The 57,671-nt window shown below is 73.8% G+C and carries 40 protein-coding genes and 2 pseudogenes (1 of these 42 only partly in view); 27 read left to right on the top strand and 15 right to left on the bottom strand.

Annotated features, from left to right (window positions below; genetic code table 11):
- Window positions 1-206: 206 nt before the first annotated feature.
- Together ACFVVX_RS24100 and ACFVVX_RS24095 are read right to left on the bottom strand one after the other, a co-directional pair.
- Complete coding sequence (locus ACFVVX_RS24100; protein WP_387948662.1) at window positions 207-1,859, bottom strand: FAD-binding oxidoreductase; 1,653 nt, start codon at window positions 1,857-1,859, stop codon at window positions 207-209.
- A 146-nt stretch (window positions 1,860-2,005) separates the two neighbouring features.
- Window positions 2,006-2,249, bottom strand: a pseudogene (locus ACFVVX_RS24095) (TetR family transcriptional regulator C-terminal domain-containing protein); the annotation flags it as partial.
- 57 nt (window positions 2,250-2,306) lie between these two features.
- Between ACFVVX_RS24095 and ACFVVX_RS24090 the strand changes: the two are divergent.
- From ACFVVX_RS24090 to ACFVVX_RS24070, 5 genes are all read left to right on the top strand, one after another.
- On the top strand, window positions 2,307-2,834 hold the full coding sequence (locus tag ACFVVX_RS24090) for a MarR family winged helix-turn-helix transcriptional regulator (RefSeq protein WP_387948661.1): 528 nt from the start codon (window positions 2,307-2,309) through the stop codon (window positions 2,832-2,834).
- Between the two features lie 146 nt (window positions 2,835-2,980).
- Complete coding sequence (locus ACFVVX_RS24085) at window positions 2,981-3,460, top strand: hypothetical protein (protein ID WP_387948660.1); 480 nt, start codon at window positions 2,981-2,983, stop codon at window positions 3,458-3,460.
- A 62-nt stretch (window positions 3,461-3,522) separates the two neighbouring features.
- Window positions 3,523-4,389: an SDR family oxidoreductase gene (locus ACFVVX_RS24080; protein ID WP_387948659.1), complete on the top strand. Its 867-nt coding sequence runs from the start codon at window positions 3,523-3,525 to the stop codon at window positions 4,387-4,389.
- A 359-nt stretch (window positions 4,390-4,748) separates the two neighbouring features.
- The gene (locus ACFVVX_RS24075) at window positions 4,749-8,804 is read left to right on the top strand and encodes a Pls/PosA family non-ribosomal peptide synthetase (protein WP_387948658.1); all 4,056 of its coding nucleotides are present in this window, start codon (window positions 4,749-4,751) and stop codon (window positions 8,802-8,804) included.
- A gap of 74 nt (window positions 8,805-8,878) precedes the next feature.
- The gene (locus ACFVVX_RS24070) at window positions 8,879-10,213 is read left to right on the top strand and encodes a M1 family metallopeptidase (protein ID WP_387948681.1); all 1,335 of its coding nucleotides are present in this window, start codon (window positions 8,879-8,881) and stop codon (window positions 10,211-10,213) included.
- Window positions 10,214-10,448: 235 nt separating this feature from the next.
- Here ACFVVX_RS24070 and ACFVVX_RS24065 read toward each other — a convergent pair whose 3' ends face one another.
- The gene (locus ACFVVX_RS24065) at window positions 10,449-12,122 is read right to left on the bottom strand and encodes a carbohydrate binding domain-containing protein (RefSeq protein ID WP_387948657.1); all 1,674 of its coding nucleotides are present in this window, start codon (window positions 12,120-12,122) and stop codon (window positions 10,449-10,451) included.
- Between the two features lie 290 nt (window positions 12,123-12,412).
- Window positions 12,413-13,687, bottom strand: a complete 1,275-nt coding sequence (locus ACFVVX_RS24060; RefSeq protein ID WP_387948656.1) for a lipase family protein — start codon at window positions 13,685-13,687, stop codon at window positions 12,413-12,415.
- A gap of 440 nt (window positions 13,688-14,127) precedes the next feature.
- On the opposite strand from ACFVVX_RS24060, the gene ACFVVX_RS24055 reads away from it, so the two are divergent.
- The 3 genes from ACFVVX_RS24055 (at window position 14,128) to ACFVVX_RS24045 (ending at window position 17,605) form a co-directional block, all read left to right on the top strand.
- Window positions 14,128-15,507 (top strand): serine hydrolase domain-containing protein, encoded by a 1,380-nt coding sequence (locus tag ACFVVX_RS24055; RefSeq protein WP_387948655.1) that lies wholly within the window; start codon window positions 14,128-14,130, stop codon window positions 15,505-15,507.
- Between the two features lie 290 nt (window positions 15,508-15,797).
- Window positions 15,798-16,763, top strand: coding sequence for a GNAT family N-acyltransferase (locus ACFVVX_RS24050; RefSeq protein WP_387948654.1), 966 nt, complete (start codon window positions 15,798-15,800; stop codon window positions 16,761-16,763).
- Window positions 16,760-17,605 (top strand): lysophospholipid acyltransferase family protein, encoded by an 846-nt coding sequence (locus ACFVVX_RS24045; protein ID WP_387948653.1) that lies wholly within the window; start codon window positions 16,760-16,762, stop codon window positions 17,603-17,605. Before ACFVVX_RS24050 ends, ACFVVX_RS24045 begins: the two co-directional genes overlap by 4 nt.
- 102 nt (window positions 17,606-17,707) lie before the next feature.
- Here the strand turns inward: ACFVVX_RS24045 and ACFVVX_RS24040 are convergent, their stop codons facing one another.
- Complete coding sequence (locus ACFVVX_RS24040; protein WP_387948652.1) at window positions 17,708-19,303, bottom strand: MFS transporter; 1,596 nt, start codon at window positions 19,301-19,303, stop codon at window positions 17,708-17,710.
- A 217-nt stretch (window positions 19,304-19,520) separates the two neighbouring features.
- On the opposite strand from ACFVVX_RS24040, the gene ACFVVX_RS24035 reads away from it, so the two are divergent.
- From ACFVVX_RS24035 to ACFVVX_RS24025, 3 genes are all read left to right on the top strand, one after another.
- On the top strand, window positions 19,521-20,249 hold the full coding sequence (locus ACFVVX_RS24035) for a TetR/AcrR family transcriptional regulator C-terminal domain-containing protein (RefSeq protein WP_387948651.1): 729 nt from the start codon (window positions 19,521-19,523) through the stop codon (window positions 20,247-20,249).
- Window positions 20,250-20,337: 88 nt separating this feature from the next.
- Window positions 20,338-21,312 carry a prolyl aminopeptidase gene (gene pip / locus ACFVVX_RS24030; RefSeq protein ID WP_387948650.1) on the top strand — a complete coding sequence of 325 codons (975 nt, stop codon included), beginning with the start codon at window positions 20,338-20,340 and terminating at the stop codon, window positions 21,310-21,312.
- Between the two features lie 129 nt (window positions 21,313-21,441).
- Window positions 21,442-23,112, top strand: a complete 1,671-nt coding sequence (locus tag ACFVVX_RS24025) for a lipase family alpha/beta hydrolase (RefSeq protein ID WP_387948649.1) — start codon at window positions 21,442-21,444, stop codon at window positions 23,110-23,112.
- 255 nt (window positions 23,113-23,367) lie between these two features.
- Here ACFVVX_RS24025 and ACFVVX_RS24020 read toward each other — a convergent pair whose 3' ends face one another.
- The gene (locus tag ACFVVX_RS24020; protein WP_387948648.1) at window positions 23,368-23,943 is read right to left on the bottom strand and encodes a MarR family winged helix-turn-helix transcriptional regulator; all 576 of its coding nucleotides are present in this window, start codon (window positions 23,941-23,943) and stop codon (window positions 23,368-23,370) included.
- Window positions 23,944-24,019: 76 nt separating this feature from the next.
- Here ACFVVX_RS24020 and ACFVVX_RS24015 point away from each other — a divergent pair, with 76 nt between their 5' ends.
- The 3 genes from ACFVVX_RS24015 to ACFVVX_RS24005 all read left to right on the top strand — a co-directional run bounded on the left by ACFVVX_RS24015 (window position 24,020) and on the right by ACFVVX_RS24005 (window position 28,354).
- Entirely contained in the window at window positions 24,020-25,354 is a 1,335-nt protein-coding gene (locus tag ACFVVX_RS24015; RefSeq protein WP_387948647.1) for an MFS transporter, read from the top strand.
- 119 nt (window positions 25,355-25,473) lie between these two features.
- Window positions 25,474-26,478, top strand: coding sequence for a YdcF family protein (locus ACFVVX_RS24010; protein WP_387948646.1), 1,005 nt, complete (start codon window positions 25,474-25,476; stop codon window positions 26,476-26,478).
- Window positions 26,479-26,980: 502 nt separating this feature from the next.
- A complete protein-coding gene (locus tag ACFVVX_RS24005) occupies window positions 26,981-28,354 on the top strand; it encodes a PHB depolymerase family esterase (RefSeq protein WP_387948645.1) in 1,374 nt (457 codons plus the stop codon).
- Between the two features lie 113 nt (window positions 28,355-28,467).
- Here ACFVVX_RS24005 and ACFVVX_RS24000 read toward each other — a convergent pair.
- A pseudogene (locus ACFVVX_RS24000) lies at window positions 28,468-28,608 on the bottom strand (mycothiol conjugate amidase Mca); the annotation flags it as partial.
- Between the two features lie 125 nt (window positions 28,609-28,733).
- Between ACFVVX_RS24000 and ACFVVX_RS23995 the strand changes: the two are divergent.
- Both ACFVVX_RS23995 and ACFVVX_RS23990 read left to right on the top strand, forming a co-directional pair.
- Window positions 28,734-29,378 (top strand): TetR/AcrR family transcriptional regulator, encoded by a 645-nt coding sequence (locus ACFVVX_RS23995; RefSeq protein ID WP_387948644.1) that lies wholly within the window; start codon window positions 28,734-28,736, stop codon window positions 29,376-29,378.
- Between the two features lie 133 nt (window positions 29,379-29,511).
- A complete protein-coding gene (locus ACFVVX_RS23990; RefSeq protein WP_387948643.1) occupies window positions 29,512-30,192 on the top strand; it encodes a DUF6445 family protein in 681 nt (226 codons plus the stop codon).
- A gap of 206 nt (window positions 30,193-30,398) precedes the next feature.
- Here the strand turns inward: ACFVVX_RS23990 and ACFVVX_RS23985 are convergent, their stop codons facing one another.
- Entirely contained in the window at window positions 30,399-30,911 is a 513-nt protein-coding gene (locus tag ACFVVX_RS23985; RefSeq protein WP_387948642.1) for an isochorismatase family protein, read from the bottom strand.
- Window positions 30,912-31,173: 262 nt separating this feature from the next.
- Window positions 31,174-31,539: an STAS domain-containing protein gene (locus ACFVVX_RS23980; RefSeq protein WP_387948641.1), complete on the bottom strand. Its 366-nt coding sequence runs from the start codon at window positions 31,537-31,539 to the stop codon at window positions 31,174-31,176.
- 650 nt (window positions 31,540-32,189) lie between these two features.
- Here ACFVVX_RS23980 and ACFVVX_RS23975 point away from each other — a divergent pair.
- Window positions 32,190-33,845 carry a cytochrome bc complex cytochrome b subunit gene (locus ACFVVX_RS23975; protein WP_387948640.1) on the top strand — a complete coding sequence of 552 codons (1,656 nt, stop codon included), beginning with the start codon at window positions 32,190-32,192 and terminating at the stop codon, window positions 33,843-33,845.
- A 140-nt stretch (window positions 33,846-33,985) separates the two neighbouring features.
- Here the strand turns inward: ACFVVX_RS23975 and ACFVVX_RS23970 are convergent, their stop codons facing one another.
- Window positions 33,986-34,303 (bottom strand): cytochrome C oxidase subunit I, encoded by a 318-nt coding sequence (locus ACFVVX_RS23970; RefSeq protein ID WP_387948639.1) that lies wholly within the window; start codon window positions 34,301-34,303, stop codon window positions 33,986-33,988.
- 518 nt (window positions 34,304-34,821) lie between these two features.
- Here ACFVVX_RS23970 and ACFVVX_RS23965 point away from each other — a divergent pair.
- From ACFVVX_RS23965 to ACFVVX_RS23930, 8 genes are all read left to right on the top strand, one after another.
- On the top strand, window positions 34,822-35,205 hold the full coding sequence (locus ACFVVX_RS23965; protein ID WP_387948638.1) for a hypothetical protein: 384 nt from the start codon (window positions 34,822-34,824) through the stop codon (window positions 35,203-35,205).
- On the top strand, window positions 35,202-36,341 hold the full coding sequence (locus ACFVVX_RS23960) for a polyprenyl synthetase family protein (RefSeq protein WP_387948637.1): 1,140 nt from the start codon (window positions 35,202-35,204) through the stop codon (window positions 36,339-36,341). Before ACFVVX_RS23965 ends, ACFVVX_RS23960 begins: the two co-directional genes overlap by 4 nt.
- A gap of 226 nt (window positions 36,342-36,567) precedes the next feature.
- Complete coding sequence (locus ACFVVX_RS23955) at window positions 36,568-37,236, top strand: cupin domain-containing protein (RefSeq protein ID WP_387948636.1); 669 nt, start codon at window positions 36,568-36,570, stop codon at window positions 37,234-37,236.
- Entirely contained in the window at window positions 37,233-38,315 is a 1,083-nt protein-coding gene (locus tag ACFVVX_RS23950) for a hypothetical protein (protein WP_387948635.1), read from the top strand. The genes ACFVVX_RS23955 and ACFVVX_RS23950 overlap by 4 nt, the downstream gene beginning before the upstream one ends.
- Window positions 38,312-39,214, top strand: coding sequence for a hypothetical protein (locus ACFVVX_RS23945; protein WP_387948634.1), 903 nt, complete (start codon window positions 38,312-38,314; stop codon window positions 39,212-39,214). Before ACFVVX_RS23950 ends, ACFVVX_RS23945 begins: the two co-directional genes overlap by 4 nt.
- Window positions 39,215-39,246: 32 nt before the next feature.
- On the top strand, window positions 39,247-39,810 hold the full coding sequence (locus tag ACFVVX_RS23940; RefSeq protein ID WP_387948633.1) for a hypothetical protein: 564 nt from the start codon (window positions 39,247-39,249) through the stop codon (window positions 39,808-39,810).
- 119 nt (window positions 39,811-39,929) lie between these two features.
- Complete coding sequence (locus ACFVVX_RS23935) at window positions 39,930-41,696, top strand: asparagine synthetase B family protein (protein ID WP_387948632.1); 1,767 nt, start codon at window positions 39,930-39,932, stop codon at window positions 41,694-41,696.
- A 22-nt stretch (window positions 41,697-41,718) separates the two neighbouring features.
- On the top strand, window positions 41,719-43,128 hold the full coding sequence (locus ACFVVX_RS23930; RefSeq protein WP_387948631.1) for an aldehyde dehydrogenase family protein: 1,410 nt from the start codon (window positions 41,719-41,721) through the stop codon (window positions 43,126-43,128).
- 50 nt (window positions 43,129-43,178) lie between these two features.
- On the opposite strand, the gene ACFVVX_RS23925 is transcribed toward ACFVVX_RS23930, so the two are convergent.
- Window positions 43,179-44,777 carry a PQQ-binding-like beta-propeller repeat protein gene (locus ACFVVX_RS23925; protein ID WP_387948630.1) on the bottom strand — a complete coding sequence of 533 codons (1,599 nt, stop codon included), beginning with the start codon at window positions 44,775-44,777 and terminating at the stop codon, window positions 43,179-43,181.
- 143 nt (window positions 44,778-44,920) lie between these two features.
- Between ACFVVX_RS23925 and ACFVVX_RS23920 the strand changes: the two genes are divergently transcribed.
- Window positions 44,921-45,580: an NADPH-dependent F420 reductase gene (locus tag ACFVVX_RS23920; RefSeq protein WP_387948629.1), complete on the top strand. Its 660-nt coding sequence runs from the start codon at window positions 44,921-44,923 to the stop codon at window positions 45,578-45,580.
- Window positions 45,581-45,638: 58 nt separating this feature from the next.
- Here ACFVVX_RS23920 and ACFVVX_RS23915 read toward each other — a convergent pair whose 3' ends face one another.
- From ACFVVX_RS23915 to ACFVVX_RS23905, 3 genes are all read right to left on the bottom strand, one after another.
- Window positions 45,639-51,122, bottom strand: a complete 5,484-nt coding sequence (locus tag ACFVVX_RS23915) for an amino acid adenylation domain-containing protein (RefSeq protein WP_387948628.1) — start codon at window positions 51,120-51,122, stop codon at window positions 45,639-45,641.
- A complete protein-coding gene (locus ACFVVX_RS23910) occupies window positions 51,119-56,197 on the bottom strand; it encodes an amino acid adenylation domain-containing protein (protein ID WP_387948627.1) in 5,079 nt (1,692 codons plus the stop codon). The genes ACFVVX_RS23915 and ACFVVX_RS23910 overlap by 4 nt, the downstream gene beginning before the upstream one ends.
- 340 nt (window positions 56,198-56,537) lie before the next feature.
- Entirely contained in the window at window positions 56,538-56,846 is a 309-nt protein-coding gene (locus tag ACFVVX_RS23905) for a GntR family transcriptional regulator (RefSeq protein ID WP_387948626.1), read from the bottom strand.
- Window positions 56,847-57,031: 185 nt separating this feature from the next.
- On the opposite strand from ACFVVX_RS23905, the gene ACFVVX_RS23900 reads away from it, so the two are divergent.
- On the top strand, window positions 57,032-57,469 hold the full coding sequence (locus ACFVVX_RS23900) for a YchJ family protein (protein WP_387948625.1): 438 nt from the start codon (window positions 57,032-57,034) through the stop codon (window positions 57,467-57,469).
- A gap of 55 nt (window positions 57,470-57,524) precedes the next feature.
- Here ACFVVX_RS23900 and ACFVVX_RS23895 read toward each other — a convergent pair whose 3' ends face one another.
- Window positions 57,525-57,671 carry the end of a polysaccharide deacetylase family protein gene (locus ACFVVX_RS23895; protein WP_387948624.1) on the bottom strand. The gene runs 837 nt beyond the window's last position, so 147 of the gene's 984 nt are visible here — the last part of the coding sequence; its start codon lies off the right edge, out of view; its stop codon occupies window positions 57,525-57,527.

Below are 57,671 nucleotides of genomic sequence, written 5' to 3'. Positions count from 1 at the left end.
TCCGATACCCCACGAGACCGTTACCGAGCGGCCCAGCCCGCCCCGGGTGGGCCGCCGAGAAGACTGCCGTCCGTCAATGACCACGCCGAAGCAACCGGCGCCGGCCAGCTGCGATCAGGCAAGTCTTCACTTTAAGGTCTTTACTCATACCTTTCATCCCGATATCGCCTGCTCACCGGATGGTCGACATCGCTCTGCTTGTGCGGTCAGGACGGCAAGGTGACCGACTGGGCGTGGTGGAAGACGTTCTTGTCGTCCCAGGTCTTCTTGGTCCTCTGCAGCCGGGCGTAGTTCTCCTTGTAGTACAGGCGCTGGTACGCGGGCTTGGTCTGGCCGGCCTGGCCGAGGTCGATGTCGGGGTAGTTGACGTAGGCACCGTCGGTGGTGCTGGTCGGTCCGATCTCCGGGATGCCGCCGGTGGACTTGTAGACGGCCTGGTAGATGCCGCGCAGGTAGGCGAGGTGGGCGTCGTCACCGGCGGGGTCGGTCCAGTAGGTCTGGTACTGGAGCTTCATGATCGAGTCGCGCTGGGGAACGGCCGTCTCGGTGGAGCCGCGGGCATTGATCCGACAGCCGTAGGAGTCGATCTGGACCAACGTCTGCTTGAGGTCGATCCCGCCCGCGTCCCTGGTCAGCCAGGCCCAGAAGGCATCGGTCTGGGCGGAGGTGAAGGGCTCGCGGTGGTACGCCGACTTGTACTTGCCGCGCTGGTTGTCGCCGGAGGGGTTGAGCGTCATGGTGGCCTGGAACCACGGCATCTGGCGGCGCTTGTCCGGGTAGGGCAGGAACAGGCCTCCGGCGGTGTGCGTCTGGACGGTCGCCTTGGTCGTCATGCCGGACTCGACGAAGGACACGAACGCGTCCAGCGGGGCGGGGTCGTCCTCGTCCCACTGGCTCAGCAGGACGACGTTCCCGTTCGACTTGTGGGTGAGTTTGAGGATGCTGAACAGGCCCCGGTAGACGGTCTCGTCCTTGCCGCTGTGCTTGGCGAAGAAGGCGCCGAAGTTCTTCAGCAGCGTCCGGAAGTCCTCGGGGTTCTGCAGCAGGCCCTCCCACGGCCAGGCGACGCTGCTCAGCCAGACCCGCGGCGGCGGCTTGGGGATGTCGTGCGCGAAGTGGTAGCGCAGCACCACTCCGAAGTTCCCGCCGCCGCCCCCGGTGTGCGCCCAGAAGAGGTCCTCCTCCGGTGAGCCCTTGGTGTCGAGGCGGTTCGCCCTGGTGAGCTCGACCTTGCCGTCCCGGACGGTGACCACGTCGACCTGGACCAGGTGGTCGACGGTCAGCCCGTGCCGCCGCGACAGCAGGCCGTACCCGCCGCCGCAGATGTGCCCGCCCGCCCCGACCGAGTAGCAGGAGCCGGCGGGCAGCGTGACGTCGTATTTCCGGAACAGCGTGGTGTAGATGTCCCAGTTGGTGGCACCGCCCTCGACGCAGTACGTCGGCTTTCCGAACTTGTCCGTCGCCGCGTAGACGCCCCGCAGGGTGCTGAGGTCGAGAATGACGCCGCCGTTGTTGTCGACGAACCCCTCGTAGCAGTGCCCGCCGGCCCGGACCGTCGGCCTCAGGCGCCTTGCGAGGGCTGTCTTCAGCTCCGCCACGGCGTCCGCCTCGTTGCCGACCAGGCGGATGTACTCCGGTTTGCTGCTCCAGCGCTGGTTGAAGCCCTGACCGAGCGTCTGGTACCGCGGGTCGGTCGGCAGCACGGACTGGCCCTCGGCCACCGCCGCCGCGTCGGCATCGGAACCGGCAGCAGCGGCCGCGGCCGGAACGGCGGCCGCGCCCAGCGAACCGACCGAAACCCCGGCGGCGGCCATTCCGGCACTGCCCAGGAATCCACGGCGGGAGAATTCTCGACGCATGTCAGGACCCACTTTCTCGACTCTGAGAAGCTGGCAGCCGCACGCTAGCACGAGAAACGAGAAAAGGAATCCCTATACGAATTAATGTGAAAGTACGTCCTTTTTGAAAGCCCGTCCGGAATCGCCCGCACGACGTGACGGACGGCTCAGGAGGCCGACCCGTCCGGCGCACGCAGCGCCGCCGCGATCAGACCCCGACCTCCTCCGGCCGCACGCTGCCACCGCTCACCAGCCGGTCGAAGACCAGCCCGTCGACACAGGCCAGCAGGGTCGTGGTGCGCCCCTCCACATCGGCCGCCCCCTGTCCGACTGTCCGGCGAGGAACACCCGGACGGCGTGGCGCGCCGCATTCTCACGCGGGACGAGGATCTCGCGCAGCTCGGGGTCGCGCGCGCCCCCGGGGCGGCCGCCTTGACGACGGATGTAATTAGGGGCCATACTACCTTCATGGTTCACGACAGGCCCCAGCCCGACACGGGCGGCGCACCCACGCTCGACCAGGCACAGCGCCAGATCACCCGCTACGGCCTCACGGCCGACCCGCAGGCGATCCTGGTCGCGGCCCGCCTGATGACGGCGGGGGCCCGGCTCGGTCAGGCCGGCGAGGCGCACTTCTCCCGGTTCGGCCTGTCGACCGGACGCTACCGGCTGCTCGCCGACCTGGAGGACCACGGCGGCGAGAAGTCGCCCTCCCAACTGGCGGTCAGCCTCGGAGTGTCGCGGGCGACCGTGACCGGCCTGGTCGACGGGCTCGAGCGCGACGGCCTGGTGGCCCGCCGACCGTCCGCCGAGGACGGCCGGGCCAGTGTGGTCATCCTGACCGCACGCGGCGCCCAGCGCCTGCGGGACATGGCACCCGAGCACTACGCACGCATGCAGGCCATGGTCGGCGGCCTCTCGGTGGAGGAACGCACCGTGTTCCTCGACCTGCTGGCCAGGCTGGTCGAGGGCATGGACGCCCTGACCGCCGACTAGCCCCCAGGCCCCGCAGCACCCAGACCCCACCCGGCTCCACCACGGCGGGCCGCCCGGAGACGACCGGCGGCCCGCCCCCTCACAGACTAATAATTAGGCAACTAAGCACTAATAATTAGCCACCTAATCACCTACAGAGGAAGCCCATGACCGGAACGCACACCATCGCCACCGGCCCGCCCGACGAGCCCCCGCCGTTCGTTCTCCACCGCGAGGTCCTGGTCTCCTACGCCATGCCCGCCGTGATGGCGGGTATCGGCGGCCTGGCGACCCAGCAGTCCGAGCTGGTGATCGCGGCCGGAACCACCATCGCCGGCACCTCCGCCGTGGTCGCCGCGCTGATCGGCTCCCGGCTGCGCCGCCGCCCGGACCACTCGTGGATGCTGCGGGTGCCGCGCCTCCTGCTGGCGGTCGGGCTCGGCGTCCTGGCCGCCGCCGTCGCCCTGGGACTGGGCTGGTCCGGCGCGCACTGGCTGCCGCGCATCCCCGCGCTCGCCGACAGCCCGTGGCCCGCCCGGCTCCGCATCGACCTGCCGGTCTCCGCCGCGATCGCCGCGACCGCGATCGGCTGGCGCTGGCGCGGCACCCGCCCGCGCCGTCCGCGCCGCCGGCACCAGTCCCGCTGACGACACAAGCCCCGCTGACACCACCACCAGCCGACACCACCACCAACCGAAAGGACCACACGATGATCGCCATCATGGGCGCCTCCGGCGCCACCGGCGGCGCACTGCTCCAGAGCCTCGCCGCCCTCGAGGTGCCGAGCCGCGCACTCAGCCGCGACCCGCACCGCCTCGCGGCCGGTCTCACCGTCCGCACCCGCTCGCTGGTCGACCCGGTGGCCGCCGACGCGAATGACCCGGACTCGCTGCGCACCGCCTTCAAGGGGGTCCAGCAGCTGTTCCTCGTCATGACCAACGGGCCGCAGCAGGTCGAGCACGAGCTGCGCGCCATCGACGTGGCCGTCCACAGCGGCGTGGAGCACATCGTCAAGATCTCGGCGCCCGCCGCCGAGCCGGACTCCCCCGTCGCCTTCTCCCGAGGCCACCACCGCATCGAGCAGCACCTGCGGGCCTCGGGGGTCACGGCTACCATCCTGCGGCCGTACGCGTTCATGCAGCGACTGCTGCTGCTGGCGCCCGGCATAGCGGGTGCGGGGTTCGTACACGGTACGCTGGGGGAAACCCGGTGCAACTACGTCGACTGCCGGGACATCGGCGAGGTCGCCGCCGCAGCGCTCACCCGGCCCGGGATCGCCGGGGGGACGTACCACCTGACCGGCGACCGGGCCTACAGCCACCCCGAGCTCGTCGAGCTGATGGGCACGGTGCTCGGCCGGCCCGTCCGCTACGTCGACCTGGAGCCGGCGGAGCTGCACGCACACCTGGTGCGGTTCGCCGGGATGCCCGACTGGCTGGCGAACCACGTCCTGGAGATCCAGCGGCTGGCGACCGACCGGCCGGAGACCCCGGACGACACCGTCGTCCGGCTGCTCGGACGGCCTCCGCGCACTCTGGAGGCCTTCCTCCGCGAGCACCGGGAGCAGTTCAACTGATCCATCCGGCGCCGTGGCGGGCCCGGAAACCGGGCCCGCCACCCGAAGGGAGCACAATTCGGTGTGGCGTGGCTCACGTCGGCGAAATCGACCTGACGGTCCGTCAAAATGACTGACATTCCGTCACTTACGGCCGACCACTGCTCAGTTATTCACTGACGAATCGTCAGATTCGGCCATTCCAGCCAGAGTTGACTGGAGTGTCGGGTAGTTCGCCGTTCATCACCCAGGGCTACCATCGGTCGGGTTGTCCGCTCCGGCCCCGGAGTGGGGTCACCCGATCAGGCGTGTGCTCCCACCGCCCCCAGGGACCGGGCATTGGTCGGAACGGGGCGAGGACGAGGAGCGCACGGTCTGCCATGACAGCTGAACCGATCCACACCGAGACAGCGCAGGACGCGACAGCACAGGACGCGACCGCGGCGGAGTACAGCGCTCCCGCGGAGCTCAGCGCCCTGGCGGACCCCAGCGCGCCCGCGGACCCCAGCGCGCCGGCGGGGCACAGCGCCCTGACAGGGCAGCAGCACCGCCCGGAGCTGCAGGCCCCCACGGCGCAGGCCCTCTTCCCCGGTCGCCCGGCCCCCGCCCCGCGGACCCTGGTCGACATCCTGGACGCCACCGTCCGCGCCCACCCGAACGAGCCGGCCCTCGACGACGGGCGCACCGTCCTCAGCTACCGGGCGCTCGCCGCCGAGGTCGAGCAGCTGCGCGGCCGTCTGGCCGCCGCCGGCATCGGCGCGGGCGACCGGGTCGGCATCCGCGTCCCGTCCGGCACCAACGACCTCTACATCGCCATCCTCGCCGTGCTGGCCGCAGGCGCCGCCTACGTGCCCGTCGACGCCGAGGACCCGGACGAGCGCGCCCAGCTGGTCTTCGAGGAGGCCGCCGTCGCCGCCGTGCTCGGGGCGGACCGCGCGCTCACCACCACCACCGGCACCAGCACCACCACCACCGGCGCGGAACGGACCGCGGCGCCCGCCGGCTACCGGCCGACCCCCGCCGACGACGCCTGGATCATCTTCACCTCCGGCTCCACCGGCAAGCCCAAGGGCGTCGCCGTCACCCACCGCAACGCCGCCGCCTTCGTGGACGCCGAGGCCGCGCTCTTCCTCCAGGAGGAGCCGATCGCCCCCGGCGACCGGGTGATGGCCGGGCTCTCCGTCGCCTTCGACGCCTCCTGCGAGGAGATGTGGCTGGCCTGGCGCTACGGCGCCTGCCTGGTGCCCGTCCCCCGCTCCCAGGTGCGCAGCGGCGCCGACCTCGGCCCGTGGCTCGCCGAGCAGGAGATCACCGTGGTCTCCACCGTCCCGACGCTGGCCGCGCTCTGGCCCGCCGAGGCGCTGAACGAGGTCCGGCTGCTGATCTTCGGCGGTGAGGCCTGCCCGCCCGAGCTGGTGCAGCGCCTGGTCACCGAGGGCCGCGAGGTCTGGAACACCTACGGGCCCACCGAGGCGACCGTGGTGGCCTGCGCGGCCCTGCTGACCGGCGACGGCCCGGTACGGATCGGTCTGCCGCTGGACGGCTGGGACCTCGCCGTGGTCGACGAGCAGGGGCGGCCCGTCCCGGTCGGCGACACCGGCCAGCTGGTGATCGGCGGCGTCGGCCTGGCCCGCTACCTGGACCCGGTGAAGGACGCCGAGAAGTACGCACCGCTCGAATCCCTCGGCTGGGAGCGCGCCTACCGCAGCGGCGACCTCGTCCAGGCCGACCCGGCGGGCCTGCTGTTCCTCGGCCGCACCGACGAGCAGATCAAGCTCGGCGGCCGCCGGATCGAGCTCGGCGAGGTCGACGCGGCGCTCCAGGCCCTGCCGGGCGTGGCCGGCGCGGCCGCCGCCGTCCGCACCGCCCGGGGCGGCAACCAGCTGCTCGTCGGCTACCTGGTGACCAAGGACGGCTGGGACCGCGAGCAGTCCGTCGAGCGGCTGCGCGCCGAGCTGCCCGCCGCCCTGGTGCCGCTGCTCGCCCCCGTCGACTCGCTGCCCACCCGCACCTCCGGCAAGGTCGACCGGGCCGCCCTGCCCTGGCCGCTGCCCGAGCTGGAGACGGCCGGCCCGACCGAGCAGCTGTACGGCACCGAGGCCTGGCTCGCCGAGCAGTGGGCGGAGATTTTGGGCGTGCCGGTGACCGGCGCGCGCGACGACTTCTTCGCGGTCGGTGGCGGCAGCCTCGCCGCCGCCCGGCTCACCACCCTGCTGCGCACCCGCTACCCGAACGCCGCCGTGCTGGACATCTACCAGCAGCCGACGCTGCGCAAGCTGGCCCGCCACCTGGAGCGTTCCGCCGCCGACGGCGGCGAGGCCCGGACGATCGCCCTGGTGCCGACCAGGGCCAAGCTGCTCCAGCTGCTCCTGCTGATCCCGCTGTTCACCGTGGTCGGGCTGCGCTGGACGGTCGCCCTGCTGGCGCTCGGCAACGTGCTCACCTGGTTCGGCGACTACCCGTGGGCGCCCACCGCCTCCTGGTGGGCGGTCGGCGCGGGCGCGCTGGCGCTGTTCACCCCGCCCGGCCGACTGGCGATCGCGGCCGGCGGCGCCCGGCTGCTGCTGCGCGGGCTGCAAACCGGCAGCCACCCGCGCGGCGGCTCCATGCACCTGCGGCTCTGGGCCGCCGAGCGGCTCGCCGAGGTCAGCGGCGCCACCTCGCTCTCCGGGGCCTGGCTGGTGCGCTACGCGCGGGCGCTGGGCGCCAAGGTCGGCGAGGAGGTGGACCTGCACTCGCTGCCGCCCGTCACCGGCATGCTGAAGCTGGGCCGGGGCTGCGCGGTGGAGGCCGAGGTCGACCTGTGCGGGTACTGGCTGGACGGCGACCGGCTGGAGGTCGGCCAGGTCAAGGTCGGCTCGGGGGCCGTGGTCGGGACGCGCTCGACGCTGCTGCCCGGCGCCCGGGTGGGCAAGCGGGCACAGGTGGTGCCCGGCTCCAGCGTCACCGGGCAGGTCCCGACCGGTCAGCGCTGGGGCGGCGCTCCCGCCGTCAAGCTGGGCCGGGCCGAGCGGACCTGGCCCAAGGAGCGCCCGCCGCGCCGGGCCCGCTTCGCCGCGCTGTACGGCGCCAGCGGTACCGCCATCGGCCTGCTGCCGGTGCTGCCCGCGCTCGCGGCGCTCGCCGTCGTCTCCCGGTTCGTCCGGCCCGGTGACGACCTCGCCGCCGCGCTCGGCGGCGCCCTGCTCGCGCTGCTGCCCGCCACCCTCGTCTACGGCGCGCTGTACGCGGCGCAGCTGGTGGCGGCGGTGCGGCTGCTCAGCCTCGGTCTGACGACCGGGCTGCACCCGCTGCACGGCCGGGTCGGCTGGCAGGCCTGGACGGTCACCCAGCTGATGGACCAGGCCCGGGAGATCCTCTTCCCGCTGTACGCGGGGCTGGTCACGCCGCTGTGGCTGCGGGCGCTGGGCATGAAGGTCGGCCGCGGCGCCGAGGTGTCCACGGTGCTGGCGCTGCCCAGCCTGACCACGGTCGGCGACGGCGCGTTCCTGGCCGACGACACCCTGATCGCCCCGTACGAGCTGGGCGGCGGCTGGGTGCGCCTCGGCGAGTCGAAGGTCGGTGACCGGGCGTTCCTCGGGAACTCGGGGATGACCGCGCTGGGGCGCGCGGTACCGGCCCGGGGTCTGGTCGGCGTGCTGTCGGCGACGCCGAAGAAGGCCAAGAAGGGCAGCTCGTACCTGGGCATGCCGCCGATGCGGCTGCCGCGCTCGGCCGACCAGGCCGACCAGAGCCTGACCTACGAGCCGCCGACCCGGCTGTTCTGGGCGCGCGGGCTGGTCGAGGTGGCCCGGCTGCTGCCGGTGCTGGCCTCGGGCGCGCTGGGCGCGCTGACCCTGGCGGCGCTGTCCTGGCTGGCCGCGGGCTGGTCGCCGCTGGCGGCCGCGCTGCTCTCGGGTCTGGTGATGCTGACGGCCGGCGGCCTGGCCTGCGCGGTCGCGGTGGCGGCGAAGTGGCTGCTGGTCGGGCGGTTCCGGGCGGTGGAGCACCCGCTGTGGAGCGGCTTCGTGTGGCGCAACGAGCTCGCGGACACCTTCGTCGAGGTGCTGGCGGTGCCGTGGCTGGTGGGTTCCGTGCCCGGCACCCCGGTGCTGAACCTCTGGCTGCGGGCGCTCGGCGCGGGCGTCGGGCGGGGTGTCTGGTGCGAGAGCTACTGGCTGCCGGAGGCGGACCTGGTCACCCTCGGGGACGGGGTCACCATCAACCGGGGCTGTGTGGTGCAGACCCACCTCTTCCACGACCGGATCATGCGGATGGATACTGTCATCCTCCGCGAGGGCGCCACCCTGGGCCCGGGCGGCATCGTGCTGCCCGGCAGCACGGTGGGCGCGCGCAGCACGCTGGGCCCGGCCTCGCTGGTGATGCGCGCCGAGTCCGTCCCCGCCGACACGCGGTGGTTGGGCAACCCGATCGAGGCGTGGCAGACCACGTCGTGACCGTCCCCACCGCCCCCGCCGCGCCCGTCGCCCCGACCGCCCAGGAAGAGTACGACCCGGTGAAATCCCGTCCGGTGAACCCCGACCATGCCGCGCCGCACCGCACCGCCGCGCCGGACCCGTACTTCCCGAACAGCGGGGACCAGCGCTACCGGGTCCACCGCTACGAGCTCGCGCTGGACTACCGCCCCGGCCCCAACCGGCTCGGCGGCACGGCCCGGCTCAGCGCCGTGGCCCGTGTGGCCCTGCCCGAGTTCGCGCTGGACCTCGCGGACTTCCGGATCGGCCGGGTGCTGGTGGACGGCAAGGCCGCCCGCTACACCCACCGGGCCGGCAAGCTGCGGATCCGTCCGGCCAAGGCGCTCACCGCGGGCGCCGCGTTCACCGTCGAGGTGCACTACACCGGCAACCCGCGCCCGGTCCGCAGCCCCTGGGGCGGCCTGGGGTGGGAGGAGCTGACCGACGGGGCGCTGGTCGCCAGCCAGCCGGTCGGAGCGCCCTCCTGGTTCCCGTGCAACGACCGGCCCGCGGACAAGGCCACCTACCAGATAGCCGTCACCACGCCGTCGCCGTACACCGTGGTGGTCGGCGGCCGGCTGCTGGCCCGCACCACCCGGGCGTCCAGCACCACCTGGGTGTACGAGCAGTCCGCGCCGACCTCGCCCTACCTGGTCACCGTCTCGATCGGCCCGTACCAGGCCGTCCCGCTCGCCGAGCGCCCGGCCGTCCCGCAGACCGGTTACGTCCCGGAGCGGCTGGCCGGCGAGTTCACGGCCGGTTTCGGCCGGCAGGCGCGGATGATGGCGTACTTCGAGGAGGCCTTCGGCCCGTACCCGTTCGGCGAGTACGCGGTGGTCGTCGCCGACGAGGAGCTGGACGTACCCGTGGAGGCGCAGGGCGTCGCCACCTTCGGCACCAACCACCTCGGCGGCGGCTGGGGTCGTGAGCGGCTGATCGCCCACGAGCTGGCCCACCAGTGGTTCGGCAACAGCGTGTCGATCGCCGACTGGAGCCACATCTGGCTCAACGAAGGGCTCGCCAAGTACGCGGAGTGGCTCTGGTCCGAGCACGCCGGCGGCCCGTCCGCCGCCACCCACGCCGCCGCCGCGCACTCCCTGCTGGCCGGTCTCCCCCAGGACCTCCGCCTCGGCGACCCGGGCCGCAAGCTGATGTTCGACGACCGGCTCTACCAGCGCGGCGGCCTCACCGTCCACGCGCTGCGGACCGTGCTCGGCGACGCCTCCTTCCTCCCGATGCTCAGGGACTGGGCCACCATCCACCGGCACGGCGTGGTCAACACCGCGGACTTCCGAACCCACGCCGCCCGCTACTCGGACGGCCCGCTGGACGCGCTGTTCGACGCCTGGCTCAGGGAGCCCGCGCTGCCGCCGCTGCGGCCCGCTGTCTGACCCCGCGTGCAGAACGGCCCCGCCGGGACGACCCCCGTCCCGGCGGGGCCGATCCGGTGAAGGCGGTATGGATTCCTTCGACGTGGGACGCCTGACCGACCACGACTTCGAGATGGTCTGTCGCGCGACCTGAGCCCGGGGCGGGGCGGGTTCCGCGCGGCACGGGGTGCCGTGTGGAACCCGCCCGTGGCCCGTGTCCGGCGAGCGGAGCGGCGGGCCTGCCCGGGGTGCGGGGTCAGCCGGTGAAGCCGGCCGTGATGGAGGTGAACTGCCAGTCGTTCTGGGCGATGCCGGAGCAGGTCTCCTGGAGGCCGCCGCCCGCGCAGCCGCGGTCGCGGTTGACGGACCAGAAGGCGAGGCGGGCGATGTGGTGGCTGTTGGCCCAGTCGCGGATCCCGGTCCAGTTCTGGACGGTGGTGACCTCGTTGGTGTCGCTGAGGCCGTTCATCCCGGAGATGCCGACGTGCGCGTAGGCGGTGGCGTCGTCCCACCCGAAGGTGGACTTGAGCTTGGCCTTCAGGCCTTCGGCGGCGCTGACGGTGGAGGCGTACATGTCGGTGGAGGCGTTGCCGAAGTCGAACGGCATGATGGTGAAGACGTCGATGTCCGCGCCGAGCGCCTTGGACTGCTCGATCAGCCGGTTGCCGTAGTAGGTCGGGCCGGTGGTGTCCGTGCCGAAGGTGAGGATGGTGCGCAGGCCCGGGTTGTTCTGCTTGACGATCTTGAGGGCGCCGAGGATGCGGTCCTGGACGGCGGTGTTCTCGAACTCGTCGGTGTTCTCGATGTCGACGTCGATCGCCTTGAGGCCGTACGCGTCGATCACCTTCTGGTAGGCGCCGGCGAGGTCGGCGGTGGTCGCGCAGTTGGGGCCGAGCTTGTTGCCGCTCCAGCCGCCGATGGACGGGACGATGTCGCCGCCGGCCGCGCGGACGGCGTTGACGGTGGCCTGGTCGACGCCGTTCAGCAGCGGGCGCTGGCTGTCCCAGGTGGGGTTGCAGCCGTTCTGGGCGAGGATGAACGCCAGGGTGAACCACTTGATGCCGGTGGCGTTCATGACGGTGGTCGCCGCGGGCGGGTTGCCCCAGCCGTTGTAGAGGTAGGGCGCGGCCTGCTTGAAGCCGGTCGGGGTGCCGCCACCGCCGGTGTCGGTGGTGACGGAGAGGGCCGTGGAGGAGCCGGAGGTGTTGCCGGCCGCGTCCCTGGCCCTGACGGTGAAGCTGTACGCGGTCGCGGCGGTCAGGCCGTTGACGGTGGCCGCGGTGCCGGTGGCGGTGGCCACCTTGGTGCCGCCCTGGTACACGTCGTAGCCGGTCACCCCGACGTTGTCGGTGGCGGCGTCCCAGGAGAGGGTGACGCTGCTGGCGGACTTGCCGGTGCTGCGCAGGTTGCCGGGGGTGGTGGGTGCCTGGGTGTCGGTGGGGGTGCCGCCGCCGGGGCCGTCCAGGCTCAGGTCGTCGGCGTAGTAGGTGCCCTGGCCGTACCAGCCGTTGAGGTAGACCTCGGCGCTGGTCTGGGTGGCGCCGGTGGTGAAGGAGACGGACAGCTTGGTGTAGTCGGCCGCGGAGGTCCAGGCCGAGCCGCCGCCGGTGACGCCGAGGTAGACGTAGCTGCCGCGGACCCAACCGGACAGCGAGTAGGTGGTGTTGGGCTGGACGGCGACCGTCTGCGTGCACTTGGCGTTGTCGCTCGCGCTCGCAGCTCCGGCCAGGGCCTTGGAGCCGCCGTGGACGGGCGTGGAGACGACCGAGCCGAGTCCGCCGGAGCAGGACCAGCCCGTCAGGGAGCCGCTCTCGAAGCCGGGGTTGGTGAGCTGGTTCGCCGCGTGGGCGACGGTCGGTGCGGTGAACGCGGCGGCGGCCGCGAGCAGGGCGGCCGCGCCGGCGGCGGGCAGTCGGGTGCGCTTGTGCACCGGTGACCTCCAGTGGGGGTGTGGGGGTGGAGGTGCGGGGAGGAGCCTAAAATGGACTGGACCAATTCATGCTGTCAAGTACCGTCCGGCGAGCGGACGGTGGGCACGGCCGTGAGCGGAGCGGTGAGCGGGGCGGCGGCCGGCTCGGCGGGCGGGGCCGGGAGGGGACGGGAAGCGCGGAGAGCCGCCCAGGTCCACGGGTCTCTGGGACCGTGGGCCTGGGCGGCTCCGGTGGGGTGTCACGCTCCGGCCTGCAGCGCCCGGGAGTTGGGCGTCGCCGTGCAGACCCGTCAGCAGTTCGAGGGGGCCGTCCCGCCGGCGAACCGGTCCGCGATCCAGGCCAGGTACTCCTGCTGCGCCTCGAAGGGGATCGAGTTGTGGGTCGCTCCCTGGTAGGTCGAGTACTCGACCGGCTGGCTGAACCCGCAGGCCCGCTTGATGTACTGCTCGGTGGAGTGCGGGTTGATGACGGTGTCCGCCGTCCCCTGCATGACCAGCACCGGTGCCACCGTGGTGGCGTAGCCCGGGGTGTTCTCGTAGAAACGCCGGCTCCAGACCTCCGGCACGTCGCGCAGCGGCTTGAACAGCGTGTCCAGCTGGTGGTTGTCGGCGACGTTGTTCTGGATCACGTCGGCGAAGTGCTCGATGCACGCCACCCCGTCACCCTCCAGCGCCTGCAGGCCCGCCGGCTGCAGCACGTCCGTCGCCCGGAGTTCGGGGTAGGCCGCCAGGAAGCCCCGGTAGACGTTGACGCGCAGCGCCGCGTTGTGGGCCTCCGAGGACTCGTTGCGCGGGCCGGGCAGAACGAGGCCGGCGAACTGGGGGCCGAGGTCCGCCGCCGGGGCCAGGGCCGCCACGCCGACCAGGTCGAGGTCCGGGCTGTAGGCGGGGGCGCCCTGACCGACGAACAGCCCCGCGCCGCCGCCCTGCGACCAGCCCAGGACCGCCGTCCGCCTGCCCGCGTGGGCGGACCGGATCTGCTGCGCCGCGGTGACGGAGTCCAGGACGTTGCGCGTCTCGGTCTCCCCGACCACGTACTGGTGGACCCCCGGCGTGCCCAGGCCCTGGTAGTCGGTGGCCACCACGACGTCGCCGGCCTCCAGGAACTGGGTCAGGGCGGGCACCCCGACGTCGATCGAGAAGGGGCTCTCGTAGCTGAAGTAGTCGACGAGGTCCCGGGCCGGGTTCGGCGCGGCGGACGGCGCGCACTGGCGCGGTCCGCCGACGGTCCCGTGCGCCCACGCCACCACGTTCCGCCCACCGCGCGGCGCCCCGTCGGTCGGCCAGGCGACCAGGCCGGAGACGGCGACCGGGGTGCCGTCGTGCAGGGTCGAGCGGTAGAGGATCCGGCAGGCCCGGGCATGGCCCGGCGCCTCGATGCGCTGAGCCCAGATCAGGTCTCCGTGCCGGCCCTTGGGCAGCGGCGACGGAGGCTCGTAGAACGCCTCCCCGCCCGGGCCGACGGGAACGCCGGGGGCGCAGCGGGCGGAGTGGTCCTTCCCGCGCCCGTCCTCGGCCGCGGCGGCCGTCTCGGCGCCCAGCCCCGGCAGTGCAAGGTAGGTCACGAGGGCAGCCGCAGTGGCCGCCCGTAGCCAGGCTCTCATCAGGATTCCCGTCGTTGGAGGCCGACGGTCTCCGGCCGGCCTCGGAGGGCGGCCGCGCGCCGGCTTGTCATGGTCGAGCCGAGGCTACTATCAGGTGACCGTTGAACCACTCACCGTAATATCTGCCCGCGTGTTGCCAGGCCGGAGGGCGGCAACGGGCGCCGCGGCAACGGTGGCTGGCGCCGCGTCAACGGCGGCGGGCACCCGGTCGAGGGGCGACGGGTACCCCGTCGAGGGCGGCGAGCCCGGTCGGGGCCGGCCCCGGGGAAAGGGGTGGAGCCTCCCGGAGCGCGGACGTAGGTTGGGAGCGCCGGGTGTCGACCGCCACCAGGTGTCGGCGACAGGCCCCGACGGCCCCGCCCGGCCGTTCCGCCGCTCCACCGAATGATTCAGAGGATCAGATGACCGACCAGTACGACGATCTCCTCCCCACCACCCGCCGCGCCCTGCTGCACCGGATCGCGGTGGCACAGGCCGAGGGCCGCACACCCTCCATGGTGGCCGCGGTGGTGCGGGACGGCCGGCTGGTCTGGAGCGGGGCCCGCAGCATGATCGACGGTCATGCGCCGACCACCGACGTGCAGTACCGGATCGGCTCGATCACCAAGACCTTCGTCGCCGTCCTCGTGCTGCGGCTGCGCGACGAGGGCCTGCTCAACCTCGCCGACCCGTTGGAGCGCCACCTGCCCGGCACCCCGGTCGGCACGGTCACCGTCGCCCAGCTGCTCGCACACTCCGGCGGCCTCGCCGCCGAGAGCCCCGGCCCTTGGTGGGAGCGGACCGACGGCACGCTGCGCCCGGACCTCGGCGCCGTCCTGGAGCCGGGGCAGGAGTCCAAGCACCCGGCCGGGCGGCGCTACCACTACTCCAACCCGGGCTACGCCCTGCTCGGCGCCCTGATCGAGCGGCTGCGCGGCGAGCCGTGGGGCGAGGCGCTGCGCCGGGAGGTGCTGGCGCCGCTCGGGATGGACCGCACCACCCTGCTGCCCGAGCACCCGCACGCCGGCGGCTTCGCCGTCCACCCCTGGGCCGACGTCATGCTGCCCGAGCCGCTCACCGACACCGGTCTGATGGGCCCGGCCGGGCAGCTCTGGTCCACCACCGCCGACCTGGCCCGGTGGGCCGCCTTCCTGGCCGGCGGCGACGGGAAGGTCCTCGCCGCCGACACGCTCGCCGAGATGCGCCGGCCCGCGGTCGGCACGGAGACCACCGACTGGTCCAGCAGCTACGGTCTCGGCCTGCAGCTGGCGAACCGGGGCGGCCGCCTGCTGTACGGCCACACCGGTTCGATGCCGGGCTTCACCGCCGGGCTCTGGGTCAGCGAGGCGGACGGCCTGGCGGCCGTCGCGGTCAGCAATGCGACCTCCGGCGCCAGCGCCCAGGAGCTCGCGGCGGAGCTGATCCGGCTCACCGCCGAGCACGAGCCCCGGCTTCCCGAGCCGTGGCGGCCGCTGCCCGCCGTGGACGAGGAACTGCTCGCGCTCACCGGTCCCTGGTACTGGGGCGCCGCCCCGCACACGCTGCGACTGAGGGCCGACCGCGGCCTGGACCTCGCCCCGTCGAAGCCCGGCGCCCGCGGCTCGCGGTTCCGCGCCGAGCCGGACGGCACCTGGACCGGCCTGGACAACTACTACGCGGGCGAGACGCTGCGCGTGGTGCGGGCGGCCGACGGGTCGGTCAGCCACCTGGACCTCGGCACCTTCGTGTTCACCCGCGAGCCGTACGGCCCGGCCGACGCGGTGCCGGGCGGCGTCGACCCGCAGGGGTGGCGCGGCTACTGAGCCCCGCCCTCCACCCGGGTCCCGGCCGCGCCGGGGCCCGGTTCCCGTTCCTTTCCACCCCGTGGAGCGGAGCATAGGGCGGCGCCCTGACACCCGGCAGGTGGCCGGAAAGTGCCGGGTGGCCCCATTCAGCAGTTGCACATCTTCCCTCCGCCGAGCCGCAACGTGAATGCCAGCCGGCTCGGAAAAACATACGGATACCGGTTCGCGTGCCCGTCCACCGCGCGAACCGGGCCGATGCCACGACGGATCCGTGGCACCGCCGTCCGTGCTGCCCTGGAGGGTCCGCCATGACCACCGTCCCCACGTACGCTCCGCCCGCAGTCGCCCCCGGCCACCTCGCGGGGGTACCCGCCCCGCGCCCGGCCCGGTCGCCGCTCACCCAGTCCCCGACGCTCCAGCCGCCCGCGCTGCAGGCCTCCCCGGTCCAGGCGCCCGCGCTCCAGCCCCCGGCGCTCCAGGCCCCGGCGTTCCAGACTCCCGCGTTCCAGGCCCCGGCGGTCCAGGCCCCCGCCGCGTACACGGTCTCGCTGGCCCGTGACGAGGACGACGTGCGCGCCGCCCAGCGACTGCGCCACCAGGTCTTCGCGGCCGAGCTGGGCGCCGTACTGCACAGCCCGCTGCCCGGCCTGGACGTCGACCCGTTCGACGCGTACTGCGATCACCTGCTGGTTCGCCAGGGCGAGGACGGCCCGGTGGTCGGCACCTACCGCCTGCTCCGCCCGGAGGCCGCTCGACGGGCCGGGCGGCTCTACTCCGACAGCGAGTTCGACCTGGCCGGCCTGGCCCCGATCCGCGACGACCTGGTGGAGCTCGGCCGGTCCTGCATCCACCCCGACCACCGGGGCAACGGCGCCGTCATCAACCTGATGTGGGGCGGCATCGCCCGCTACCTCGCCGACACCGGCCACACCTGGGTCGGGGGCTGCTGCTCGATCCCGCTGGAGGACGGCGGCGCCACCGCCGCACGGGTCTGGGACACCGTCAGCGCCAAGCACCTCGCTCCTGAGGGCTACCGGGTGACACCGCACCGGCCGTGGGACCCGACCGGCGTGCCGCGGGCCGAGCGGGCCGCCCTGCCCGCGCTGCTGCGCGGCTACCTCCGTCTGGGGGCCTGGGTCTGCGGCGCGCCCGCGCACGACCCGGACTTCGCCACTGCGGACCTGTACGTGCTGCTCTCGATGGAGCGCACCGACCCCCGCTACCTGCGGCACTTCCTGTCCGGGGCCGCCGCGCAGCCCGGAACGGGCTCGTGAGCGTCTGGCTGCCGACGGCGACCTGCACGCCCCGGACCTGTCTCACCGAGCCGGGCCCGGTGGTGGCCCGGTCCCGGCGGGTGCTGCGGCTGGCGGTGTTCCTGGTCGTCCTGCTGACCGGTCTGGCGCTGGTCCCGCCGGTCCGTGCCCTTCCCCGCGGGCCGCGCCACCGGCTGGTCCGGGCCTGGGCCCGGGCCCTGCTCGGCGCGCTCGGGGTCACCGTCCGGTTCGGGCCGGACCCGGGCGCGGGCGAGGGGGCCGGCGGGGCGGCGACCGGGGTGCTGGTGGTGGCCAACCACGTCTCCTGGCTGGACATCCCGCTGATCGCGGCACGCCAGCCCGGCCGCTCGATCGCCAAGACCGAGGTCCGGCGCTGGCCGGTGCTCGGACCGCTGGTGGCCTGGGGCGGCACGGTCTTCCTCGACCGGGACCGGCTGCGCGCCCTCCCGGCCGCCGTGGACACCGTCGCCGCCGCTCTGCGCGCCGGCCACCCGGTGGTGGTCTTCCCCGAGGGCTCCACCTGGTGCGGCAAGGAGAGCGGGCGCTTCCGCCCCGCACTGTTCCAGGCCGCGGTCCAGGCCGGCGCCCCCGTCCAGCCGGTCACGATCCGCTACCGGCTGGCCGACGGGACGCCGACCAGCGCGGCCGCCTTCGTCGGGGAGGACGGACTGCTCAGCTCGCTGGCCCGGGTGCTCGCCGTCCGCGGCCTGGTGGCGGAGGTGACGTTCCTGCCGCCGATACCGGCCCCCGCGGCCCGGACCGGGCGGGGCGAGCCCGGCTGCCGGGCCCGTCGCGACCTGGCCCGCACCGCCCAGGCCGCCGTGGAGGCGGTCGGGCGGTGATCGCCGCTCAGCCCGCGCTGGTGACCCCCGGTCAGGCCCGCGTAGTGACCCCGGTCAGGCCCGCGTAGTGACCCCGGTCAGGCCCGCGTGGCGACCCCCCGGTCAGGCCGACCGGGTCCCCGCCAGGGGCGCCGGCAGCGGCCGCCCGCCGTCCGGTGCGGCCGCCGCGGGCCGGCCGGCCCGGCGCAGCAGGACGGCGACCAGGACGGCGGTGGCCGCCAGCCCGGCCGAGCCGCAGCGCAGCGCGAGGTGCACGCCGTCGACGAACGCCCCGTCCACGGCGGCCTGCACCGGACCGGGCAGCGCTGCGCCACCGCCGTGCCCTGCGCCCGCTTCCGCTCCGGCTCCCGCTCCCGCTCCCGCTCCGGCCAAGGCGTCGGTGGCCCGCCCGACCGTACCGGGCGGGACGCCCAGCCGCTCCAGCGAGTCGGCGAGGGTGCCGGTCAGGCGGTGGGTCAGGATCGCGCCGAGGGCGGCGACACCGATCACGCCGCCGAGCTCACGCAGCGTGTTTATGGTCGCGGAGGCCATCCCGGTCTGCGCGGGTGCGACCCGCTGGAGTACGGCGATGGAGACGGGGGTGAACGTCATCCCCATGCCGAGGCCCATCGTGAACAGCGTCCACAGGTACTCCGGGTAACGGGCCTGGTCACCGTAGAGGGAGAGGCCGCCGAGTCCGGCCGCACAGAGCAGCAGTCCGATCACCAGCGGCAGCCGGGGGCCGTGACGGCTGGTCAGCCGTCCCGCGATCGGGGCGGCGGCCACGATCATCGCCGCCATCGGCAGTCCCGCGTACCCCGCGTCGGTCGGTGACCACCTCAGGACTCCCTGCATCAGCAGCGGGAGGAAGAACATCGTGCCGAACATCCCGAAGCTGACCATGAAACCGCTGAGCAAAGCCCCGCCGAGGACACCGTCGCGGAACATCCGCAGCTCCAGCATCGGTTCGGGCAGGCGCAGTTCGAGCAGGATGAAGGCCGCCAGCAGCAGGGCCGCCGCCAGCGCGCAGGCGAGCACGCGGGCATCGGTCCAGCCCCGGGACGGCCCCTCGATCAGGACGTAGACCAGCGCACCGAGGCCCGCGGCGGACGTTGCCAGGCCCGCCAGGTCGATCCGCCGCTCCCGCGGGGCGATGACCGGCAGCGACCGGCCCGCCAGGACCAGCCCCGCCAACCCGATCGGCACGTTGATCCAGAACACGCCGGCCCAGCCCAGGTGTTCCACCACCGGTCCGCCGATCACCGGTCCGACCGAGAGACCGAGCGCGGAGACGGCCGACCAGAGGCCGATCGCCCGGGCGCGCTCGCGCTCGTCGGTGAACACGTGTCGCAGGATCGCCAGGCTCCCCGGGGTGAGCAGGGCGGCGCCGACACCCTGGAGCATCCGGGCCGCGATCAGCATCCCGATCGTCCCGGCGAGTGCGGCGGCCGCCGACCCGGCCGTGAACAGCGCGAGCCCGAGGCGGAACACGCTGGTCCGGCCGTACCGGTCGCCGAGCGCGCCACCGGTGAGCACCAGGGCGGCATAGACGAGGCTGTAGCCCTCGACCACCCACTGCAGGCCGTTGATCCCGGCGTCCAGGTCCTGCCCGATGCTCGGCAGGGCCATGTTGACGATGACGTTGTCCAGCATGGACATGAACATGGTGACGCACAGCGTCCCCAGCGCGAGTCGCTTGCGCAGGGCACTCGACCCCATCGACACTCCTCCATTCTTCAGATCCCTAACACCGTTAGGGATGAACCGGCACCGACAGAGTGTCCCTAACGGTGTTAGATTGCAAATGGAATTTCCGCGGCCCCGGGAGTCGGTGAGGCACGGGGCCCGGAGACGCAGGCCCCGCGGAGGCGCGGAACCCCGGGGCACGAGGTGTGGGAGGCGGCTCCACGGAGCCGCGGGAAGCGAGCGGAAACCCATGGCAGCAGACGACCGGGGCCAGGCCCAGCCGCCCCTGACCAGGGAGGCACTCGCCACGGCCGCCCTGCGCGTGCTCGAACGGGACGGGCTGGCGGGCCTGTCCATGCGCAAGGTCGCCGCGGAGGTGGGCGTGAAGGCGGCCTCGCTCTACTGGCACGTGCGCAACAAGGAGGAGCTGCTCGACCTGCTCAACGACGAGATCATGGCCCACGCCGTCGAACCGCCGCGCGAGGGCGACTGGCGCAGCCAGTTCCGCGAGTACAGCCGCCGCTACCGCCGCCTGCTGCTGGACAGGCGCGACGCCGCCAAGGTGGTCGCCGGCCGCCTCGCCCCGGGCCCCCACCTGCTGCGCCTGATGGAGGAGCAGCTGGACCGGCTGCGCGAGGCAGGCTTCTCCGACGCCGACGCGGCCATGACGACCTATCTGCTGGGCGCCTACGTCCAGGGCTTCGTGCTCCAGGAGCAGTCCCCCATCTCCGCCGAGGAGACCACCGGCACCAGCCGCGGCGAGATCGCCGCGGCCGCCGGCGAGCGGTTCCGCGCGCTGCCGCCCGAGACCTTCCCCAACCTGGTGGCACTGGCCGGCGACCTCACCGAGCCGGCGATGGACGCCCGGTTCGACTTCGGCCTCGAACGCATCCTCGACGGGCTCGCGGGCCTGCTGCCGCCCGAGCGCCGCCACGCGGCCCGCCCGAATGACGACGCGCCCGCCCGGAAGAGCCCCTGAACTCCCGGCCGAAACCCTGGTCGACGCCGCCGCAGGGGATGGGTAGCCTGCCTGACGTCCCGTCCGTTCGTACCAGGAGGTGGCCACCGTGCCCGACCTGTACCCGCTCGCCGAACCGTCCGCGCAGGGACTCCTGGACGTCGGCGACGGCAACGCGATCCACTGGGAGGTCTCCGGCGCCCCCGACGGGAAGCCCGCCGTGGTGGTGCACGGCGGGCCGGGCTCCGGCCTGAACGCCGGCAACCGGAGGTACTTCGACCCGGACCGGTACCGCCTGGTGCTGTTCGACCAGCGCGGGTGCGGGCGGAGCCGGCCGCACGCCGCCGACCCGGCGACCGGGCTGGAGCACAACACCACCGCCCACCTCGTCGCCGACATGGAGCGGCTGCGCGAGCACCTCGGCATCGAGCAGTGGCTGCTGTACGGCGGGTCCTGGGGGTCCACGCTGATCCTCGCCTACGCACAGGCCCACCCGGAGCGGGTCTCCGAGATCGTGATCTGCGGGGTCACCATGACCAGGCCCGAGGAGACCGACTGGCTGTACCGGGGCGTCGGCCGACTCGTCCCCGGCCCGTGGGAGGCCTTCCGGGACGCACTGCCCGCCGAGGACCGGGACGGCGACCTGGTCGCCGCCTACAGCCGGCTGCTGAACAGCGCCGACGAGGCCGTCCGGGCCAAGGCGGCACGGGACTGGGCGACCTGGGAGGACGCGGTGATCGCCCACGAGTCGCTCGGCAAGCCGAACGCGTACACCGACCGGCCCGACGACGCGCTGATGGCCTTCACCCGGATCACCGCGCACTACTTCACCCACGACGCCTTCCTGGAGGACGGCCGACTGCTGCGCGACGCCGACCGGCTGGCCGGCATCCCGGGCGTGCTGATCCACGGCCGGCTCGACCTCGGCTCCCCGCTGAAGACCGCCTGGGATCTGGCGAAAGCCTGGCCGGAGGCCGAGTTGACGGTCGTCCAGGACTCCGGGCACACCGGGAGCCCGGCCATGCGCGAGGCGGTCTTCGCGGCGATCGAGCGGTTCGCAGCACCAGAAAGCCACGCTCAGTAATCGCTCGACCACAATTTGCTCACGGGGGGTGACATTCCGGCCGCACACTCCGACACTGAGAGGAGAACTTCCACCTCAACGGGTCGGCCGGCGCCGGCCGGTGCCGGCCGCCGAGAGGGCAGGCAGGCCATGAGCACGCCGTCCGCCAGGCTTCCGATCATCTATGTGCGCGGCTACGCCGGCGGCACCTCGGGGATCGAGAAGGCCGTGATGGACCCGTTCTACGGGTTCAACGAGGGCTCGACGCACATCCGCATCGGACGCGACGACGATCCCGTCTTCTACCAGTTCGAAAGCCCGTTACTGCGCCTGCACCTCGACGAGGGCTACCACATCTTCGTCGAAGGCGGCCAGGGCGCCTACCTGGAGACCCATGACAACATCCCTCCGGACAGCATCTGGATCCACCGCTTCTACGACGGCTCCTCGGGCACCTGGGGGGCGAAGCCCCGGCAGTTCGACCTGGAGGCCGCGGCCGCCGACCTGCTGGTGCTGATCGAGCGGCTACAGGAACGGACCGGTGCACCGCGCGTCCACCTGGTCGCCCACTCGATGGGCGGGCTGATCTGCCGCTGCCTGCTGCAGAAGACCATCCCGGACCGGCGCCCGGGCCGCCGGGCCGGCGACTACGTCTCCAAGCTCTTCACCTACGGCACCCCCCACGGGGGTATCACCTTCGACGTCGGCTTCGGCATCCCCGAGGCGCTGCGCGACACGCTCAACATCAACGGCGCGGACATCTTCGGCCCGGAGCGGATGTACCAGTACCTCACCCCGACGGCGCGCCTGGACCCGGACGGCCCGCCGAAGGGCTGGCGAGCCGTCGACCTGCCCGACGACGACGGCACCGGATCCGCCGAGGAGGCGGCCGGCAGCTTCCCGCTGGAACGGGTGTTCTGCCTGGTGGGCACCGACCCCACCGACTACGACGTGGCCCACGGACTCTCCGCCGCGACCGTCGGACCGCGCAGCGACGGCCTGGTCCAGATCGAGAACGCCCAGGTCCCGGGCGCCCACCAGGCCTTCGTCCACCGCAGCCACAGCGGCCGCTACGGACTCGTCAACTCCGAGGAGGGCTACCAGAACCTGCGCCGCTTCCTCTTCGGCGACCTCCGGATCCGTGCCGACCTGGTCGGCCTGGACCTGCCGGCCGACGACCCCGAGGTGAGCTGGCAGGCCGAGGTCCGACTCGCGGTGCGCGGGCTGCCGGTGACGATGCACGAGCGGCTGGCGCCGCACTGGTGCCCGATCCAGCTGCCGTCGCAGCCGCCGGGGGGCAACGGGATCGGCAATGGGAACGGCAACGGGGACGGGAACGGGAACGGCCGTCGCAACGGGGGACGGTACGCGGCCACGGGCACGGACGGGGACGCCAACGGGGATGCGAACGGAGACGCCAACGGGGACGGGAGCGTGCGGCTGGCGACCACCTTCCTCTCCAGCTCCCTGCCACGACCCGACGAGGCCGGCCCGCTGCGGTACGCCCTCGTCCTGCGGGTACTGTCCCTGCACGAGCACCACGGGCTGTTCGGCTTCGGCGACCATCTGGAGCAGACCGCCGACTTCTCCGACAGCCTGATCGTCGACGTGGACACCTCCGGCCCCCACCCGGCCGCGTGGGCCCGGTGGAACTCCGAGATCACCGGCGCGATCAGGGACCTCCATCCCGAAGGCACCCCCCTCCCCGACGACGCCCCGGCCGCCGACGCCTGGATCGGCCACATCCCCCTCCCGGCAACAGCCGCCCCCATCCTGGGCCGACACGCCCAGGTCCGACTCTCGGTGGCACCTTGGAACTAGTGCCGCGTCAGGCAACTTTTGCCCGTCAAGGAGCGGCGTCCGGCGCGTGCTATCGGCGTGCCGGCCGGAAGCCCTCGTACTGGACGTACTTGGGCTTTCGGCCGGTGCGGCGAGAGTGCGTGCCGGGCGTCGCGACGGGGCGAAGGTTGCCTGACGCGGCACTAGGACCTGGCCGGTCCCGGGAAAGTCGGCCGGGCCGTCGACCGACCTCCTCGTTGTCCGGGGCCGACCGGGCAGCGACGGACCGGGCAGGTCCTAACTGGGACCGGGACCAGCCGGGGTGTCCGCCGACGTCCCGGACCGGGCCTCGGGCTGGGCCTCGGCGGCCAGGAGCACGCGGCGCAGCAGGTCGGAGAGCTGGCGGCGTTCGGCGGGGTCGAGGACGCCCAGCAGGCGGCGTTCCTCGCGTCCGACGACGTCCAGGGCCGACCGCCAGGCCTTGCGGCCGGCCTCGGTGAGCTCGACGTCGACCCGGCGGCGATCCTCGGTCGAGGGGGTCCGGGTGACGAACCCGCGCTGCTCCAGAGCTTCGAGACGGCCGGTCACCGAGGCGGGCGCCATGTTGAGGTCGGTCCGTAGCTCGGACGGGACGGCGTGGCCGCCGCGGCCGGCCAGTACGTGGAGGGTGTCGAACTCGTGCTTCGGCAGGCCGTAGTCGGCCACGCCCTGCTCCCGGACACGGCCCAGGTGCCTGGTGAGCTTGATCATCCGGGTGACGGCGCCCTCGATGTCGGGGTCGAGGTGCGGGAGGACGGGGCGCCACCGCTCGACATGGCCGTCGGTCCAATCGCGCGGCTGGTCGGGTGCTCGGTCGGCGTTCTCCTGCTCCATGACATGAGTCTACGGGTCATCGATCGGCACCGAATATTTCGTTGCCGAAATTTCGGCACCGAAATATAGTCCCGGCGTGACCCACCCACTGAGGCATCGTGACTTCCGGCTGCTCTTCATCGGCCGCACCATCTCCACCCTCGGAGACGCCGTCGTCCCCGCCGCGCTCGCCATCGCGATCACCAGAGCGACCGGCTCCTCCGGGGCGCTCGCACTGGTACTGGGCTGCGCCATGGTGCCCCGGCTCCTGCTGCTACCGCTGGGCGGCGTGGTCGGGGACCGCTTCGACCCCCGCCTGGTCGCCCTGACCACCGACCTGGTCCGGGCCGCCGCCCAGATCTTCGTCGGCCTCGAACTGATCGGCGGGGAACCGAGTCTGACCCACATCGCCGTCGCCGAGGCGCTGGGCGGCATCGCCTCCGCCTTCGCCATGCCCACCGCCTCCCCACTCGTCGCAGGCACCGTCGAGGGCCCGATGCGAATGCGGGCCAACGCACTGCTGGGCTCCGTCAGCAGCGCCGCACGGCTCGGCGGCCCCGCACTGGCCGGTGTGCTGGTGTACACGGCGGGCGCCGGCTGGGCGTTCGTCCTGGACGGCGCCTCGTTCGTGGTCAGCGCCGCGCTCCTGGCCACCATCACCGTCCGCCGCTCCCCCGCCACTCGCTCCTCGCTCTTCGCCGACCTGACCGAGGGCTGGAGTGAACTGCGCTCACGCGACTGGTACTGGACCAGCCTCATCGGTCACGGCGCCTGGAACGGCGCGGCGGCCGTCCTGCTCACGCTCGGCCCGCTGATCGCGTCCCAGCGCCTGGGCGGGGACGGCGTCTGGATCGCCATGACACAGGCCGGCGCGGCCGGCATGCTGGTCGGCTCGCTGATCGCCGGCCGGGTCCGCCCGCGCCGACCGGTGCTGCTCGCCAACCTGGGCCTGGCCCTGTACGCACTGCCGCTGCTCGCCCTCGCCGTCGCGGCCCCGGCACCGATCACGGTCACCGCGTACGCGCTAGCGATGACCGGGCTCGGGTTCCTCAACCCGGTCTGGCAGACGGTGGTCCAGCAGGAGTTCCCCGCCCAGGTGCTGGCTCGGGTCACCTCCTACGACTGGCTGCTCTCGCTGGCCGCCGCACCGCTCGGCTACACGCTCGCGCCGCTTGCCGCCGAGGCCTGGGGCAGTACGACACCGCTGGTGTTCACCGCCGTCCTGGTGGCTCTGGCCTGCGCCGGTACCGCTGCGGTTCCGGGGGTACGCCGGGTCGGGACTGCCGGGCGAGAGGCCTCGGAGGACCGGGAGGCCCTAGAGGCCAGGGAGGCCCGGGAGCAGGGCGAGGACCGGGCGAAGGGCTCAGACCGGTCGGAGAGTGACGGCCAGTCGGGGGGCGGGTGCAAGAGCGCGACCGAGGTCGGGAGCTGAGGTCGCCGACGCGAGTTCTCAGGCCCGAGGTCGCAGGCTGACGACCAGACCGACGAGCGGGCCGAGACCCGGTCTGACACCCCGTCCGGGCGGTGAAGCGGGGCCCCTACGATACGGACATGATCGCCTACGCCCCAGCAGCCCTGTTCTTCGTCCTGTGCGGGATCGGGGTGCTCCGCGACCGCCGCCGGTTCAGCAATGCCGTCCTGCTCGGTATAGCCGTCTCCCTGCTCGCCCTTGCGCTGCTCGCCGAGCTGCGCAAGGCCCCGACCCTGGTGGCGGAGCTGGCGGCGGCCGCGATCATCCTGCTTCCCGCGGTCGGCACACTGGCGCTGATCGGCTTCCTCATCAGCAACGGGCTGACCATGATCCGCAAGGAGGGCCTGCGTCCGGCGAACCTGCTCTCCCTGCTGGCGGGCCTGGGCATCCTCGGTGTGATCGGACTGCTCGTCGCGGCCCTGTACACACACTCGTACCGGCTCGGCGCCCTCGCGGGCACGGCCGTCCTGGTCGTCGGATACATCTCCTTCCTCTTCGTCTGCTTCGTCGGCTACGCCTTCCTCTACGGACGGCACCGGCCGCGCGGGGACGTGGACTTCGTGGTGGTCCTGGGCTCCGGTCTGATCGGCGGCGAGCGGGTGCCGCCGCTGCTGGCCAGTCGGCTGAACCGGGGCCGCGACGTGTTCGAGAAGCAGGCCGCCCGCGGCAATCCGCCGGTTCTGATCACCTCGGGCGGCCAGGGGCCGGACGAGAAGCTGCCGGAGTCGCACGCCATGGCCGACTACCTCGTCGAGCACGGGTTTCCGGCGGAGCACATCGAGCGCGAGGACCGCTCGCGGACCACCGAGGAGAACCTGCTCTTCAGCAAGGTCATCATGGAGCAGGCCAAGCCGGACTACCGCTGCGTCATCGTCACCAACAACTTCCATGCCTTCCGGGCTGCCCTGATGGCCCGCAAGACGGGCGTCAACGGGCAGGTGTTCGGCTCCCCGACCGCCGCGTACTACTGGCCGAGCGCGACGATCCGCGAGTTCGCCGCGGTGTTCCTCTCCCACAAGCTCGTGAACTTCGGCATCTGCGGCTTCATCGCGCTGTGCGGAGTGCTCGCCGCCTCCGCGTTCTGACCGGCCTCCACGCTCTCCCCCGGGCCCAGGGCCCCGGGCCCCGGTCGCCGACGCGGCCGGGGCCGGGGCCGGCTGCCCAACCCGCCTTCCGAGCGACGGGCGATCAGGTCCCGATCCCGTACCGGCGCTGGCGGCCGCGCCATGGCGGCCCCTGCCACGGCGGAGCGCCGGAGGGCGGGTGACCGGCACATACCCCCGGCAGCCCGGACGCGCCACGCTGCACGACGTCCCATCGAGCTCCTCCCCCACCCAGGAGTCCCCCATGGTCGTCCCGCCTGCTCGTGTCCCGGCCCCTGGCGGCCCCGTCCCTCCCTCCTCCGGTGCCGTTGTTCGCCGTCGTGCCGGGCGGCTCGCGCGCTGCCTTGCCGCCGCCGCGCTGACGGCGGGGACCTTCGGCACCACCGCCTTCCACGCGTCCGCCGCGCCCAGCACGCCTGCCACGCCCACCACGGCGGTCTGGCCCGCCGCAGCCGCTGTACCCACTGCACCTGCCGCCCCCGCCGTGGCTGCCACACCTGCCGCCGACAGCCTGAGCGGGACGTTCCAGCAGGTCACCGACTTCGGTACCAACCCGGGTAACCTGGCGATGTACTCGTACGTCCCGGCGGGCCTCCCCTCGGGCGCACCGCTCGTGGTCGCCCTGCACGGCTGCATCCAGAGCGCCGGCGACTACTACCGCAACTCCGGCTGGACCAAGTACGCCGACCTGTACGGCTTCGCCGTGGTGTTCCCGCAGACCGGTTCGGCCAACAACAGCCTCTCCTGCTTCAGCTGGTTCGACGCGAACAAGGACGGCCGGGGAACGGGCGAGGCGAAGTCGGTGGTCGAGATGGTGGCCAAGGCCGAGACGCTGTACGGCTCGGACGGCCGCCGGGTGTTCGTCACCGGCCTCTCGGCGGGCGGCGGGATGGCCGCCGACCTGCTGGCCGACTACCCGGACGTCTTCGCCGGCGGCGCGATCGACTCCGGACTGCCCGCGCACTGCGCGACCGCCCAGAGCGCCGCCTCCGGCTGCCAGAACAGCGACCAGCACCTCACCCCGGCCCAGTGGGGTGACAAGGTCCGCAGGGCGTACCCGGGTTGGACCGGGCCGTGGCCGCGAGTGGCGATCTGGCAGGGCAGCGCCGACACCACGGTGAGGCCCGTCAACGCCACCGAGCTGCGCGACCAGTGGACGAACGTCTGGGGTGTCAGCCAGACCGCCTCCGCCAGCCACAGCCTGCCGGGCGGAACCACCCAGACCGTCTACAACGACGCCGGGGGCCGGCCCGCCGTGGCGCTGTACTCGATCGCCGGGATGGGCCACGGACTCGCCGTCAGCCCCGGCTCGGGCACCGACCAGTGCGGGGCGACCGGCAGCTACTTCCTCAACACGGTCTGCTCCAGCTACTACACCGCGCAGTTCTGGGGGCTGGACGACGGCCTGCCCCCGGCGCCCGGGCTGCCCGCGCCCACAGGGCTGACCGCGACGGCCGCCGCGGACTCGATCGCGCTCGCCTGGCAGCCCGTCACCGGATCCTCCTCGTACGAGGTGTACCGGGGCGGCACCAGGCTCGCCGGCGTCACGGGAACCGCCTTCACCGACACCGGGCTGGCCGCCGGGACCACGTACGCGTACACCGTGGCGGCGGTCGACTCGGCAGGAACCGTGGGCGCCAGGTCGGCGACGGTGACGGCGAGCACCGGCGGCAGCACGCCGCAGTGCTTCACCGACAACAACTACAACCAGGTGAAGGCCGGTCGGGCGACGCAGAGTGTCGGCCTGACCTACGCGCTCGGCTCCGGGCAGGCCATGGGGCTGTGGAACCTCCTCACCGTCCACACCCTGAAGCAGACCGGACCCGGCTACTTCGTCCTCGCCGACGGACAGTGCTGAGCCACACCGCACCGGAGCACGACCGCTGAGGTGCTGCCACACGATCCTCACGGCTCCTCCCCCGGGCTCGGGCCGCCGACCAGGTCCGTCCCGGGGAGGGACGGTCTCCCTCGGGCGACCAACACGCCGACCCCCTTCGCGACGTGGTGGGCGCGTGAGGCCGGGCCCTCGCCTGACTCGTCGTCGGGGTGGGCGTGCACGCCGAGCAGGCGCAGCAGGGGCTTGTCGTCGGCGGTGGTGACCGATGCGGTCATGGCCCCTCCCAGGGGTCGTCCTGCGCGGCCGCTCCGGCCGCAGGACAGAACTTAGGACCGACCCACTGGTTGGGTCAAGCATAATTACTGTGCTCGACCCAGAAAGTCTGCGCTAGGCTTCCCCCATGACCGAGGGCACCCCGAACCTGCGCGAGCTCAACAAGCGCCGCACCCGCGAGGCGATCTCGCACGCCGCAACCAGGCTCTTCATCGAGCGGGGCTTCGACCGGACGACGATCGCCGAGGTCGCGACGGCCGCCGGCGTGGCCAAGATGACCGTCACCAACCACTTCCCGCGCAAGGAGGACCTGGTCCTCGACCTGCACGAGGAGCTCGTCGCCCGTCCGGCCCGAACGGTCGCCGGGCGCGCACCCGGCGAGTCCGCGCTCGCCTCGCTGCGCCGGGAGTGCCTCGCCGCGATCGACCGGCACGACCCCGCCCTCGGGTTCTCCGGGCCGTCCTTCGCCCGCACCGTCACCGGGAGCCCGGCCCTGCTCGCCCGGCTCCGCGAGCTCCACGAGCAGAGCGAGGAGGCGCTCGGCGCCGCCCTCGCCGAGGCGACCAACGCCCCGGCCGGCGATCTCACCGCACGCCTCGCCGCCGGGCTGCTCGCCGCGATCCACCGGACGCTCTTCGCCGAGGTGTTCCGCCGCATCCTGGCCGGGGAGGAGCCCGAGACGATAACGGACGCCATCCGCCCGGCCGCCGTCCGCGCGTTCGACCAACTGGAGAGCGCGCTCGGCGGATACGCCATCCGGCCGGTCGAGTAGGGCGCCCCCGACCTCGGCTCCTGCCCGCGATCCCACCACTACCGCCGTCGCCACCGCCGCCGATGCCGCACTTGACGAAAGGTTGACCTGCTCACGGCAGAACGTTGGCGAGGGCTAACCCTATGGTCGGCGCATGCCCCAACAGCCCATCAGGCGCATGACACTCCCGGTCCTGCCCTACCGCAAACCCACGCCCGGCCGGGACTACTGGGTCCTGGACGACGTACTGCCCGACCCGGACGCCGTCCGGGCCCGCTGCCTGGACCGCGGCGACTGGACCGAGGGCTACCCGTACCGCCCCGAGAGCTGGCCGGGCCTGCGCACCATGCCCGGACTGGAGCCCGCCGAGCTGACCCGCGTCGAGGCCCTGGTCCGCAAGGCCACCGGGGCACCCCGGCTCTGGGTGCAGAGCACACCGGGCGGCGGCACCCTCAACCACAACTGCGTCCAGCTGGTCGGCGGCGGCGAGTCCGAGTCCCGCCCACACACGGACTCCCGCGCGCTGTGCCGCTACGCGGCCGTCCTCTACCTCAGCCCCGGCGCACCGAAGGAGGCCGGCACCAGCTTCTACCGCCAGCAGTTCCCCGGCGGCCGGCTCGGCGGCAACATCGTCAACCCCCCGCACAGCAACCTGGTCGAGGCCCTCGGCACGCGCCACGTCCCGGGCGACGCCTTCACCGAGGACGTCCGCGTCCCCAACCGCTACAACCGCCTCCTGCTGTACCACGCCAACCTCATCCACAGCGCGACCACGTACTACGGAACCGCGCTGGAGGAGCGGCGGATGACCGCAGTGTTCTTCTGGATGGCCTGAGCCCGCGACAGGGCGGGACACCGGGCGGCGGGCGCAGCAGGAACCAGGCAGGCCACAGGCCGGCCAGCCCAGCCCTGCGCCTCCCGACCCGGCCCCGCCCGGCGCCTCCGGCCCAGCTCCTCCCCGTCCCACGCTCCACGCCCTCTGATGGCCGCCCTGCCATCAGGTGGTAGCTCGACCAAGGGCCTGGCGCGACTGAGGGCGCCTCAGTCCAGCCGGACGGATACCCGGTCGACCACCTCTCCGAAGCGCGGCAGGTTCAGGGCGACGGCCGCGCGGTGCTCCTCCGCCGTGAGCGCGGTCATCGCGTCCTCCACGAATAGCAGCTCGTATCCGAGGTCGGAGGCCGCCCGGGCGGTCGACTCCACACCGAGGTTGGTCGCGATGCCCGCCAGCACCAGGGTGTCCACCCCGCGCACCCGCAGCAGTTCGTCCAGCCCCGTGCCGTGGAACCCCCCGATGGTGCGCTTCACCACCACGGCGTCGGCCGCCGCGGCCACCTCGGCGACGAGGTCACTGCCGGGCGGCTGCTCGGCGACGCCGGGCCGCTCGACGCGGATCGCGACGACGGGCGCACCCGCCTCCCGGAAGGCCCCCGCGAGCGCGAGCGAGGCCTCCAGAACGTCGGCGCCGGGGCGCGGGGCGAGCGGTGCGGCGACGATCCGGTCCATCAGGTCGACCAGTACGAGCGCCGTACGGGAGGGGTCAAGGGTCCGCATGACGGACCACGCTAGCGGATCATCCGGGTCGGCAGGCCGGTATCGCCGACAGGCCCGTACCGTCGGCAGGCCACTTCCAGTTCCAGGGTCCTCCCCGTTCCCGTTCCGGGTGCCTCGGCCGGGGCACGGCGGCGGTCGGGGCCACCCTCGCACGGGTTTCCCGGCAGGACCGCCGGCCCGCACCCACCGCGCCGGGCCCACCGCGCAGGACCGGCGCGGACCTGCCGACCGCCCTGCCGACAGCGCTCGCTCCACCGGCTCTTCAGGGCACCCCCTCCCTGATCGGGAAAGCGTGCGCGGCGCCGGTGAGCTCCAGAATCCGCAGCACCATGGGCCGGGGGCGGGCCAGCTCGATGCGGCTGCCCTCGGCACCGGCCCGGGCACGTGCACGCAACAGCACGTTGAGGCCGCTGGAGTCGCAGAACTCCAGGTCGCCGAAGTCGATCACCACGACGGTCCCGACCGGTCGCAAAGCAGCATCGAGGGCGTCCCGCAGGGTGTCGGCGGTGTCCAGGTCGAGCTCTCCGCGCAGGCTGAGCACGGTGCCGTGTGCCCAGGACCGTACCTCCACCGCCAGGTCGCCCGGCTCGACCTCGTCGACGTTCCGTTTCGGCTTCGGACGCTTCATGGGCTCGACTCCTCCCGCCCGCGCCTGCCGTTTCCCTCCACCATAGGTCCGCCCGTCGGGATTCAGTCGGCCCGGTGCCCGGCCGGCGACCAGGTCACCTGCGCCGGGCGCCCTGCCACTCCGGTACGGGGTCGCGGCACTACCGCGGGTGCCGGGAGGACCGGGGCCGGGAGAACCGGGTGCCCGTCCGACCGGGGGCGCCGCGCGTCAACGCCGCGCCCGCCGGTACCGCCTGTGGCTCACCGTCCCGGTGGACCGGCCGGGCGGGCGTGTCCGGTCGCGGCCGACGGCCCCGATCGGCCGCTACCGACCGCAGGAGCGGAAACGATTCACCGCCCGGTTGCAGGCCGTCAGAGCAGCGCGGACGCGCACCCGCGAGCGGCGGCCGACGGGTGAAACCCACCCCCGTCAGGGCCGACACGACCGGCCGGACGGGCCGATGGACGTGCACAGGCGGCCCCCTGCCGACAGCATGACAGAGTAAGCGCTCCATCACTATGAGCAACGGGGCCAGCGGGTCGGCGGATCCGCGCGCCGGTGATCCCGGCGGCCCCGTTATCGAGAGGTCCCATGATCACAACACTCGACCGGCCGGAAGATCCGCAGGCGGAACTCCGGGACGGCACGCAGCGGACGCCGGGGAGCCTGTCGTGAGAGCCCAGCAGCAGTCGCGCCCGGGACCGGTCACCAGCACGCGCGCGGCGCCCGCCAACAAGGCCGAGGCCCTCGCCGACTGGGCCGACGGCCGACTGGGCATCTACGCCCTGTCCAGGTCCAACCTCCGCAAGATCTTTCCGGACCACTGGTCCTTCATGCTGGGCGAGATCTGCCTCTACACGTTCGTCATCATCATCCTGACGGGCGTGTGGCTCACCCTCTTCTTCATCCCCAGCATGGGCGAGGTCATCTACGAGGGCTCGTACATCCCGCTCAAGGGCATCCAGATGTCGCAGGCCTACGCCTCGACGGTCGACATCAGCTTCGAGATCCGCGGCGGCCTGCTGATCCGGCAGATCCACCACTGGGCGGCGATCGTGTTCGTCGCCGCGATGCTCGTGCACATGATGCGGGTGTTCTTCACCGGCGCGTTCCGCAAGCCGCGCGAGATCAACTGGATGTTCGGCGCGCTGCTGCTGTTCCTCGGGATGTTCGACGGCTTCATGGGCTACTCGCTGCCCGACGACCTGCTCTCCGGCACCGGCATCCGGTTCATGGAGGGCGCGGTGCTGGCCGTCCCGATCGTCGGAACCTACCTGCAGATGTTCATCTTCGGCGGGCAGTTCCCCGGCGTGGTGATCGTGCCGCGGCTGTTCACCGTGCACATCCTGCTGATCCCCGGGATCATGCTGGGCCTGCTGGTGGCGCACCTGATCCTGGTCTTCTACCACAAGCACACCCAGTTCGCCGGACCCGGCCGCACCCGGGACAACGTGGTCGGCATGCCGCTGATGCCGGTCTACATGGCCAAGGCGGGCGGCTTCTTCTTCCTGGTGTTCGGGGTCGTCTCCGCGATGGCGGCGATCGCCACCGTCAACCCGATCTGGCTGTACGGCCCCTACCGGCCCGACCAGGTGTCCACGGACGCCCAGCCCGACTGGTACATGGGCTACTCCGAGGGCCTGATCCGCGTCATGCCGGGCTGGGAGGTCAGCGTCTGGGGCGGCCACACCCTCAACCTGGGCGTGTTCATCCCGCTGATGGTCTTCCCGATGGTGCTGGCCGCCATCTGGTCCTGGCCGTTCCTCGAGGCCTGGGTCACCGGCGACAAGCGCGAGCACCACATCGCGGACCGCCCGCGCAACGCCCCCGTCCGCACCGCCTTCGGCGCGGCCTGGGTCAGCCTCTACCTGGTCCTGCTGGCCGGTGGCGGCAACGACCTGATCGCCACCCACTTCCGCCTGTCGATCGACGCGATCACCTACGCGGTGCGGATCGGCTTCTTCGTGGTGCCGCTGGTGACCTTCGTGGTCACCAAGCGCTGGTGCCTGGGCCTGCAGCGGCGCGACAAGGAGAAGGTGCTGCACGGCCGGGAGACCGGCGTGATCAAGCGGCTCCAGCACGGCGAGTTCATCGAGGTGCACGCCCCGCTCCCGCAGGGCCGCCTGCACACCCTCACCAACCACGACCAGCCGCAGCCCGCCGAGCTGCCCGCCGAGGTCGACGAGAACGGGGTGGCCCGCAAGGCCGGCATCCTCACCCGCACCCGGGTGAAGCTCTCCCGGGGCTTCTTCGGCGAGGGCAGCCAGATCGCCAAGCCCACCGCCGAGGAGCACCACGAGATCACCAGCGGCCACGGCCACCACTGATCCGCGGCGCCCGCACGACGGGGCCCGCCACGCCGTCGAGCGCGTGGCGGGCCCCGTCGCCGTCCCGGACCGGACCGGACCGGACCGTTCCAGGTTCCGGCCCTCCCGGTCCGGCCCGTCCCCGGTCCGACCGTTCCGGATCAGCCGTGCAGGACGGCGGGGATCACCGCGAGCAGGGCCGTCGCGATCGCCACCGAGAGGCAGACGGCCGCCCAGCGGGCACAGATCCGCCGGCACTCGCTGCGGTAGCGGGCCGCCAGCTGGCGGCAGCGCTCCACCGCCCGGTCGACGACGTCCTCGGCGTAGCGCAACCGGTCCGCGGCGTAGGCCTGTTCGAGGTTCTCCCGCTCGCCGGGCGAGAGCCAGGGGAACTGGGCGGCGAAGGACCGGGCGTCCCGTTCGGCCGCCGCCACCTCCGCCTCCCAGGCCAGATACCCCTCCAGGCGCGCGATCTCCACCTTCGAGACCTTCGCGGCCTTCGAGTCCTTCGAGTCCGCCCGGGCCCGGGCACCCTCTCCGGCGCCCTTGCCCGGCCGAGGGCTCCGCGCTCTCGGCGGACGCTGTCTGCCACCCATGACCATGTCCCTTGTCCGGTAGAGAAGGCGCCGGGGCGAGCAGCACTGCCGCAGCGACCCGGGCTTGACGGCGGTCGGCCGACACCCCGCCCGCAGAACGCAGGGGACACATCGCACCGAAACCAGGTAACTACTACCAGTGACGGGCGGGCGGCCCGGCGCCGACGCGCCGGAAGCGAGGGCGCCCGCGCGGGCCCCGGCGGGCTCCGGCCGGGGCGGACACCCACCCGAACGAGGGAGTCGACACCCGCCCCCGGGACCGACAGGGCCAAACGCCGACGGGAGCGCCGCCACGCAGCGCACACGGGCGTGTACCATCTGCGATCGAGGCGGCGCCCCGACGGACCGCCGGCCCGGCCCGCCCCGGTCCGCCCCGGGGGTTCGAACCAGGAGGACAAGCGATGCCCGATGCCGGTCGTTTCAGCGAGTTGGGCGAGCAGGGCTCGCGGGCGGTCATGGAGGCGGCCGCCGTGCTGGAGAGCGAACTGTCCGCCGGCCTCACCGACGCCAAGGCCGCCGGCGAGCGGCTGACCAGCGAACACCAGGTGGACCAGCAGGAATTCGACCGACTGGTGCGCCGGGTCTCGGAGAACACCCATCAGCTGATCGACGCCGTCACCGCCCGGGTGATGGACAACGCCGCGGGTGAGGCCTCCGAGCACACCCAGCGGATCGCGGCCAACGCGCACGACGTCCTCGACCTGCTGCTCAACCTGAGCAGCCTGGCGCCCGCCGTCGCCAACCGGGCCATGCGCAGCACCTTCGACGACCGGCAGGACGGGTGACGACGACGAGCCGGGAGGCCGTCGGCGGGGTGGCGCTGGTCGAGCAGGTGCTGGCCCGCTACCGCGAGCGGACCGTCACCGAACTGCTGCGCCACATCCCGGAGCAGAGCCCGCCCTACCTGTACGACCTGGCCTCGGACTACCCGGCCCGCCCGTGCAAGGGGCTGCGCTCCGCGCTCTGCCTGGCCACCTGCGAGGCGTTCGGCGGCGACCCCCGGCGGGCGATGAACCCGGCCGTGACGGTCGAACTGTTCCACAACGCCTTTCTGATCCACGACGACATCCAGGACGGCAGCGAGCTGCGCCGGGGCGGGCCGACGCTGTCCGCCGAGTACGGGGTCGAGGTCGCGCTGAACGTCGGCAACGCGACGAACCTGCTCGGACTGCGGCGGCTGATGGCCAACCGGCGCGCGCTCGGCGGCGAGCTGGCCTGGCGGCTGTTCGAGGAGACCGAGCTGATGTGCCGCCAGTCGCTGGAGGGCCAGGCGCTGGAGATCGCCTGGATCCGCGACAACGCCTGCGACCTGGTACCCGCCGACTACTACCGGATGTGTCTGAAGAAGACGTCCTGGTACACCTTCCTCTACCCCTGCCGCGCCGGGCTGCTGGTCGCCGGCGGCGTGGGACAGGGGCACGAGCGGCGGCTCGACCGGTTCGGCTGGTACCTGGGCGCCGCCTACCAGATCCAGGACGACGTACTGAACCTGATCGGCAGTCTGGAGGGCTACGGCAAGGAGATCGCCGGGGACCTCTGGGAGGGCAAGCGCACCCTGCTGCTGATCCACCTGCTGGAGCGGTGCTCCCCCGCCGAGCGCGCCCGGGTCGTCCGCTACCTCAGCCGCACCCGGGCGCAGCGCGGGCCCGGTGCGGAGGAGGACGTCCACTGGCTGCTCGACCGGATGACGGCGTACGACTGCGTGACGAGCGCCCAGGAGGCGGCCGCCGGGCTGGTCACCGCGGCCGAGCGCGAGATCACGGCGGTGCTGGAGGACGGCGGACCGGTGCCGGGCGGCGGCCCGGAGGGCGGCGAGGGCGACGCCGGTAACGCCGGTGACGAGGGCACCGGCGAGGAGGCCGCCGAGGCGCGCGAGTTCCTGCTCGCCCTGCCGGGGTTCGTGGTCGCCCGCGACCGCTGAGCCCAAGGGACCTGAGCCTGCGGGGCGGCCGAACCCGCAGGCTGTCGAGTCCACGGGCCCTCGGGTGCGCAGCCCCGGGGGCACCACCGGCCCCCCTGTTCACACGGTGTGAGTAGGATCCACCCCGCTACCGGGCGCCGACCGGCTGCCCGGGGCCGGGAACCGGCCGCGGCACGATCGGCGTCAGGGGAAGCGATGCCGCTTGAGCATGGGGGTGGGGTGGCCGATGTCGGTACGATCCGGGCTGCGCGGGCTGGAACGGCTCGCCAGGCAGCTGCCGGGCGGGGTGGACCTGTACCAGTTGCGGCCGGACGGCCACGTCCTGATCGCCGACCGGGACGGGGCCCGGGAGTTGGGACCGCAGGGGGCCCACGGACCGGCCGGCGAGGAGCTGTTGCGCTTCATCGACGACGGCCAGTTCGCGCACTACCTCGTCGGTGACGCCAAGACCTCGCCCGAGCGGCCGTCCAACGCCACCTACAAGCTCGGCATCGTCGCCCCGCACAGTGCGTTCACCCCGCACGCCCACGGCGGCGAGCACCTCGTGCTCAGTCTCGGTCACGCCTCCTGCGGGCTGTACGACGCCGAGCGCCGCCGGGTCGTGGACGTGCCGCTGACGCCCGGGCTGCTGATCCGCATCCCCGAGCTGATGCCGCACTCCTTCGCCAACCGGGGCTCCGGGCCGCTCAACATCCTGGCCGCCAACACCGGGTTCGGCATCGACCACGAGGACTACGCGATCACCGCGGCCGAGGCCGAACGCCGCGAGGACGCCCAACTGGCCGCCGCGCTCAGGGAAGTGGAGCAGAACCAGAGCGCGGGTACGGTCAGCGCGAGAGAACGGCTGGCCGCCCGGCTGCGCCGCTTCGCCGCCACGCTGGAGACACCGCGATGATCTGCCCGCACTGCCAGTCGAACCTGCGACAGCGGGAACGCACCGGCCGCACCTGCTCGAACTGCCGCAAGAAGTTCGCCCTCGACCCCAAGCTGGACGGGACCGGGCTGCACGATGTGCGGATCCGGCGCACGACCACCCGGCTGACGGACGAGGGCCGACTGGTCTGCACGGTCGACCAGGTGCGCTGGGCGCTGGAGCACCGCGGGCGCCCGGCCCAGGAGTTCCGCGGGTCGAAGGGCGGCGCGGGCTGCCTGACCGTGTTCGGCATCGGGGCGCTGATCGCCGCCATGGCCCTGCCCGGCGGTCTGATGGTGGCGGCCGCCCTGGTGGGCGTCGCGCTGATCGGCTTCGCGGTCCGCGCGATGGTCCTGTCCGACGTGCCCGCACCGCCCCGCCCGCGCCAACCGCTGCGCGCCGCCGACTCGTTCCGCAGCACGCTGGTGACGCGCTGGAAGGAGGTCTACGGCAGCCTCCCGGCGGGCCTGGTGGAGGACGACCGGGTCAAGTCCGAGTCCCCGGTGGGTTCTCCCGCGGTCGTGCTGCTCTGCCCGGACCGTACGGTCACCCGGTTCCTGCAGGCCAACGGCTTCCCGCGGGAACACCGGGCGCTGCTCGTCACCGACCTGCGCTCGGTGCCGGACGGCGTGCCCGTGGCGGTCCTGCACGACGCCTCCCCGCAGGGCTGCCTGCTGGTCGCCGACGCCCGCGCGAAGCAGTCCGGCCGCCGGGTGGTGGACGCGGGCCTCCCGGCCCACGCCGTGCTGGCAGCCGAGAGCAGGTTCGTCCACCTGCGCGACCCGGCCCGCCCCGAGGAGCTCCAGATCCGCCTGGAGCGGTCCGTACCCGGGCTCAGCCCGAGCGAACTCGCCTGGTACGCCGAGGGCTGGTGGAGCCCGCTGGCCGCGCTCCCGCCCAAGCGGCTGCTGGCGATCGCCGTCCGCGCGGTCGAGCGCGCCGCCGAGCCGCCGGCCCGGATCCCACTCGTGAAGCAGCGCCGGCCGGAGGACCCCACCGAGACCCGCCGCCGCGCGCTCGCCGTCGGCTTCCTCACCTGGCCCGAGGAGGGCACCGCATGACCGCCCCGCTGCCGCCCCGGCCGCCGCGCATACCGTCCGGACCGGGCCTGACCCGGCGCGGAGCGGCAGCGCGCCGCCGTCCGCTGCTCGGCGGCGCGCTGACCGTCGCCGCCGCCCGGGCCGGGGCGCCCGGCGATCTGCGGTACACCGAGCGCCAGTTGTACTACGAGCTGTGCCGGGTCCTGCAACCCCTGCACGCCGGGCCCCGGCGGATCCCGTACACACTCGCGCCGCCGATCCGCCACGCGCGGTTCGCCGAGGCGCTGGAGACGCGGCGCGGCGAGCTGCCGGGACTGCTCCCCCCGCTGCCGCCCGCTGCGCCGGCGGTGCGGGCGGCGGCGGCCGAGAGCGACCTCTACGACTACGGGGTACCCCGGCTGCTGGTCTGCCAGAGCCGGGACATCACACGGATGCTGATCGCCAACGACCTGCACCTCGAAGCGGCCTGCCCGGTGATCGCCGCCGACGAACTGCCGCTCGACCCCAGGCTGGTGGCCGCCCTGGCGCGGGGTGACGCGCTGGTGCACGTCCTGCACGACGCCAGCCCCGCCGGACTCGCCTGCTTCGAGCAGGTGCGCGAGGCCTACGGCACCCAGGGGGCCGGGCTGAAGGTCCGTTCGATGGGCCTCGTCCCCCGGCACGCGACCACCCTGCACCTGACCGCCGGACGCGGCCCGCACCCGTACACCGGCCCGCTGCCGGCCGGGCTGCGCGCAGCGGAGCGGGCCTGGCTCGGCAGCGGCCGCACCATCGAGCTGGCCGCCGTCGGCCCCGCCCGGCTGCTGCACACCGTGATCCGCCAGGTCCGGGGCGCCTCCGGCGGCCCCCGCCGGGCCCCGCTCCACCGGCGGGTCCGCACCGTGCGCGAGACCGGCTTCCTGACCTGGCCGACGGCCTGAGGCCTTCACCCCACACCTGAGGACTTCCTTCGATGACGCAGCCACGGCACATCGGCTACAGCGACGAACTGCTCGCGGACGGCACCGTGCACCGCCGCTACGAGGACGGCCGCAGCGAGTGGCGCCGGCGCGTCGCCGGCGGCCTCGTGCACTGGCACGACAACCGCGAGGGCGTCGGCACCGACGAGCGCCTCGGCACCGACCTGATCAAGCGCACCAACGCCGACGGCACCGTCGCCTACGGACGCGACATCGGATACGGCCGGACCGTCTGGGCCCGCGGCGAGCAGGTCACCGTCAACCGCACCGCCTTCCGCGGCCGCCTCGGCGTGGTGCTCGGCGCCCTCGGCGTGGCCGGCGCCACCGCCGTGGCCGTCTCGCAGTTCCCGCCCCTGGACCTGAGCGCGGACGAGGAGGAGGAGCTGCGTCGGCAGGCCCAGGCGCAGCAGGCCAACTCCTCCGGTGGCGACGGCGGTTCGGGCAGTTCGGGTGGCGGGGACGGCGGGGACTTCAGCGACGACGACGGGGACGGGGACTACGCGGGCGACTGGGACGACTCCGGCGACAGCGGCTGGGACGGCGACGACTTCGGCTGAGGCTGAGTCCGGGCTTCGAACGCCTCCAACGCCCCGAACGCCACCAACCGTTCGAGGCTGCTCCGGGCGGAGTCGCGGACACACCGCGCACGCACCCCCATCGAAAGGCACCACTGAGCATGCCACGTTGCTGCGCCTGCACCGGATCCGACCCCGGCCGGGCCCGCGCCCACCTCGCCGCGATCGCCGGAGCAGGCGGGACGGCCAGGACAGCCGGAACGGCTCCCGACAGCGGCGCCCAGGCCGCCCTGATCGCGGGCGAACCCGGCTACGCCGAAGGCCCGTTCACCATCGACGGCATCACCGCCGTCGGCGAGGTCACCCTGCACAACCGCGCCGAACTGCTCGCCGCCCTCATCGCCGCCGGCACCCCCGCCCCGCCCGCCTGCCCCGACGGCGAGCTGCTGCTGCGCCTGTGGCGCCGGCTCGGCGCGGACGGCGTCCGGCAGGCCGACGGCATGTTCGTGCTCGCCGTGGTGGACGGCACCGACCTCGTGCTGATCCGCGACCACGTCGGCGCCCGGACGGTCTTCTACGCCCGCGCCGACGGCTGCTGGGCCGCGTCGACCTCACTGCGCGCGCTGCGGCACTGGCCCGCGCTCGGCACCGGCGTCAACCTGGCCGCCGTCCGCTCCTTCCTGACCTTCGCCTACCTGCCCGGCGAGGAGACCCTGCTGCGCGGGGTCTCGGAGGCGCTGCCCGGGCGGGTCCTGCGGCTCTCGGCGGACGGATCGACCCGCGAGGAGCGGTACTGGGAGCCCGCCGAGCTGCTCCCCCCGCAGGCCGACGACGTGCCACCCGCGGTGTACGCGCAGCAGCTGCGCACCCTGTTGGAGCAGGCCACCGCCCGGCGGCTGCCGGTCGGCGAGGACGTCGCGGTGCTGCTCTCCGGCGGGGTCGACAGCTCGCTGGTCACCGCGCTCGCGGCCCGTCTGCACGACCGTCTCGTGCACACCTACTCGATCAGCTTCGGCGACGAACTCCCCAACGAGCTCGGCTACTCCGGCCTGGTCGCCGAGCACTGCGGGACCGCGCACCGGGTGCTCAGCGTCTCCGGCGCCGAGGTCGCCGCCCGGCTCGCCGACACCGTCGCCCTGCTGGACAGCCCGGTCGGCGACCCGCTGACCGTCCCCAACCTGATGCTCGCCGAGGCCGTCGCCGGCGACGGGCTGAGCGTCTCGCTGAACGGCGAGGGCGGCGACCCGGTCTTCGGCGGCCCGAAGAACCTGCCGATGCTGGTCCACGAGATGCACCGCGACGACCCGGCGCCCGAGGTCCGGGCCGAGGCGTACCTGCGGTCGTACCGCAAGTGCTACGAGGACCTGCCCCGGCTGCTCACCCCCGGCGCCCTGCGGATGCTGGAGGCCGAACCGCTGCCGCGCCGCTTCGTCGCCCCCTATCTGCAACCCGGGCCGATGCACGCGCTGCTGAACCAGCTGCTGCACTGCAACCTGCGCACCAAGGGCGCCCACCACATCCTCACCAAGGTCGAACGGCTCACCGCCTCCCGCGGGGTCCAGGGCCGCTCGCCGCTGTTCGACCGCCAGGTGATCGACCACGCCTTCGCCACCCCGCCGCGGCTCAAGCTGAACGGCACGGTGGAGAAGTGGGTGCTCAAGGAGGCCGTCCGCGACCTGCTCCCGGCGACGGTCACCGACCGCCCGAAGAGCGGCATGCGGGTGCCCGTCCAGCAGTGGCTCCGCGGCCCGCTGCGCGACCTCTCGGGGGACCTGCTGCTCGGCCGGCAGGCCCGCGAGCGCGGTCTGGTCCGCCCGGACACCGTCCGCACCTGGATGCGCGGTGAGGGCACCCTGCTGCCCCGCCAGGGCGGCAAGCTCTGGCTGGTCCTCACCCTCGAACTCTGGCTGCGGGCCTACGACCTGTGAGCTGCTACCCGGAAGGCCCAGCATGGACCCGACCACCACGACCACCCCGACCGACCTGACCGGCTCGATCGGCTCGATTGGCTCGATTGGCTCGATCAAACCCGCCGCCCTGGTCGAGCTGACCGACCCCCGGACCGGCGCCGCCCGCGGCGCCCTGGAGGCGGCCCGCGCCCCGCGCGTCGCCGAGGCCGTCGCCGCCGCCCGGGCCGCCACCGCGCCCTGGCGCGCGCTCACCCCGCGCGAGCGGGAGCGGCGCCTGGACGCGCTCGCCGACCTCGTCGAGCAGCACCTCGACCGGTACGCCGCGCTGGAACAGGCCGGTACCGGCAAGCCGGAGGCCGAGGCGCTCGGCGAGGTCCGCGAGGTCGCCGACCTGTTCCGGTTCTACGCGGGCGCCGCCCGCACCGGCAGCGCGCCCGCCGCCGGGCGGTACCTCCCGGGCCACGAGAGCTGGGTGCGCTGGGAGCCGATCGGCGTGGTCGGGGCGATCGTCCCGTGGAACTACCCGCTGCTGATGGCCGCCTGGCGCTGCGCCCCCGCCCTGGCCGCGGGCAACACGGTGGTCGTCAAGCCCGCCGAGACCACCCCCGACTCGGTCGCCCTGCTCGCCGAGCACGCGGCGCAGACGCTCGGCGAAGGCGTGCTCGGCGCACTCTTGGGCGACCGGGAGACCGGCCGGCTGCTGGTCGCGAGCGGCGTCGACATGGTCGCCTTCACCGGCAGCGCGGCCGCCGGCGCCGACATCGCCGCCCGGGCCGGCCACCGCCGGGTCAGCCTGGAACTGGGCGGGAACAGCCCCGTGCTGGTCCTGCCCGACGCCCCCGCCCACACCTGGACCGCCCTTGCCGCGGCCTGCACCTACAACGCCGGCCAGAGCTGTGCGGCACCCGCCCGGGTGATCACGCTGGCCGAGAACTACGAGCAGGCCGTCGCCGGGCTCACCGCCGCCCTGGCCGAGCGCCGGGCCGGCCGCGACTTCGGCCCGCTCAACAACCCCGACCAGGCGGCCCGCTACGACCGGCTGGTCGCCGCCTCCGCCGCGAAGCGCTCCGTCGCCGCCCCCGGCCGCAGCGACGGCCTCTGGCGCCCGGCCCGGCTGCTCGCCGACCTGCCGGACGACGACCCGACCGTCCTGGAGGAGGTCTTCGGGCCGGTCCTGACCGTCCAGCGCGCCGCCGGCCTCGACGACGCGCTCGCCCTGGCCAACGGCGTGCCGCAGGCCCTGGCCGCCAGCGTCTGGACCAGCGACCTCAGCACCGGCCTCGATCTCACCGCCCGCCTGGACGCCGGCGAGACCTGGCTCAACTGCCACCTCGCGCAGAGCGCCGAACTCCCGCACAGCGGCCGCGGTGCCTCCGGCCACGGCACCGACCTCTCCGCCCTCGCCCTCCAGGAGTACCAGCGCCCGAAGACGGTCACCGCCCGGCTGTGACGCGCCCGGCCCCGGCGTTCACCTCTTCCGGGGGCTCCCGGCCCCGGACGTCAGCGAGAGGTGAACGCCGAGGGCCGGCCGAGGGCGACCAGGCGGTGGTCCTTGGTGCCGACGTAGATCCGGCCCCGGTCGGTGGCGGGCACGGAGAACTTGCTGACCGTCCCGAGCGGGAAGGAGCGGCGCAGCCGGAGGGTGCCGTCGACGGGGACGGGGTCGTAGGCGCGCAGCTCGCCGCCCTCGCCGTACTGGCCGGTGCCGGACCAGATCACCCAGACCAGTGCCGAGCCGGAGCGGGTGCCGTCGGAGGTGACGACGGGTGAGCCGGACATCTTCAGGAAGTCCTCGGCGCTGGTGCCGGCGCTGGTCAGCGCCGGGGTGCCGGCGGCGTTCACGGAGTACTTGAGGGCGCGCAGCCGGCCGTAGTTCTCGACGGTGTAGACGTAGCCGCCGTCCCCGCCCCAGACGCCCGGATGGCCCCACACGCCGCCGTACGGGCCGGTCATCCCGACGACGTTGTCGGTGCCGCCGGGGCCCTGCCCCATGCCGCCGAGGTCGTCGCGGTCGAGCAGGAAGATCCGCCCGTCCTTGCCGACCTGCACCAGCAGCCGGGGGTGGGCGGGGGTGCCGAAGTGGCTCGCCGGGAGGGCGACCGGGCCGCCGGAGCCGAGGTCGGTGTCCTTCTTGTCGAGGGTGGCGTTGTTGGCCGGGCTGAAGAAGTCCTTCGGGGTGAAGGTGCCGTCGCCGTTGACGGCGAAGCGGATCACCGACTCGCCGAGGCCGCCGGGCGGTCTGTCGCCGGGGCCCTGTGCGGGCGAGGCGCCGGCGCCCTGGCCGTTCGCGGTGGAGAGGATGATCCGGCCGGGGCCGTCCGAGACCAGGCCGCTGCCGGCCATCCAGATGCTGGCCCGCTGGGTGTCCGAGCCGGCGACCGTCGACCAGAGGGTGAGCTTGCGGGTGGTGGTGTCGAGGCCGGCCAGGGTGCCGATGTAGTCGCCGATGCCGCAGAGCGAGCCGAAGCCGAAGTAGACGGAGCCGTCGAGGAGCAGCAGTCCGGGGCGCTGGAGGGAGCGGTAGGCGTTGAAGGGCTTTCCGGGGGCGTTCACCGGGTCGCCCTGGACGGTGACCGGCCAGCCGCTGCGCTCGGCGCCGGTCTGGGCGTCGAGGGCGTGGACGTAGTAGTGCGGGTGCCTGTTGTCCGGTCCGTCGTCGACCTTGCTGGTGAGGTAGACGGTGCCGGTGGCCGGGTCGTGGACGGGGGTGGAGGTGGTGCCGACGTTGGGGCCCGGGTCGGAGCAGCCGATGGCGGCGGAGGGCCAGGCCGGGCCCATCGCGCGGTGCCAGGTGATCGTCCCGTCGGCGGCGTCGACGCCGTACACGTGGTTGGTCTCGGTGGCGACGACCACGGTCCGTCCGATGACCAGCGGCTGGGCGAACACCTGGCCGTCCAGCGGGGTCGAGAAGCGCACGCCGAAGTCGGACTTGGTGACCTCCTCGGGTGCCAGCCCGGGTTCGTCCTGGTCCCATCCGGTGCGTTCGGTGGTGACGGAGACGGTCGGGACGTCGGCGCGCGCCGCGGCGGCCGGGGCGAGCAGGGCCAGGCCGGTGAGGACCGCCGCCGCCTGTCTGACGGGTCTGTTGGTTCGGTTCATGGCGCCCATGTTTCGGCCCCTGGTCACGGGCCACCAGCAGAGTAAGCCACTCGGCGGTCGTCCGATCGTCGTATTGACGCACGCGACCTGCCCTTCCTGTCCTATCGTCATCCCGGCACAAAGATCGAAAGGACTGACGCACAGTGAGATTCGGAATCATCGGGACCGGCGTCGTCGGGCAGACCCTGGCGGGCAAGCTGGTCGAGCTCGGCCACGAGGTGACGCTCGGCTCGCGGACCAAGGACAACGAGAAGGGCGTCGCCTGGGCCGAGCAGGCCGGGCCGCGCGGCCACAGCGGCACCTTCGCGGACGCCGCCGACTTCGGCGAGGTGGTCCTCAACGCCACCTCGGGCACGGTCGCGCTGGCGGCCCTGCGGGCGGCGGGCGCCGAGCGGCTCGCCGGCAAGCTGCTGGTGGACGTCTCCAACCCGCTGGTGTTCTCCCCCGAGGGGGAGGTGACGCTCGACCCGGCGAACACCGACAGCGTCGGCGAGCAGATCCAGCGCGAGTTCCCGCAGGCCCGGGTGGTGAAGGCGCTGAACACCGTGACCGCGCCCGTGATGGTCGACCCGGCCCGGCTCGCCGGCGAGCACAACATCTTCGTCGCCGGTGACGACGACGCCGCGAAGGCCGAGGCCACCGCCCTGCTGGAGCAGTTCGGCTGGCCGGCCGGCTCGGTGATCGACCTGGGCGACATCAAGGGCGCGCGGGCGATGGAGATGATGATGCCGTTCTGGATCCGCCTGATGCGGTCCTTCGGCACCGCCGAGTTCAACTACTCGTTCAAGCGCGCCGCGCAGTGAGCGGACGGGCCCGGGCCCCCGGTGTTCCGGGGGCCCGGGCCCGTTCGGCGCGCCGGCGTCAGGCGCCCGGCCGGCCCGCGCCGGCCGGGACGCGGTCCTCGGTCTGCTCCGGGGCGGGGGCGGGGCGCTGGCGGGGCGGGGTGGGACCGGGGGCGCCGCCGGAGCGGGCGGCCCGGGTGAGGGCCAGCAGGCGGTCGGCCTCGGCCTGGATGGCGTCCTTGTCGCCGATCTCGGCGTCCGGCAGGGCGTCCGGCAGGAGGTCCTCGATCAGCCGCAGCGGGCGGTAGGCGAGGCCGAGCAGGCCCCAGACCCCGAGGACGGCGCCGATCAGGACCAGCAGGAGTCCGGCGCCGCGGCCGGGTCCGGTGCCGAGGATCATGCCGACGGAGTCGGCGAGGGCGCCGCCGGGCTGCATCAGCGGCTCGAAGACGTGGTCCGAGAGCGGGCCCGCGGTGAGGAAGCCCAGCGGCATCATCGACATCACGAGCATCTGGTTGGTGGCCAGCACCCGGCCCTGGAGCTCCATCCCGACCTTGGTCTGGATCAGCGCCATCCAGTGCGAGTTGAGGATCATCAGCGAGGCCCAGAGGACGAAGAGCCCGCAGGCCACCAGAGCGGGCTGCGGCCGGCTGCCGGCCACCACGGCCGCCAGGCCGACCACCGAGGTGAAGCCGATCATGCCGATGGCGCGCCGCCGGGTGCCGCCCCACAGGGCCATCACCAGGGCGCCCGTCATCGCGCCGACGCCGCCGACCGCCGTGATGACGCCGAGCTGCACCGCCGAGCCGCCGGCCAGGACCATCGGGGTGACCAGGACGGTGGCGATGGCGAACAGGTAGTTGAACACCACGAAGAAGACCACCATGGCGACCAGGCTGTGCCGGCGCACGATGTAGCGCCAGCCGGTGACGACCTCGCGCAGCAGCGGCTCCTCCTGCTTGTCGAACATCGCGTCGGGGAAGCGGACCAGCAGCAGGCAGCTGACGCCGATCAGGAAGGTGGCCATGTCGAACAGGACCACGCCGTGCAGGCCGATCAGCGAGACCAGCACGCCGCCGGCCAGGACGGCCATCATGTCCCCTGCACCGGTGCCGAGTTGGGCGAGGCCGTTGGCCTGGCCGAGGTAGCGTTTGGGCACCAGCTGGGTGATCGCGGCCAGGTAGGCCGGGCGTTGGAAGGCGGAGCAGACCGCCCCCGTGCAGGCGACCAGGTAGATGTGCCAGACCTCCAGCAGGTCGGCCCAGAGCAGCGCGCCGAGCGAGAGCATGCCGGCCGCCGCCACGGTGTCCGTCACGATCATGATCCGGCGGCGGTCGAGCCGGTCGGCGAGCGCTCCCGCGATGGGCAGCAGCAGGACGGCGGGCAGCACCGCGACCACCGAGATCATCGCGAAGTCGAAGGCCGAGCCGGTCTGCTGGTACACCCAGACGCCCAGCGCGAAGGTGGAGAGGCTGGTGCCGACCATCGAGACGAACTGCCCGATGGCGACCTTCGCGAAGACGCCCAGCTCGGCGCGGGCCGCCGGGCGCTTGGCCGGGGCCTGCTCGGCGACCGTCCCGGTGGCGGTGAACTCGGCTATCACCCGGGCCAGTTCGTCGGCCTGGTGCTTCAGGAAGTAGTGCCCGGCGCGCGGGATGACGGCCAGGTCGACGGTGTCGCCGAAGTGCTCCCACTCGGCGTACCGCTCCTCGTACAGCTGGGTGGCGCGGTCCTTCTCGCCGACCACGCAGAGGATCGGCGCGGCGATCACGGCCGGGCGGCCGTCCCCGTAGGCCCGGGTGTAGAAGTCCTCCGCCTGCCGGACGTCGTGGCGCAGCGCCCGGACCAGGAAGTCCTGTTCGGCCTGGTCGTAGACGTCGGTGAAGCCGCCCATCGCGCGCAGGTAGTCGAGGTAGGAGCGGTTGGAGAGCATCCGGTCGCCGGGCAGTCGGCGGGCCATCCACTCGGCGAAGCGGCCCGGCAGCCGGGCCGCGGGGAAGGTCCCGCCGAGGGCGACGCCGCGCAGGTCGACGCCGGCCGCCTCCAGTCGGGAGCCGAGGGCGGTGGCGAGCGCGCCGCCGAGGCAGTGGCCGTACAGCACCACCGGGCCGTCGATCCCGGCGGTGATCTGCTCGGTCAACCGGTCGGCGAGGCCTTCGAGTTCGGCGAGCTCGTCGTCGGGGCGGCTCGGGTCGTGGCCGGGCAGCTCGACGGCGTACAGCCGGTGGCCTGCGGGCAGGGCGTCGGCGAGCGGCTGGAAGGTGATTGGGCTGCCGCCGCCGTAGGGGACGCAGACCACGCTCACCTCGGCCGGCGCGTTGCCGCGGGTCAGCTTGTGCAGCAGGGTGCGCGGGCCCTGTTCGGCGCCGCCGCCGGCCCTCGCGTCGAGCAGGGCGGCGAGTTCGCGGACGGTGGGCTGCTGGAACAGGTCGATCACGGACAGGCCGCGGCCGATCAGGCGGACGGTGTGCACGGCGGAGAAGGAGTCGCCGCCGAGCGCGAAGAAGTCGTCCGTGGCGCCGATCTCGTCGACGGCGAGCACCTGCCGGTAGGCGGCGGCCACCTCGTGCTCGGCCTCCGTCGCCAACTCGGCTCCGCCGGACACCGGCTGGGCGGCGGCAGGCTCGGGCAGGGCGGCCCGGTCGACCTTGCCGTTGGCGTTCAGCGGCAGGGCGTCGAGGACGACCAGGGCGGCCGGCACCATGTAGTCCGGCAGCCGGGTGCGCAGCGCGGCGCGCAGCCCGCCCGGGTCGGGGGCGGCGGCCGGGTCGGCGGGGACCAGGTAGCCGACGAGGGTGCGGGCGGCGCCCTCCCCGCGGGCGACCACGACGGCCTCGCGGATCTCCGGTCGGGCCGTCAGCTCGGCCTCCACCTCGCCGATCTCGACCCGGAAGCCGCGGATCTTGACCTGGTGGTCGACCCGGCCGAGGAACTCCACGGATCCGTCGGTGCGCCGCCGGACCAGGTCGCCGGTGCGGTAGCTGCGCCGGCCATGGACGAGGGTGAAGCGCTCGGCGGTGAGGTCGTCCCGGCCGAGGTAGCCGCGGGCGACGCCGCCGCCGGAGACGTACAGCTCGCCGGGGACGCCGACCGGGACGGGCCGCAGCCGGGCGTCGAGCACCTCGGCGCCGACGTTGCCGAAGGGCCGGCCGAGCGGCGCCGTGACGGCGTCGCCGAGGTCCGCGGGGACGGGGGCGCCGAGCATCGAGACGGTGGTCTCGGTCGGGCCGTAGTGGTTGTGCAGCCGCAGTCCGGGCCGGGCCGCGCGGATCCGGGCGACCAGGTCGGGCCGCAGCGCCTCGCCCGCGCAGATCAGCAGTTCGGCGGGCAGGATGCCGCCGAGGCCGTCGCCGTGCGCGGCCAGGCCCTCCAGGTGGCTCGGGACGAGCTTCATGGCGTCGATCCGGTGCGCGGCCGTGTAGGCGGCGAAGGCGTCCGGGTCGGTGGCCTGGTCGCGGGTGAGCAGGTGCAGGCAGCCGCCACCGGTGAGCGCGCCGAACACGTTGGTGGTGCCGAGGTCGGCGGCGAAGGTGGAGACCAGCGCCCAGTTCCAGCCCTCCGACCCGGCGCCGATGCGCTCGCGCAGGCCGTGCAGGTAGTTGCGGTAGTTGCGGTGCTCGACGGCGACGCCCTTGGGCGTGCCGGTGGAGCCGGAGGTGAAGATCAGGTAGCAGAGGTGCTCGGGGCGGACGTCCACCGCGGGCGGCGCGCAGGGTGCCACGGTGGTGGTGAGCGCGTCCACGAGGACGGCCGGCGGGCCGTCGAGGCGGGCGAGCAGGTCCTCGGTGGTGACGACCGCGGCGGCGTCGGCGGCGGTGAGCAGGGCGTGGATCCGCTCGTCCGGGTAGACCGGGTCGAGCGGCAGGTACGCCCCGCCGGCCTTGAGGATGCCGAGCATGCCGACGACCAGGGCGGCCGAGCGCTCGACCAGCAGACCGACCGGGCGGTCCGGGCCGACGCCGAGGGCGATCAGCCGGTGGGCCAGTACGTTGGCCCGGTGGTCGAGTTCGGCGTAGGTGAGGACGCCGTCGGCGCCGCGGACCGCGGGTGCGTCGGGGGTGCGGGCGGCCTGCTCCTCGACCAGTCCGTGCAGTGTGCCGCCGAGGTCCCAGCCGCGCAGGGCGTCGTCCCAGTCCGCGAGTTGGCGCTGTTCGGCGGAGGTGAGCAGGGGCAGGTCGGCGAGCGGGCGGTCCGGGTCCTCGGCCATCGCGTCGAGGACGGTGGTGAGGTGGCCGAAGGTGCGCCGGACGGTCGGCTCGTCGTACAGCTCGGCACGCCAGACCAGGTCGGCGTCGAGCTCGCCGCCGTTGTCGACGACGGCGACGGACAGGTCGAACTTGGCGGTGTCGGTGCCGACGGGCTGCCAGCCGGCCTCCAGACCGGGCAGGTCGAGGACGGCCTCGGCCTGGTTGTGGACGTTGAGCAGGACCTGGAACAGCGGGGTGTGGGCGAGTTCACGGTCCAGGCCGAGCGCGTCGATCAGCCGCTCGAACGGCAGGTCCTGGTGGCCGAAGGCGCCGAGGGTGTTCTCGCGGACCCGCTCCAGCAGCAGCCGCACGCTCGGGTCACCGGAGAGGTCCGTGCGCATCGCCAGGGTGTTCACGAAGCAGCCGACCAGCGGTTCGGTCTCGCTGCGAGTGCGGCCCGCGACGGGGGTGCCGACCACCACGTCCTCGGCGCCGGTGTAGCGGGAGAGCACGGTCTGCAGGGCGGCGAGCAGCACCATGTACGGGGTGGCGCCGGTCTGTTCGGCGAGCCGACGGATCCGGCGGGTGCGCTCGGCGCCGAACCCGAGGGTGATCCGCCCGCCGCGGGTGCCGGCGACGGCCGGGCGGGGGCGGTCGGGGGGCACGGTGACGGTGGCGGTGGCGCCGCGCAGGCGCTCCAGCCACCACTGCTCCTGGCGGGCGAGCTCCTCGGCCAGCTCGGTCTGCTGCCAGTGCGCCACGTCGGCGTACTGGACGGCCAGCGGCGCGAAGGCGGGCGCCCGGCCCTCGCGGCGGGCCGCGTAGGCGGTGGCGAGGTCGCCGAACAGCACGCCGATGGACCAGCCGTCGGCGGCGATGTGGTGCAGCACCAGGCTGAGCACGTGGCGGCCCTCGCCGGTGCGCAGCAGGGCGGCGCGCAGCGGGAGGTCGGCGGCGAGGTCGAACGGGCGCCGGGCCTCCGCCTCCAGCCACCGGTCGAGGTCCTCGGCGGGGACGTCGGCCGTGGTGAGCGCCAGGGCTTCGGCGTCGAGCAGGACGGGGCGGACCTCGCCGTCCTCGGTCCGGTAGACGGTGCGCAGCACCTCGTGGCGGGCGAGCAGGTCGCCGAGGGCGGCGGCCAGGGCGGCCGGGTCGGGCTCGCCGCCGAGGTGCAGGGCGAGCGGGATGTGGTAGGCCGCGCCGTCCGGGTCGTACTGGGCGAGGAACCACATCCGGCGCTGGGCCGAGGAGAGCGGCGCGGGTGTGCCGTCGGGGCGGGGGGTGATGCCGCGCTGCGTCGGTCTGGCGGCGGCCTTGGCCTGGGCGAGGCGGCGGCGCAGGAGTTCCTGTCGTCTGGCGTCGGGCTGGTCGGTCATGCGTTCTCCCCCGTCAGGGCGCCGGCGGCCGCGTCGGGCCGGGCGTCCGGGTCGTGCCGTACATCGGGTCGGTCGGGTGCACCGGACGCGCCGGGGCCGTCGAGGCCGTCGGGGCCGGAAGGGTCGCCTTGATCGTTCAAGTCGTCCAGGTCGTCGAGGTCGTTCAGGTCGGCAAGGTCGGCGAGTTCGATCTCGGCGAGGAGCAGGTCCTCTATTCGGCGGGCCATGGCGGCCAGGGTGCGGGCCTCGAAGACGGTGCGCAGCGGCAGGTCGGTGTCGAAGACGTCGCGGACCCGGGCGGTCAGGCGGGTGGCGAGCAGGGAGTGGCCGCCGAGCGAGAAGAAGTCGTCGTGCCGGGAGACCAGCTCCACCCCGAGGACCTCCTGCCACAGATCGGCGAGCAGTTCCTCGCAGTCCCCCTCGGGCGGCGCGCCGGCGCCGCCGAGCTGCGGCAGCGGCAGGGCGGCCCGGTCGACCTTGCCGCTGGGGGTCAGCGGCAGCGCGTCGAGCAGGACGAGTGCGGCGGGCACCATGTAGTCGGGCAGCCGGTCGGCGAGGGCCGACCGCAGCGCGTCCTCGGTGAGGCCGCCGCCGGTGACGGCGTACCCGGCGAGGACCGGGCCCGCCGGGGTGTCGACCAGGGCGGCCGCGCCCGCGCCGACGCCGGGGACGGCGGTCAACGCGGCCTCGATCTCGCCGAGTTCGATCCGGAAGCCGCGCAGCTTGATCTGCGCGTCGGTGCGCCCGTGGTACTCCAGCCGGCCGTCTCGGCGGCGGCAGGCGAGGTCGCCGGTGCGGTACATCAGCGCGCCCTCGGGGCCGCCGGGCTCCGGGACGAAGCGTTCGGCGGTGAGCTCGGGGCGGCCGTGGTAGCCGAGCGCGACGCCGTCACCGGCGATGCAGAGCTCGCCGATGCCGTTCACGGGGGCGGGCCGGCCGGCCGCGTCCAGCAGGTGCAGCCGGGTGTTGGCGATGGGCGCGCCGAGCGCCACCACGCCGCCGTGGGCGGCGAGTTCGGCGGTGACCCGCTGCGCGGTGGACCAGACCGTGGTCTCGGTCGGACCGTACAGGTTCCACAGTGCGGCGGTGCGCTTGAGCAGTGCCTCGGCCAGGTCGGCGGTGAGCGCCTCGCCGCCGCACAGGGCGGTCAGGCCGGGGCGGCCGGGCCAGTCGGCCTCCAGCAGCATCCGCCAGGTGGCGGGGGTGGCCTGGGCGACGGTGACGGCGCGCTGGTCCAGCCAGGCGGCGAGCGCGTGCCCGTCGGTGGCGGTGGCACGGTCGGCGATCTCCACCCGGGCGCCGGTGACCAGGGGCAACCACAGCTCCAGGCCCGCGATGTCGAAGGTGACGGTGGTGACGGCGGCCATCACGTCCCGGTCGGTGAGGCCGGGTTCGCGGCCCATCGAGCCGAGGAAGTTGACGATCGCCCGGTGCGGTACGGCCACGCCCTTGGGGCGGCCGGTGGAGCCCGAGGTGTACAGCAGGTAGGCCGGGTCCTCGGGGCCGACGGCCACGATCGGGGCCTCAGGCGCGGCGGCGGCCTCGGGGCCGTCGACCAGGACGGCGGTGCGTCCGGAGAGCAGTTCGTCGCCGGCCGTGGCCTGTTCGGCGACCAGGACGCCCACTCCGGCGTCGTCGAGCACCGCGAGGTTGCGGGCGAGCGGCTGGTCGACGTCGATCGGCAGGTAGGCGGCGCCGCTGCGCAGCACGCCGAGCAGGGCGGCGGGCAGCAGTCGGCCGCGCCGGACGGCGACCGCCACCAGGCTGCCGGGCCCGACCCCCTGCGCGGCCAGCAGGTGGGCCAACCGGGCCGCGGTGGAGTCGAGTTCACCGTACGCCAGAGTGCCGTCGGCGGCGGAGACGGCGATCGCCTGCGGGGTGCGGTCGGCCTGGGCGGCGACCAGCTCGTGCAGCCGGGCGTCGGGCAGCGGCGCCGCGGTCCGGTTGCCGGCTTCGGCGCCGGCCAGTTCGGCGGCCGAGAGCATCGCCAACTCGCCGATCGGACGGTCGGGTTCGGCGAGGGCGGCGGCGAGCAGCACGGTCAGGTGGTCGAGCGCGGCCTGCACGGAGGGCTCGTCGTAGCGCGAGGTGCGGTACTCGGCGGAGAGCAGTGGGCCGTCGGCCGGGAACTCCAGGAACAGCGAGAGGTCGGTCTTCGCCGTGCCGTTGCACACCTCGGCGACGAACTCCATCTTCACGCCGGGCAGTTCGACGCCTGCCACCGGGTGGTTCTGGACCGCGAGCAGGGTCTGGGCGAGCGGCGAGGACGTCCGGCCGGCGGAGTCACCGGCCCGGCGGGCGTGTTCCAGGAACGGGTGGCCGCTGTGCTCGGCGGCGTCCAGCACCACCGGGCGGAGCCGGGCGACGAGCGTGCGCAGGGTGTCGGCGGCGCCGACCTCGAAGCGGAGCGCGACGGTGTTGATCAGCGAGCCGAGGACCTGCTCCAGCTCGGGGACGGGGCGCACGGCGAAGGGCGTGAGCACGGCGAGGTCGGTGCGGCCGGTGTAGCGGTGCAGCACGCCGCCGAGTGCGGCGAGGACCGTCATGTAGAGGCTGGCGCCCTCGCCGGCGGCCCAGCGCTCGGCGGTGCGGAGCAGGTCGGCGTCGATCCGGCGGGCGATCCGGCGGCCGGCCGTGTCGTGCGGGTTGGGGTGCGGGCGGTCGCCGGGCAGGTGCTGCTCGGCGTCCAGGCCGAGCAGTCCCTCGCCCCAGCGCAGCGCGGCCTCGCGGCCTGCCTCGTTGGCGCGCTCCTCCCAGCGGGCGACATCGGAGAACTGCAGGGCGGGTTCGGCGAGGTCGCCGTCCCGGTAGGCGCGGCCGAGCTCGGCGAGCAGCAGGCCGGCCGCCCAGCCGTCCATCGCGGCGTGGTGGACGGTCAGCAGCAGTTCGTGCCGGTCCGGGCCGGTGCGCAGGGCGAGGGCGCGCAGCAGCCGTCCCTCGGCGAGGTCCAGCGGCCGGGCGGCCTCGGCGCGCAGCGCGGCGTCGAGCTCCGCCTCGTCGGCCACCGCGTCCGGTCGGCCTGCGCCGACCAGGTCGAGCAGCGGCACGTCCACGGTGTACGGCTCGCGGACCTCGGCGAGGAGCTCGCCGTCGCGTCCGGTGAGCGCGGTGCGCAGGACTTCGTGGCGGCGGACCACCACGGTCAGGGCGCGGCCCAGGGCGGCGAGGTCGAGCCTGCCGGTGGCCCGGATGCGCAGCGGCACGTTGTAGAGGGCGCTGCCGGGCAGGACGGAGGAGTGCAGCCAGAGCTCGCGCTGGAACTCGGTGGCGCGGGCGGGCAGGTGGGCGGCCCGCTCGGGCGGTGCGACGCCGGGGCGTCCGCCGCCGCCGTCGGCGACCCGGCGGGCGAGCGCGGCGACGGTCGGCGCGGCGAAGAACTCGCCGAGCGGTACCCGGGTGCCGTAGGCGCGCTCGATCCGGGCGAGGACGCCGGCCGCGAGCAGCGAGTGGCCGCCGAGGTCGAGGAAGACGTCGTGCACGCCGACCCGGGGCAGGCCGAGCACGTCCTGCCAGAGTGCGGCGATCCCCTCCTCGACCTCCGTACGGGGGGCGACGAAGAGGTCCTGGCCGGCCCGGCTGCGGGCGACCGGCGGCAGCGCCTTGCGGTCGGTCTTGCCGTTGGGGGTGAGCGGCAGGCGCTCCAGCACGCCGACGGCCAGTGGCACCATGTAGCCGGGCAGGGCGGCGGCGCAGTGGGCGCGCAGCTCGGCCGCGGTCGGTTCGGCGGCCGGGGCGGGCTGGACGAAGGCGGCGAGGTAGTCGCCGGCCTCGTCCCGCTGGACGACCGCGGCGGCGGCCTCGACCGCGGGGTGGGTGGCCAGCACCGCCTCGATCTCGCCGAGTTCGACCCGGAAGCCGCGGACCTTCACCTGGTGGTCGACGCGGCCGTGGTACTCCAGGTCGCCGTCCGGCAGCCGCCGCACGAGGTCCCCGGTGCGGTAGCAGCGCTCGCCGCCGACGGTGACGAACCGCTCCTCGGTGAGGTCGGGGCGGCCGTGGTAGCCGCGGGCCAGTCCTTCGCCGGCCAGGTACAGCTCGCCGATCCCTCCGTCCGGGACGGCGGTCCGCTGCTCGTCGAGGACGTGGGCGGTGGTGCCGTCCAGCGGGCGGCCGATGACCGGCTCGCCGGCCTCCCCGCGCGCGACCAGCGACCAGGTCGAGTAGACGGTGTCCTCGGTCGGGCCGTAGAGGTTGTACAGGCGCTCGACCCGGGGCTGGGCGTAGACCTGGTCGGCCAGACGGCGCGGTAGCGCCTCACCGGCCAGGTTGACGACGCGTACGCCGTCCGGCAGGCCCCCGCCGCCGGAAGGACCGCCGTCGCGCAGCAGCGCCGCCATGGCGCTGGGCACGGTGTTGACCAGCGTCACCTCCTCGCGGGCCGGGAGCTCGGGCAGCGCGAGGACGTTCTCGGCGACCAGGACGGCGCCGCCGACGACCAGCGGGAGGAACAGCTCGTACACCGAGATGTCGAAGCAGACCGACGTGCCGAACAGCACTCCGGCCACGTCGGCCGGGGTGTAGGTGTCGACGGCCCACCGGAGCATCGCGTTGACGCCGCCCTGGGTGACCGCGACACCCTTGGGACGGCCGGTGGAGCCCGAGGTGTACAGGACGTAGGCGAGCGCGTCGCCGCCGGCCGCCCGCGCGAGGGGGGCGGCGGGGCTGTCGCCGTCGACGTACAGCAGGGTGGCGCCGGCCCCGGCCAGCAGGTGCTCGTGGGAGCGGTCGGTGACGACGACGGGCGCACGGGCGTCGCCGATCACCAGCTCCAGCCGGTCGCGCGGGTAGGCCGGGTCGAGCGGCACGTACGCGCCGCCGGCCCGCAGCACCGCCAACAGCATGACGACCAGGTCCGCCGAACGCGGTAGGCAGACCCCCACCAGGGTCTCCGCACCGACCCCGGCGCCGGCCAGCCGGGCCGCCGCCGACTCCACGGACGCGGACAGTTCACGGTAGGTCAGGCGCCGCCCGCCGTCGATCACGGCGACGGCCTCGGGGGTCCGTCTGACCTGGGCATCGAACAGGTCGGCCAGCGATGCTGCCGGATCCAGTGGAGGAAGTCCCGTCGAACTCATCAACTCTCCTGAGGGATGGCCCTGCGCCGACTTGTGGTCGGCCAGAAATGGGCGGTGTGCCCTGGGAGATGGTGGGGTAAAGATCTCCGGATGACCAGCACATTTCCGACACTCGTTCGGTATGCCGGAAAGATCACCCTTCTCTCACCACTCAGCGGTTCACCTCCGTGACGGTTCGTCGGCGAATTCCTACTGAGTGTCAGGACTCGTGACATGGCGGCCGACTGACGCTACGGTCGTCCCGACGGCGTCCCGGTGTGCGTCGCGCCCGCGTGCGCCACCCCGCCGACGCGGCCCTGACCTGCCCTTTACCCTGCGCCGACCGGCACCCGGGGCCGGCTCAGCCCTGACGGGTCCCGAGTGGGGTCCGCACCCACGCCGTACGCGCCCGGACGAAGGTGCCCGCGCCCCTGCGCCGCTCGACCAGCCCCGACCCGGCCAGCTCCTCGTACCCGCGCACCGCCGTGCCGCGGCTCACCCCCAGCGCCTCGGCGAGCAGCCGCTCGGCCGGCAGCCGGTCCCCCGGGTCCACCAGGCGGCGCTCCACCGCGTCGGCCAGCGCGGCGGCGAGGCACCGGTAGCGCGGGCCCTCGCCGCGCTCCCAGCCGTCCAGGGCGATCCGCACCCACCACCCGAGGTCCCGGTCCATCTCCTCAGCCTGGCACCGCCCGGGGCCCGCGCCAACCCGGCCGCCGGCCGTCCGGCCGTTCAGCCGCCCCGGCCCCGTGGTGGCGGCGCCCGGCAGCGGCCCATCGCAGCGGCCGCGCGGCCGCGACCCACCACCCGCAGGACGGCCGGGACGGCGGCACCCCGGCGAGGGGCCAGAATGGACCCATGTCCCGACGCCGCCCCGCGCCCCGCGCCGCCGCCCCCGCGCCCCGCCTGCTGCCCTCCTCCCCCTGCCCGTGCGGGCTGCCCGCCGCGTACGGCGAGTGCTGCGGCCGGCTGCACCGGGGCCAGGCCGCCGCGACCACCGCCGAGCTGCTGATGCGCTCGCGCTTCAGCGCCTTCGCCGCACAGGACGAGGCGTACCTGCTGCGCACCTGGCACCCCGACACCCGGCCCGACGCGGTCGAGTTCGACCCCGCGCTGCGCTGGACCGGCCTGGAGGTGCTCTCCACCACCGAGGGCGGCCCGTTCCACAGCGCGGGCACCGTGGCTTTCCGCGCCCACTACACCGAGGGCCGCGAGCAGGGCGTCCTCAGCGAGCACAGCCGCTTCGTGCGGTACGAGGGCGCCTGGGTCTACCTGGACGCCCTCTCGCTCTCCTGAGGCGGCGCTTCCGCTGCCGGCGGCGCAGTCCCGCACAAGGCTGGAACCGCGCGCCCTACAGGTAGTCGTCCAGCCGGGCGAAGGCGAAGCCCTGCGCGGTGACCTCGTTCACGACCTTGCGGAGCAGGTCGGGCATGGTGCCCTTCCACAGGTCGGCACCCCGGAAGTGGGTGAGGATGATGTCCCCGGAGTGCAGGCGCTG

This window comes from Kitasatospora sp. NPDC058170, from assembly GCF_042883905.1.
GTDB lineage: Bacteria > Actinomycetota > Actinomycetes > Streptomycetales > Streptomycetaceae > Kitasatospora.
The sequence above is the reverse complement of the archived record's forward strand: the minus strand, read 5'-3'. Positions and strand labels throughout refer to the sequence as shown.

Bases quoted from the DNA above. Each gene is read 5' to 3' on its own strand.
- ACFVVX_RS24100 (WP_387948662.1), bottom strand. From the start codon at position 1,859: ATGCGTCGAGAATTCTCCCGCCGTGGATTCCTGGGCAGTGCCGGAATG.
- ACFVVX_RS24090 (WP_387948661.1), top strand. From the start codon at position 2,307: ATGGTTCACGACAGGCCCCAGCCCGACACGGGCGGCGCACCCACGCTC.
- ACFVVX_RS24085 (WP_387948660.1), top strand. From the start codon at position 2,981: ATGACCGGAACGCACACCATCGCCACCGGCCCGCCCGACGAGCCCCCG.
- ACFVVX_RS24080 (WP_387948659.1), top strand. From the start codon at position 3,523: ATGATCGCCATCATGGGCGCCTCCGGCGCCACCGGCGGCGCACTGCTC.
- ACFVVX_RS24075 (WP_387948658.1), top strand. From the start codon at position 4,749: ATGACAGCTGAACCGATCCACACCGAGACAGCGCAGGACGCGACAGCA.
- ACFVVX_RS24055 (WP_387948655.1), top strand. From the start codon at position 14,128: ATGACCGACCAGTACGACGATCTCCTCCCCACCACCCGCCGCGCCCTG.
- ACFVVX_RS24050 (WP_387948654.1), top strand. From the start codon at position 15,798: ATGACCACCGTCCCCACGTACGCTCCGCCCGCAGTCGCCCCCGGCCAC.
- ACFVVX_RS24040 (WP_387948652.1), bottom strand. From the start codon at position 19,303: ATGGGGTCGAGTGCCCTGCGCAAGCGACTCGCGCTGGGGACGCTGTGC.
- ACFVVX_RS24035 (WP_387948651.1), top strand. From the start codon at position 19,521: ATGGCAGCAGACGACCGGGGCCAGGCCCAGCCGCCCCTGACCAGGGAG.
- ACFVVX_RS24025 (WP_387948649.1), top strand. From the start codon at position 21,442: ATGAGCACGCCGTCCGCCAGGCTTCCGATCATCTATGTGCGCGGCTAC.
- ACFVVX_RS24020 (WP_387948648.1), bottom strand. From the start codon at position 23,943: ATGGAGCAGGAGAACGCCGACCGAGCACCCGACCAGCCGCGCGATTGG.
- ACFVVX_RS24010 (WP_387948646.1), top strand. From the start codon at position 25,474: ATGATCGCCTACGCCCCAGCAGCCCTGTTCTTCGTCCTGTGCGGGATC.
- ACFVVX_RS23995 (WP_387948644.1), top strand. From the start codon at position 28,734: ATGACCGAGGGCACCCCGAACCTGCGCGAGCTCAACAAGCGCCGCACC.
- ACFVVX_RS23990 (WP_387948643.1), top strand. From the start codon at position 29,512: ATGCCCCAACAGCCCATCAGGCGCATGACACTCCCGGTCCTGCCCTAC.
- ACFVVX_RS23985 (WP_387948642.1), bottom strand. From the start codon at position 30,911: ATGCGGACCCTTGACCCCTCCCGTACGGCGCTCGTACTGGTCGACCTG.
- ACFVVX_RS23980 (WP_387948641.1), bottom strand. From the start codon at position 31,539: ATGAAGCGTCCGAAGCCGAAACGGAACGTCGACGAGGTCGAGCCGGGC.
- ACFVVX_RS23965 (WP_387948638.1), top strand. From the start codon at position 34,822: ATGCCCGATGCCGGTCGTTTCAGCGAGTTGGGCGAGCAGGGCTCGCGG.
- ACFVVX_RS23955 (WP_387948636.1), top strand. From the start codon at position 36,568: ATGTCGGTACGATCCGGGCTGCGCGGGCTGGAACGGCTCGCCAGGCAG.
- ACFVVX_RS23950 (WP_387948635.1), top strand. From the start codon at position 37,233: ATGATCTGCCCGCACTGCCAGTCGAACCTGCGACAGCGGGAACGCACC.
- ACFVVX_RS23945 (WP_387948634.1), top strand. From the start codon at position 38,312: ATGACCGCCCCGCTGCCGCCCCGGCCGCCGCGCATACCGTCCGGACCG.
- ACFVVX_RS23940 (WP_387948633.1), top strand. From the start codon at position 39,247: ATGACGCAGCCACGGCACATCGGCTACAGCGACGAACTGCTCGCGGAC.
- ACFVVX_RS23935 (WP_387948632.1), top strand. From the start codon at position 39,930: ATGCCACGTTGCTGCGCCTGCACCGGATCCGACCCCGGCCGGGCCCGC.
- ACFVVX_RS23930 (WP_387948631.1), top strand. From the start codon at position 41,719: ATGGACCCGACCACCACGACCACCCCGACCGACCTGACCGGCTCGATC.
- ACFVVX_RS23925 (WP_387948630.1), bottom strand. From the start codon at position 44,777: ATGAACCGAACCAACAGACCCGTCAGACAGGCGGCGGCGGTCCTCACC.
- ACFVVX_RS23915 (WP_387948628.1), bottom strand. From the start codon at position 51,122: ATGACCGACCAGCCCGACGCCAGACGACAGGAACTCCTGCGCCGCCGC.
- ACFVVX_RS23910 (WP_387948627.1), bottom strand. From the start codon at position 56,197: ATGAGTTCGACGGGACTTCCTCCACTGGATCCGGCAGCATCGCTGGCC.
- ACFVVX_RS23905 (WP_387948626.1), bottom strand. From the start codon at position 56,846: ATGGACCGGGACCTCGGGTGGTGGGTGCGGATCGCCCTGGACGGCTGG.
- ACFVVX_RS23900 (WP_387948625.1), top strand. From the start codon at position 57,032: ATGTCCCGACGCCGCCCCGCGCCCCGCGCCGCCGCCCCCGCGCCCCGC.